The 43,979-nt window shown below is 69.1% G+C and carries 33 protein-coding genes; 20 read left to right on the forward strand and 13 right to left on the reverse strand.

The window, feature by feature from the left end; genetic code table 11:
* Positions 1 to 55: 55 nt before the first annotated feature.
* The gene (locus AC5P9I_RS18460) at positions 56 to 691 is read right to left on the reverse strand and encodes a tetratricopeptide repeat protein (protein WP_049466260.1); all 636 of its coding nucleotides are present in this window, start codon (positions 689 to 691) and stop codon (positions 56 to 58) included.
* A gap of 169 nt (positions 692 to 860) precedes the next feature.
* Here AC5P9I_RS18460 and AC5P9I_RS18465 point away from each other — a divergent pair, with 169 nt between their 5' ends.
* Positions 861 to 4,547, forward strand: coding sequence for an indolepyruvate ferredoxin oxidoreductase family protein (locus tag AC5P9I_RS18465; protein WP_495217384.1), 3,687 nt, complete (start codon positions 861 to 863; stop codon positions 4,545 to 4,547).
* An 83-nt stretch (positions 4,548 to 4,630) separates the two neighbouring features.
* Here the strand turns inward: AC5P9I_RS18465 and AC5P9I_RS18470 are convergent, their stop codons facing one another.
* On the reverse strand, positions 4,631 to 5,245 hold the full coding sequence (locus AC5P9I_RS18470) for a DUF938 domain-containing protein (protein WP_057493703.1): 615 nt from the start codon (positions 5,243 to 5,245) through the stop codon (positions 4,631 to 4,633).
* 757 nt (positions 5,246 to 6,002) lie between these two features.
* Between AC5P9I_RS18470 and AC5P9I_RS18475 the strand changes: the two genes are divergently transcribed.
* Genes AC5P9I_RS18475 through AC5P9I_RS18515 form a run of 9 tightly spaced genes read left to right on the forward strand, consistent with a single transcriptional unit; the run spans position 6,003 to position 18,360 of the window.
* Positions 6,003 to 7,634 (forward strand): TldD/PmbA family protein, encoded by a 1,632-nt coding sequence (locus AC5P9I_RS18475; RefSeq protein ID WP_064237382.1) that lies wholly within the window; start codon positions 6,003 to 6,005, stop codon positions 7,632 to 7,634.
* Between the two features lie 30 nt (positions 7,635 to 7,664).
* Positions 7,665 to 9,299: a TldD/PmbA family protein gene (locus AC5P9I_RS18480; RefSeq protein WP_130768347.1), complete on the forward strand. Its 1,635-nt coding sequence runs from the start codon at positions 7,665 to 7,667 to the stop codon at positions 9,297 to 9,299.
* A 21-nt stretch (positions 9,300 to 9,320) separates the two neighbouring features.
* A complete protein-coding gene (locus tag AC5P9I_RS18485) occupies positions 9,321 to 10,655 on the forward strand; it encodes a TldD/PmbA family protein (RefSeq protein ID WP_049470455.1) in 1,335 nt (444 codons plus the stop codon).
* Positions 10,655 to 11,362, forward strand: a complete 708-nt coding sequence (locus AC5P9I_RS18490) for a DUF4159 domain-containing protein (RefSeq protein WP_495229815.1) — start codon at positions 10,655 to 10,657, stop codon at positions 11,360 to 11,362. Before AC5P9I_RS18485 ends, AC5P9I_RS18490 begins: the two co-directional genes overlap by 1 nt.
* Positions 11,363 to 11,378: 16 nt before the next feature.
* Entirely contained in the window at positions 11,379 to 12,362 is a 984-nt protein-coding gene (locus AC5P9I_RS18495) for an AAA family ATPase (protein ID WP_057493706.1), read from the forward strand.
* A gap of 7 nt (positions 12,363 to 12,369) precedes the next feature.
* On the forward strand, positions 12,370 to 13,266 hold the full coding sequence (locus AC5P9I_RS18500; protein WP_130768346.1) for a DUF58 domain-containing protein: 897 nt from the start codon (positions 12,370 to 12,372) through the stop codon (positions 13,264 to 13,266).
* Positions 13,263 to 14,384: a BatA domain-containing protein gene (locus tag AC5P9I_RS18505; RefSeq protein ID WP_130768345.1), complete on the forward strand. Its 1,122-nt coding sequence runs from the start codon at positions 13,263 to 13,265 to the stop codon at positions 14,382 to 14,384. Before AC5P9I_RS18500 ends, AC5P9I_RS18505 begins: the two co-directional genes overlap by 4 nt.
* Complete coding sequence (locus AC5P9I_RS18510; RefSeq protein WP_130768344.1) at positions 14,381 to 16,549, forward strand: hypothetical protein; 2,169 nt, start codon at positions 14,381 to 14,383, stop codon at positions 16,547 to 16,549. The genes AC5P9I_RS18505 and AC5P9I_RS18510 overlap by 4 nt, the downstream gene beginning before the upstream one ends.
* Positions 16,546 to 18,360, forward strand: a complete 1,815-nt coding sequence (locus AC5P9I_RS18515; RefSeq protein ID WP_130768343.1) for an amino acid adenylation domain-containing protein — start codon at positions 16,546 to 16,548, stop codon at positions 18,358 to 18,360. Before AC5P9I_RS18510 ends, AC5P9I_RS18515 begins: the two co-directional genes overlap by 4 nt.
* Positions 18,361 to 18,470: 110 nt before the next feature.
* Here AC5P9I_RS18515 and AC5P9I_RS18520 read toward each other — a convergent pair whose 3' ends face one another.
* Both AC5P9I_RS18520 and AC5P9I_RS18525 read right to left on the reverse strand, forming a co-directional pair.
* A complete protein-coding gene (locus tag AC5P9I_RS18520; protein ID WP_074725827.1) occupies positions 18,471 to 19,145 on the reverse strand; it encodes a hypothetical protein in 675 nt (224 codons plus the stop codon).
* A 39-nt stretch (positions 19,146 to 19,184) separates the two neighbouring features.
* Positions 19,185 to 19,703, reverse strand: a complete 519-nt coding sequence (locus AC5P9I_RS18525; RefSeq protein WP_103283082.1) for a hypothetical protein — start codon at positions 19,701 to 19,703, stop codon at positions 19,185 to 19,187.
* Positions 19,704 to 19,914: 211 nt separating this feature from the next.
* On the opposite strand from AC5P9I_RS18525, the gene AC5P9I_RS18530 reads away from it, so the two are divergent.
* The 3 genes from AC5P9I_RS18530 to AC5P9I_RS18540 all read left to right on the forward strand — a co-directional run bounded on the left by AC5P9I_RS18530 (position 19,915) and on the right by AC5P9I_RS18540 (position 23,810).
* Positions 19,915 to 22,404, forward strand: coding sequence for a DEAD/DEAH box helicase (locus AC5P9I_RS18530; protein WP_053461795.1), 2,490 nt, complete (start codon positions 19,915 to 19,917; stop codon positions 22,402 to 22,404).
* Positions 22,401 to 23,429: a ribonuclease H-like domain-containing protein gene (locus AC5P9I_RS18535; RefSeq protein WP_164082371.1), complete on the forward strand. Its 1,029-nt coding sequence runs from the start codon at positions 22,401 to 22,403 to the stop codon at positions 23,427 to 23,429. The genes AC5P9I_RS18530 and AC5P9I_RS18535 overlap by 4 nt, the downstream gene beginning before the upstream one ends.
* Positions 23,430 to 23,495: 66 nt before the next feature.
* Positions 23,496 to 23,810 (forward strand): I78 family peptidase inhibitor, encoded by a 315-nt coding sequence (locus AC5P9I_RS18540; RefSeq protein WP_049470483.1) that lies wholly within the window; start codon positions 23,496 to 23,498, stop codon positions 23,808 to 23,810.
* 66 nt (positions 23,811 to 23,876) lie between these two features.
* On the opposite strand, the gene AC5P9I_RS18545 is transcribed toward AC5P9I_RS18540, so the two are convergent.
* The gene (locus AC5P9I_RS18545; RefSeq protein WP_164082370.1) at positions 23,877 to 25,877 is read right to left on the reverse strand and encodes a M56 family metallopeptidase; all 2,001 of its coding nucleotides are present in this window, start codon (positions 25,875 to 25,877) and stop codon (positions 23,877 to 23,879) included.
* A 3-nt stretch (positions 25,878 to 25,880) separates the two neighbouring features.
* A complete protein-coding gene (locus AC5P9I_RS18550) occupies positions 25,881 to 26,267 on the reverse strand; it encodes a BlaI/MecI/CopY family transcriptional regulator (RefSeq protein ID WP_053461791.1) in 387 nt (128 codons plus the stop codon).
* Between the two features lie 192 nt (positions 26,268 to 26,459).
* Here AC5P9I_RS18550 and AC5P9I_RS18555 point away from each other — a divergent pair, with 192 nt between their 5' ends.
* On the forward strand, positions 26,460 to 27,527 hold the full coding sequence (locus AC5P9I_RS18555; protein ID WP_187756882.1) for a serine hydrolase domain-containing protein: 1,068 nt from the start codon (positions 26,460 to 26,462) through the stop codon (positions 27,525 to 27,527).
* A 39-nt stretch (positions 27,528 to 27,566) separates the two neighbouring features.
* Here the strand turns inward: AC5P9I_RS18555 and AC5P9I_RS18560 are convergent, their stop codons facing one another.
* Both AC5P9I_RS18560 and AC5P9I_RS18565 read right to left on the reverse strand, forming a co-directional pair.
* Positions 27,567 to 28,679 (reverse strand): SDR family oxidoreductase, encoded by a 1,113-nt coding sequence (locus AC5P9I_RS18560; protein ID WP_049470492.1) that lies wholly within the window; start codon positions 28,677 to 28,679, stop codon positions 27,567 to 27,569.
* A 35-nt stretch (positions 28,680 to 28,714) separates the two neighbouring features.
* Positions 28,715 to 28,948, reverse strand: coding sequence for a metallothionein (locus AC5P9I_RS18565; protein WP_057493717.1), 234 nt, complete (start codon positions 28,946 to 28,948; stop codon positions 28,715 to 28,717).
* Positions 28,949 to 29,100: 152 nt separating this feature from the next.
* Here AC5P9I_RS18565 and AC5P9I_RS18570 point away from each other — a divergent pair, with 152 nt between their 5' ends.
* Entirely contained in the window at positions 29,101 to 29,409 is a 309-nt protein-coding gene (locus tag AC5P9I_RS18570) for a hypothetical protein (protein WP_049470497.1), read from the forward strand.
* Here the strand turns inward: AC5P9I_RS18570 and AC5P9I_RS18575 are convergent.
* On the reverse strand, positions 29,397 to 30,455 hold the full coding sequence (locus AC5P9I_RS18575; protein WP_049470499.1) for a DNA topoisomerase IB: 1,059 nt from the start codon (positions 30,453 to 30,455) through the stop codon (positions 29,397 to 29,399). The genes AC5P9I_RS18570 and AC5P9I_RS18575 overlap by 13 nt on opposite strands.
* Before the next feature lie 111 nt (positions 30,456 to 30,566).
* On the opposite strand from AC5P9I_RS18575, the gene AC5P9I_RS18580 reads away from it, so the two are divergent.
* The 3 genes from AC5P9I_RS18580 (at position 30,567) to AC5P9I_RS18590 (ending at position 37,082) form a co-directional block, all read left to right on the forward strand.
* On the forward strand, positions 30,567 to 30,956 hold the full coding sequence (locus AC5P9I_RS18580) for an I78 family peptidase inhibitor (RefSeq protein ID WP_014035471.1): 390 nt from the start codon (positions 30,567 to 30,569) through the stop codon (positions 30,954 to 30,956).
* 175 nt (positions 30,957 to 31,131) lie between these two features.
* A complete protein-coding gene (gltB, locus tag AC5P9I_RS18585) occupies positions 31,132 to 35,586 on the forward strand; it encodes a glutamate synthase large subunit (protein ID WP_049470502.1) in 4,455 nt (1,484 codons plus the stop codon).
* Positions 35,587 to 35,636: 50 nt separating this feature from the next.
* Complete coding sequence (locus tag AC5P9I_RS18590; protein WP_049470505.1) at positions 35,637 to 37,082, forward strand: FAD-dependent oxidoreductase; 1,446 nt, start codon at positions 35,637 to 35,639, stop codon at positions 37,080 to 37,082.
* Here the strand turns inward: AC5P9I_RS18590 and AC5P9I_RS18595 are convergent.
* Complete coding sequence (locus AC5P9I_RS18595) at positions 37,068 to 39,476, reverse strand: ATP-binding protein (protein ID WP_049470508.1); 2,409 nt, start codon at positions 39,474 to 39,476, stop codon at positions 37,068 to 37,070. The genes AC5P9I_RS18590 and AC5P9I_RS18595 overlap by 15 nt on opposite strands.
* 167 nt (positions 39,477 to 39,643) lie before the next feature.
* On the opposite strand from AC5P9I_RS18595, the gene AC5P9I_RS18600 reads away from it, so the two are divergent.
* Positions 39,644 to 40,510 carry a methylglyoxal synthase gene (locus tag AC5P9I_RS18600; RefSeq protein WP_049470511.1) on the forward strand — a complete coding sequence of 289 codons (867 nt, stop codon included), beginning with the start codon at positions 39,644 to 39,646 and terminating at the stop codon, positions 40,508 to 40,510.
* 324 nt (positions 40,511 to 40,834) lie between these two features.
* Here the strand turns inward: AC5P9I_RS18600 and AC5P9I_RS18605 are convergent, their stop codons facing one another.
* From AC5P9I_RS18605 to ttcA, 3 genes are read right to left on the reverse strand one after another with little or no spacing between them, the layout of a single operon-like run.
* Complete coding sequence (locus AC5P9I_RS18605) at positions 40,835 to 41,614, reverse strand: M48 family metallopeptidase (RefSeq protein WP_049470515.1); 780 nt, start codon at positions 41,612 to 41,614, stop codon at positions 40,835 to 40,837.
* Between the two features lie 59 nt (positions 41,615 to 41,673).
* Positions 41,674 to 42,579 (reverse strand): recombination-associated protein RdgC, encoded by a 906-nt coding sequence (locus AC5P9I_RS18610; RefSeq protein ID WP_049470518.1) that lies wholly within the window; start codon positions 42,577 to 42,579, stop codon positions 41,674 to 41,676.
* A 36-nt stretch (positions 42,580 to 42,615) separates the two neighbouring features.
* On the reverse strand, positions 42,616 to 43,536 hold the full coding sequence (ttcA, locus tag AC5P9I_RS18615) for a tRNA 2-thiocytidine(32) synthetase TtcA (RefSeq protein ID WP_176422035.1): 921 nt from the start codon (positions 43,534 to 43,536) through the stop codon (positions 42,616 to 42,618).
* 90 nt (positions 43,537 to 43,626) lie between these two features.
* Here ttcA and AC5P9I_RS18620 point away from each other — a divergent pair, with 90 nt between their 5' ends.
* Complete coding sequence (locus AC5P9I_RS18620) at positions 43,627 to 43,830, forward strand: YdcH family protein (RefSeq protein ID WP_049470524.1); 204 nt, start codon at positions 43,627 to 43,629, stop codon at positions 43,828 to 43,830.
* Positions 43,831 to 43,979: the final 149 nt, after the last annotated feature.

The raw sequence follows: 43,979 nt of genomic DNA on the forward strand, positions 1-43,979 counted from the left end.
TGGCTCCAGCCCTTGCCTCTACGGGTGCCGGGTGCAACCCGGCCGCCCCCTACCCTCAGGGCCAGGCCGGCGGGGCAGCCGCCCACGCCTGCTGCACTTCCGCCAGCGAGGCGCGCTCGTCGTCACGCCACAACGGCAGCAACTGCGCATAGCGGCTGCTGTCGCTCCATTGCGCCGGCTCGGTGCGCACCGCCGCGGCATACCACTGCACCGCCTCCTGCTTCTGCCCGGCCCGCCACAACGCCAGCGCATAGGTGGGCGGCAACCAGGCCGGCTTGCTCAGTGAACCACCGGCGGCGGCCTGCCATTGCTCCAGGGCGGCCTCGGCCTTGCCCTGGCGCAGCAGGTCCCAGCCGTAATTCCAGCGCACGCCGCGGCCCAGGCTGCCCTGCACCGGCGCATCCTTCAGTGCCTCGCGATACAGCTGTTCCCCCAGTTCGGTGCGGCCCTGGGCGATGGCCACCGACGCCAGCTGGACGGTGGCTTCGACCGTACGCCGGCCGCGTTCGCGCTGTTTCAGCAGCTGCGCCACCAGCGCATCACCTTCGGCCTGGACCACGACCATCGGCGCGGCGGCCGCATCGCTGTCGAAGTAGAACTCCTGTGGTGCCGGCACGACCGGCGCGGCCCACACCGGGGCCGTTCCCGAGACCAGCAGCATGCTGCCCAGGATCTTTCCTGCAACTGACATCCCATCTCCCCAGACCGCAACTGCAGCCTCCCTCTCTCTCCCCGATCCTAACCGCAGCATGGCTGCGGGCGCGAGTGCCGGGGCGGCCGGAGCCTCGCTGCTACAATTCGCGCCTTTCCCGCCGCGTGCCCGCACGCGGCCGGTGCCAGCCGATCCTACCGGGCCAGCCATGACCAGTACCGCGCAACTCACTTCGCCCTCTTCCGCCGACCTGATCGACCGTGACTACACGCTCGACCACAAGTACACCCGCAACGAGGGGCGGATCTACCTGAGTGGCGTACAGGCGCTGGTACGGCTGCCCTTGATGCAGCGCCTGCGCGATGCCGCCGAAGGCATCGACAGTGCCGGCTTCGTCAGCGGCTACCGCGGCAGCCCGCTGGGCGGCTTCGATCTGGAGCTGTGGCGGGCGCGCAAGCACCTGGAAGCCGCCCGGGTGAAGTTCACCCCGGGCCTGAACGAGGACCTGGGCGCCACCATGGTGTGGGGCACCCAGCAGACCAACCTGTTCCCCGGCGCCAACGTGCAGGGCGTGTTTGGCATGTGGTACGGCAAGGGTCCGGGCGTGGACCGCTGCGGCGACGTGTTCAAGCACGCCAATGCCGCCGGCACCTCGCGCTACGGCGGCGTGCTGGCGCTGGCCGCCGATGACCATGCATGCCGTAGTTCGACCCTGCCACATGGCAGCGAGGACGAGTTCGTCAGCGCGATGATGCCGGTGCTGAACCCGGCCGGCGTGCAGGACATCCTGGACATGGGCCTGCTGGGCTGGGCGATGAGCCGCTACACCGGGCGCTGGGTCGGCTTCAAGACCATCGCCGAGACGGTCGAATCGTCGGCCTCGGTCGAGGTCGACCCGATGGCGCGCCGCATCGTGCTGCCGGAAGACTTCGAAATGCCCTCGGGCGGCCTCAACATCCGCTGGCCGGACCCGCCGCTGGACCAGGAAATGCGCCTGCACCGCTATGCGGTGAAGGCGGCACAGGCGTTCGCCCGCGCCAACGGCATCGACAGGGTGGTGATGGATGCGCCGCGCGCGCGGCTGGGCATCGTCACCACCGGCAAGAGCTACCTGGACGTGCTGCAGGCGCTGGAATACCTGGGCCTGGACGAAGCCGCGTGCGCCGACATCGGCATCCGCGTGTACAAGGTCGGCATGACCTGGCCGCTGGAGCCGCAGGGCATCGCGCGCTTCGCGCAGGGCCTGGAAGACATCATCGTGGTGGAGGAGAAGCGTGCCTTCATCGAGCGCCAGATGAAGGAACAGTTTTTCAATTGGCCGGCCAGCTGGGGCCAGCGCCCGTCCATCGTCGGCAAGTACGACGAGAGCGGCGAATGGATCCTGCCGTCCACCGGTGAACTGACCCCGGCCACCATCGCCGGCGTGATCGGCCGCCGCATCCAGAAGTTCTTCAACAACGAGTCGATCGAGCAGCGCCTGCAGTGGATGCAGGAGAAGGAAGCCGAGCTGGCGTTGCCGCGCGCCAGCTTCCCGCGCGTGCCGCATTACTGCTCGGGCTGCCCGCACAACACGTCCACCAACGTGCCGGAAGGCTCGCGTGCGCTGGCCGGCATCGGTTGCCATTACATGGTGACCTGGATGGACCGCAGCACCGATACCTTCACCCACATGGGCGGCGAAGGCGTGACCTGGGCCGGGCAGGCGCCGTTCACCGATACCCCCCACGTGTTCCAGAACCTCGGCGACGGCACCTACTTCCACAGTGGTTCGCTGGCGATCCGGCAGGCGGTCGCCGCCGGCGTCAACATCACTTACAAGATCCTCTACAACGATGCCGTGGCGATGACCGGCGGCCAGCCGGTGGACGGCCCGCTGAGCGTGCCGGACATCGCCAGGCAGATGCGCGCCGAAGGCATCCACACCATCGTGGTGCTGTCGGACAACATCGGCAAGTGGACCGCCCAGCGCGAGCACTTCCCCAGCGATGTCGAGTTCCACGACCGCAGCGAACTGGATGAGGTGCAGAAGCGCCTGCGCGAAGTGAAGGGTGTTTCGATCCTGATCTACGAACAGACCTGTGCCACCGAGAAGCGCCGTCGCCGCAAGCGCGGCAAGCTGGAAGATCCACAGAAGCGGGTGATGATCAACTCGCTGGTCTGCGAAGGTTGCGGCGACTGCGGCAAGAAGAGCTTCTGCGTGTCGGTGCTGCCGAAGGAAACCGAGTTCGGGCGCAAGCGCGAGATCGACCAGTCCAACTGCAACAAGGACTATTCCTGCGTGAACGGGTTCTGCCCGAGCTTCGTCACCGTGCACGGCGGCCAGCCGCGCAAGGGCAGCAAGCGCGATGCCTCCACCCTGCTGGACAATCTGCCGGCACCAACCATCCGCGGCACGCTGGAACAGCCCTGGAACATCCTGATCACCGGCGTCGGCGGTACCGGCGTGGTGACCATCGGTGCGCTGCTGGGCATGGCCGGCCACCTGGAAGGCAAGGGCGCGACCGTGCTCGACCAGACCGGCCTGGCGCAGAAGGGCGGTGCGGTGACCACGCACATCCGCATTGCACGCCGCCCGGACGACATCCACGCCGTGCGCATCGCCGCCGGTGAGGCCGACCTGGTGCTGGGCTGCGACATGGTGGTGGTGAACGACTACTGGGCATTGTCGAAGGTACGTGCCGGCCGTTCGCAGGTCGTGCTGAACACCTACGAAGCCATGCCCGGCACCTTCACAACGCGCCCGGACATGCAGTTCCCGGCCGCCGACATCATCGCCGGCGTGCGCGTGGCACTGGGCGGCCAGGAGCCGCTGCTGCTGGATGCCACCCAGCTGGCCACCGCCCTGCTGGGCGATGCCATCGCCGCCAACCTGTTCATCCTCGGCTACGCGTGGCAGCAGGGCCTGGTGCCGCTGTCGTTCGAATCGCTGATGCGCGCCATCGAACTCAACGGTGCCGCCGTGGCGATGAACCAGCAGGCCTTTGCCTGGGGCCGCCTGGCCGTGGTCGACCCGCAGGCGGTGCAGCAGGCCGCCGGCCTGGTGCGCAACCGCCACACCGACACCGAATCCACCCTGGGCCCGCTGCATCCGCTGCCGCCGGGCGAGTGGGAAGGCAATGAATGGGGTGCGACCGCGGCACCGCGCAACACCGGTGACGAACGCGAACTGCGCGGCCTGCCTGCGCACGGCGGGGACGTGGCGTTCCTGCCGCTGGACGACGCACGCTTGTCGCGCTCGCTGGATGAAATGATCGAGCGCCGCGCCGCGTTCCTGGTCGAATACCAGGACGCGGCCTACGCCAACCGCTACCGCAGCCTGGTCGAGCGCGTGCGCCGCGCCGAAGCCGATCGCATCGGCGGCTCCACCGCGCTGACCGAGACCGTGGCCCGCTATCTGTTCAAGCTGATGGCATACAAGGACGAGTACGAGGTGGCCCGCCTGTACACCAGCGGCGACTTCCAGCGCCGCCTGCAGCAGCAGTTCGAGGGTGACTACCAGCTGCGCTTCCACCTGGCACCGCCGCTGTTTGCGAAGAAGGACGAGCAGGGCCGGCTGTTGAAGAAGGAATACGGGCCGTGGATGTTCAAGGCCTTCGGCCTGCTGGCCAGGTTGAAGTTCCTGCGTGGCGGTCGCTTCGATGTGTTCGGCCGCACGGCCGAGCGCCGCATGGAACGCACGCTGATCACCGACTACGAGGCCACCGTGCAGGTGCTGCTGGATGGCCTGGACGATGATCGCCTGGCACTGGCGGTGGAGATCGCCAGCATTCCCGAGCACATCCGCGGCTTCGGCCACGTCAAGGAAGCGCATTTCGAACAGGCCAAGGCGCGCGAAGCGGTTCTGCTGGCTCAGTGGCGCAACCCGAAGGCGCTGCACATCGTGCAGGTGGCGTAAGGCCACGGAACAGGTAATGCCGGCCGCTGGCCGGCATCCATCCTGGCAATCGGTGCCGGCCAGCGGCCGGCACTACCGGCGGTTCAGCCCAGCCGCCACAGCAGCAACCGGTTGTTGGCCGGCATCGCGACATCCCCCAGCCGGGTGAATCCGTTGTCGGCCGCCAGCGCCTGCACCGCCTCGCTGTCGCGGATGCCGCTGCGCGGATCCCGCGCCTTCAGCCAGGCGTCGAACTGCGCGTTGCTGTCGCTGGTGTAGCGACCGCCGTAGTTGAACGGGCCATACACCGCCAGCAGCGCGCCGTGGCGCAGTACCGCAGGCAGTGCGGCGAACAGTGCCTGCACGTGCGCCCAGCTCATGATGTGCAGGGTGTTGGCGCTGAATGCGGCGTCGAACATGCTGCCTTCCGGCAGGCTCAGGCCGTTCGCCGGCGGCAGCTCCACCTGCAGTGCCACCGGCGGCAGCAGGTTCAGCAGCGCCGCTTCCGCGCGCCAGGCCTCGATGCCGGGCAGATGGTCCGGATGGTCGGTGGGCTGCCAGCGCAGCCAGGGCCAACGCTCGGCGAAGAACGCCGCGTGCTGGCCGGTGCCACTGCCGATTTCCAGCAGCCGATGACGGTCGCCCATCCACGGGTCGAGCGCGGCGGCGATCGGTTCGCGGTTGCGCTCGCAGGCTGCTGAATACGGCTTGCTCGACATCAGGACGGTGTCCAGGCGGGGTCGGCCCCATTGTGCACGAGGGGGGGTTGCTCGGCAGGGCTTGCAGCCCTGCACCCGCAGGAGCAACGGCAAAGGCCGAAGCAACGTCAAAAGCGGACTTCCTGTGGGTTGGCGGGGCGGATCCGGTTGCGGGGGACGCCGTGAATCCGTCCATGGAGGCTCGGTCGCGCCATCCATGGCGCTCACGCCCCCGCAACCGGACCCACCCCGCCTTCGACAGTTTTCTGCGATCTGTCGGGACATCATGGGGTCAGATCCGTTTTCCGCAGGAAAACGGATCTGACCCCGGTTCTATTTCGATATCTGACAGATGTGTCGACCAAGGTCGACACCTACCAACAGCCGAGGAAATCTGTCAGAGGCGGGGCGGTGTGGGTGGGCAGGACCGTTGGCGCCATGGATGGCGCCATCGAGCCCCCAGGGGTGAGGGCGCTTTGCTTGCGAAGCACTGCTTCGCAAGCGCCCGAACGCACAGCCGCCAGCGGCTGGGCCGGTCTGGGGGTTTACGGCGTGTCCTGCCCACCCATACCGCCCCGCCATCCCACGGAATGCCGCTCTGGCTTTGGCCGTTGCCTTTGCCGCTGCATTGAGCAGGTGCAGGGCGCAGCCCTGCCGAAACCCTCCCAACCATGACTGCAGTCACTTGCCCGGTGGCGCCGCGCTGGCGAAAGTCGAGGAGTTGACGTGATCGGTCCGGCCCGTTGCCAACCGCACGCAAGCGAGAGAGAGAAACGCTGTGCAACGACGTGAGTTCCTGGCTTTTTCCGGTCTGGGCCTGGCGGGCCTGCTGCTGCCGCATTCCCGTGCCATCGCCGCCGAGCAACTGCTCGCCCCGGTCGACCCCCTCCAGCGCCGACGCCTGGCGGACGTTGCGCTGGCGACCGCACGCACGGCCAAGGCCAGCTACTGCGATGTGCGCATCGGCCGCTACCTCAACCAGTCGGTCATCACCCGCGAGCACCAGGTCGGCAATGTGACCAACCGCGAATCGTCCGGCGTGGGCGTGCGGGTGATCGTCAACGGGGCCTGGGGCTTCGCCGCCACCCACCAGCAGACCGAGGCCGCGGTCCGCGCGGCGGTGGAGCAGGCCGCCGCGATCGCCCGCGCCAACGCCAGCATCCAGACCCGGCCGGTGCAGCTGGCGCCGACGCCGCCGGTCGGGGAGGTGCGCTGGCAGACCCCGATCCGCAGGAACGCGATGGCGGTGCCGATCCAGGACAAGGTCGAGCTGCTGCTAGCACTCAATGCGGCCGCGCTGAATGCGGGCGCCGACTACATCAATTCCACCCTGTTCCTGGTCAACGAACAGAAATACTTCGCCTCCAGCGACGGTTCGTTCATCGACCAGGACATCCACCGCATCTGGTTGCCGTTCACCGCCACCGCCATCGACAAGGCCAGCGGCAAGTTCCGCACCCGCGCCGGGCTGTCGTCGCCGATGGGCATGGGCTACGAGTTCCTCGATGGCGATGCGCGCGGCAAGGTGCAGCTGCCCGGTGGCATCACCGCCTACCGCGATTCCTACGACCCGGTCGAGGATGCCATTGCGGCCGCGCGCCACGCGCGCGAGAAACTGAAGGCGCCGTCGGTGAAGCCCGGCAAGTACGACCTGGTGCTGGACCCGTCCAACCTGTTCCTGACCATCCACGAGAACGTCGGCCACCCACTGGAGCTGGACCGCGTGCTCGGTTACGAAGCCAACTACGCCGGCACCAGCTTCGCCACGCTGGACAAGCGCGACGCCGGCTTCCGCTGGGGCAGCGACATCGTCACCTTCTTCGCCGACAAGACCCAGCCGGGCAGCCTCGGTGCGGTCGGCTACGACGACGAGGGCGTCAAGACCCAGCGCTGGGACCTGGTGCGCGACGGCATCCTGGTCGATTACCAGGCCACCCGCGATGAAGCCCACATCCTCGGCCGCGATGCCTCGCACGGCTGCAGCTATGCCGATTCCTGGTCCAGCGTGCAGTTCCAGCGCATGGCCAATGTCTCGCTGGCGCCGGGCAAACAGCCGCTCAGCGTCGAGGACATGATCAAGGACGTGGAGAACGGCATCTACATCCATGGCCGCGGGTCGTATTCGATCGACCAGCAGCGCTACAACGCGCAGTTCGGCGGCCAGCTGTACTACCAGATCAAGGACGGAAAGATCGCCGGCATGGTCGAGGACGCGGCCTACCAGATCCGCACGCCGGAATTCTGGAATGCCTGCACTGCCATCTGCGACGAGCGGGATTTCCGCCTGGGCGGTTCGTTCTTCGATGGCAAGGGCCAGCCCGGCCAGGTCTCGGCGGTCTCGCACGGTTCGTCCACCACCCGCTTCAACGGCATCAACATCATCAACACCGCGCGCAGTCTCGGCGCTTGAGCCACCCATCCTTCGACATGGAGAGCAGCCTTGCAAAGACGTGACTTCCTGGCCCTGACCGGGCTTACCGCGGGCGGGCTGATCGTGCCCTCCTTCTTCGGCAAGGTGATCGCCGCCGAGCAGCTGCAATCCAGCCTCGACCCGGCGCTGAAGAAGCGCCTGGCCGACGCTGCGCTGCAGGCGGCGCGCAGCGCCGGTGCCACCTACTGCGACGTGCGCATCGGCCGCTACCTGCGACAGTTCGTGATCACCCGCGAGGACAAGGTGCAGAACGTGGTGAACACCGAGTCCACCGGCGTGGGCATCCGCGTGATCGTCAACGGTGCCTGGGGTTTTGCCGCCACCAACGCGCTGGGTACCGCCGATGTGGCCCGGGCCGCGCAGCAGGCCGCGGCGATCGCCAAGGCCAATGCCGGCGTGCAGACCGCGCCGGTGCAGCTGGCCAAGGCGCCGGGCGTTGGTGAAGTCAGCTGGCGCACGCCGATCCGCAAGAATGCGATGGAGGTGCCGATCAAGGACAAGGTCGGGCTGCTGCTGGACGTCAACGCCGCCGCAATGGGCGCTGGCGCCAGCTTCGTCAATTCGATGCTGTTCCTGGTCAACGAGCAGAAGTACTTCGCTTCCACCGATGGTTCCTACATCGACCAGGACGTGCACCGCATCTGGGCGCCGATGACGGTCACTGCCATCGACAAGGCCAGCGGCAAGTTCCGCACCCGTTCGGGCCTGTCCTCGCCGATGGGCCTGGGCTACGAGTACCTGGACGGCGCCACCGCCGGCAAGGTGGTCAGCCCCAATGGCGTGGTCAACTACAGTTCTTCCTACGACATGAAGGAAGACGCCATCGCCGCCGCCCGGCAGGCGCAGGAAAAGCTGAAGGCACCGTCGGTGAAGCCGGGCAAGTACGACCTGGTGCTCGACCCGTCGCACACCTGGCTGACCATCCACGAATCGATCGGCCACCCGCTGGAACTGGACCGCGTGCTCGGCTACGAAGCCAACTACGCCGGTACCAGCTTCGCCACGCTGGACAAGCGCGAACAGCATTTCCAGTACGGCAGCGAGCTGGTCAACATCTTCGCCGACAAAACGCAGCCGGGCAGCCTCGGCGCGGTGGCGTACGACGATGAAGGCGTGAAGTGCAAGCGCTGGGACCTGATCAGCAACGGCAAGCTGGTGGACTACCAGACCATCCGCGACCAGGCCCACATCCTCGGCAAGACCGAGTCCGACGGCTGCTGCTATGCCGACTCGTGGTCCAGCGTGCAGTTCCAGCGCATGGCCAACGTGTCGATGGCACCGGGCAAGAAGCCATTGAGCGTGCCGGACCTGATCAAGGACGTGGAGAACGGCATCTACATCATCGGTGATGGCTCGTTCTCGATCGACCAGCAGCGCTACAACGCGCAGTTCGGTGGCCAGCTGTTCTACGAGATCAAGAACGGCCAGATCACCCGCATGCTGGAAGACGTGGCCTACCAGATCCGCACGCCGGAGTTCTGGAACGCCTGCACCGCCGTGGCCGACGAACGGGACTACCGCCTGGGCGGTTCGTTCTTCGACGGCAAGGGCCAGCCGGGCCAGGTCTCGGCGGTCTCGCACGGTTCGTCCACCGCGCGCTTCAACGGCATCAACGTCATCAACACCGCACGCAGCCTCGGCTGACCGGTCAGGAGCCCTTACACCATGAGTATCTTCACCGAAGCCCAGGCCAAGGCCATCCTCGACAAGGTCATCGCCCTGTCCAAGGCCGACGAATGCACCGCCGTGCTGGCCGGCGCGATCGACGGCAACATCCGTTTCGCATTGAACAACGTTTCCACCAGCGGCATCGTCGACAACACCGAACTGGCAGTCACCGTTGCGTTCGGCAAGCGCGTCGGCACGGCCTCGATCAACGAGTTCGACGATGCCGCGCTGGAACGCGTGGTGCGCCGTGCCGAAGACCTGGCCCGCCTGGCCCCGGAGAACCCGGAGTTCATGCCAGCCATCGGCAAGCAGAGCTACCGCGCCAGCCCCACCTTCAGCGAATCCACTGCCGCGATCGATCCGGCCTTCCGTGCCAAGGTTGCCGCAGATTCGATCGCGCCGTGCCGTGGCCATGGCCTGATCGCCGCCGGCTTCCTCGAAGACGGCCAGGGTTTCCAGGCCACCGCCAACAGCAACGGCAACTTCGCCTACCAGCGCACCACCAACTTCAATTACACCTGCACCGTGCGCACCGAGGATGGCCGTGGTTCGGGCTGGGTGGGCCGCAACCTGAAGGACGCCGCCGACTTCAAGGCCGACCAGGACATCCGCATCGCCATGCGCAAGGCCACCGAATCGGCCGAAGCCAAGGCGCTGGAACCGGGCAAGTACACGGTAATCCTGGAGCCGGCCGCAGCGGCGGGCCTGATCAGCTTCATGATGAACTTCTTCAGTGCACGCTCGGCCGATGAAGGCCGCAGCTTCCTGTCGAAGAAGGGCGGTGGCAACAAGCTGGGCGAGCAGGTCTACGACCCGCGCGTGACCATGATCGCCGACCCGTGGCATCCGGAGGCGCCGGTGCTGCCGTGGGACAACGAGGGCCTGCCGCGCGAGCGCATGGCGATCATCGAGAACGGCAGGATCGCCAACCTGGACTACTCGCGCTTCTGGGCGCAGAAGCAGGGCAAGACCGCCAAGGCCTCGCCGGGCAACCTGCTGATGAGCGGCGGCGACAAGAGCACCGCCGAACTGGTGCGTGGCACCCAGAAGGGCATCCTGGTCACCCGTACCTGGTACATCCGCATGGTCGATCCGCAGACCGTGCTGCTGACCGGCCTGACCCGCGACGGCACCTTCTACATCGAGAACGGCCAGATCAAGTACCCGGTGAAGAACTTCCGCTTCAACGAGTCGCCGGTGATCATGCTCAACAACATCGAGGAGCTGGGCAAGCCGGTGCGCGTGGCCGGTGATGAATCCAGCTTCGTGATGATGATCCCGCCGATGAAGCTGCGCGATTTCACCTTCACCTCGCTGTCCGACGCGGTCTGATGGATCGCCGGGCCTGCCTGCGCTGGTTGGCCGCTGCCGCTTCGGCGGTGGCGTTGCCGGCCTGGGCGCAGGCGGGCCCGCGCAGTTCGCGCTACGACTTCTGGTTCACCCGCCTGCAGTACGACTCCGGCGACTGGGACGTCGACGCGCGCATGCCGTCCAACCTGATCACCTCGCTGATCGACTACACCGCGCTACGCGTGGACCCGCAGGAACACGTGGTGGCGCTGGCCGACCCGCGCATGCTGGAGGCGCCGTTCTGCTACCTGGCCGGGCACACGCTGGTGGAATTCAACGCCGCCGAACGGCAGAACTTCGTGCGCTACGTGCGCAATGGCGGCTTCGTCTTCGTCGACGACTGCAACCATGACATCGATGGCCTGTTCGCCACGTCGTTCGAAGCACAGATGGGTCGCCTGTTCGGACCGAAGGCACTGCAGAAGCTGCCCAACAGCCACGCGCTGTACCGCAGCTTCTTCCGCTTCCCGGAGGGCCCGCCTGCCACCAGCTTTGAGCTCAACGGCTGGGGCGACGACCTGGTGCACGACTACCTGAAGGGCATCGAGGTCGACGGACGCCTGGGCCTGCTCTACAGCAACAAGGACTACGGCTGCGAGTGGGACTACGACTGGCGCAACAAGCGCTTCCTGGCCGAGGACAACACCCGCTTCGGCGTCAACATCGTGATGTACGCGTTGAACCATTGACAGGACCTGCACGCCCATGACCTCCCCCGACCTCGATTCCCTGTTGCCGCGCCTGGATGCACTGCGCGCCGCGCTCGCACGCGCGGTGGTGGGCCAGCACACCGTGGTCGAGCAGCTGCTGATCGGCCTGCTGGCCGGCGGCCACTGCCTGCTGGAAGGTGCGCCCGGGCTCGGCAAGACCCTGCTGGTGCGCTCACTGGGCCAGGCACTGGAGCTGCAGTTCCGGCGCGTGCAGTTCACCCCGGACCTGATGCCCAGCGACATCCTCGGCACCGAGCTGCTGGAAGAAGACCACGGCACCGGCCATCGCCATTTCCGCTTCCAGCAGGGCCCGATCTTCACCCACCTGCTGCTGGCCGACGAGCTCAACCGCACCCCGCCCAAGACCCAGGCCGCTCTGCTGGAAGCGATGCAGGAACGCACGGTCAGCTACGCCGGTACCACCTACGCGCTGCCCGCGCCGTTCTTCGTGCTGGCCACGCAGAACCCGATCGAGCAGGCCGGCACCTACCCGCTGCCGGAAGCGCAGCTGGACCGCTTCCTGCTGCACGTGCTGGTCGATTACCCCAGCGAGGACGAGGAGCGGCGGATCCTGGAACAGACCACCGGTGGCACCACCGACGCGGTGCCGAAGGTGATGGATGCCGAGGCGGTGATCGCCCTGCAGGCGGCCGTGCGGCAGGTGCATGTCAGCCCCGACGTGCTGGCCTGGATCACCCGGCTGGTGCGCGCCAGCCGGCCCGGCGAAGGCGCACCGGCGGCGATCAACCAGTGGGTCAAGTGGGGCGCCGGTCCGCGCGCGGGACAGTCGCTGGTGCTCGCGGCCAAAGCGCGCGCACTGCTGCAGGGCCGCTTCGCCGCCACCCGCGAGGATGTGCAGGCGCTGGCCGCGCCGGTGATGCGCCATCGCCTGCTGCTGTCCTTTGCCGCCGAGGCCGAGCAGAAGCGTGCCGACGACGTGGTCGCCGCGCTGCTGCAGGCCGTGCCGTTCCCGGGTTGAGCCACGCGTGAACGCAGCTGCCGCCCTGACGTTGCCGCCGGAACTGCGTGCGCGCCTGCGCCTGCTGCGGCTGCGGCCACGCCTGGCCAGCGGCGCCAGTGGCATCGGCCAGCACGCCAGCCGCAGCCGTGGTGCCGGGCTCGAATTCGCCCAGTACCGGGCCTACGAGCCCGGTGACGAACTGCGCCAGATCGACTGGAAGCTGTATGCCCGCTCGGACCGCTTCTTCGTGCGCGAGTCCGAACGCGAAAGCCCGATCACGGTCTGGCTGCTGCTTGATGCCACCGCCTCGGCCGGCCAGGCCGACCGCGCGGCACCGCAGCGCACGCGCCTGGACCACATGCGCGGCGTGGCCGTCTGCGTGGTTGAACTGGCCCTGCAGCAGGGCGACCGTTTCGGCCTGCTGGCAGTCAATGGCGATGGGTTGCAACTGGTACCCGCCGCAAACGGCGCACGCCAGCGTGATCGCGTGCACCTGCAACTGCATGCCCTGCAGGCGCGCGGCGGCTGGCCTGCGGCCGATCGACTGCGTCCGCTGTGGGAGCGGGTGCGCCCGGGCGACCTGCTGCTGGCGATTGGTGATGGCTTCGACGAGGCCGGCATCGTGCTGCTGGAACAGCTGGCCAGCGCCCGCCGCGAAGTGGCACTGCTGCAGATCCTCACCGCCGACGAGCGCGACTTCCCGTTCGATGCCGGCCATCGCTTCCGCGACCCGGAAACCGGCGAGGAACTGCTGGGTGACGGCGCGGCGATCCGCGCCGACTACCTGCAGCGCTTCGCTGAGGCGCGCAGCGCCTTGCAGGCGCGCCTGCAGGCCAGCGGCATCGTCCGTGCCACCGGCTGGCTCGACCAGCCGCTGGACCAGCCACTGCAGGCACTGTTCGGCCGCGGGGGCGGCGCATGACCCTGCTGTTCCCGTTGGGCCTGGCCGCGCTCGCTGCAGGATTGCTGCCGCTGCTGATCCACCTGGCCCGCCGCCATCCGTACACGCCACTGGATTTCGCCGCGCTGCGCTGGCTGCGCGCGCAGATCCGGCCGCGCCAGCGCATCCGCTTCGATGACTGGCCGTTGCTGCTGGTGCGCCTGCTGTTGCTGGCCGCGCTGGCAGTACTGCTGGCGCGACCTGCGTTGACCGGGCCTGCGCCAGCCCCCACCGCGTGGACGGTCGTGGCCCCGGGGTTGGATGCTGCCGCGCTGCGCGGCACCGCCGACGAGGGCAACTGGCATTGGCTGGCCCCCGGCTTCCCCACCATCGATCAGGCGCCCGGTGCATCCAGTGCGTCGCTGCCCAGCCTGCTGCGTGAGCTGGACGCGCAGCTGCCTGCGGGCACCCCGTTGACCGTGCATGTTCCCGACCCCCTGCCCGGCCTGGATGGCACCCGCCTGCAACTGTCACGCGACGTGCAATGGCACCCGCAGCCGATGCCGGTCACTCCTTCCCGGGCGGCCGCGGCCATTCCGCGGCTGCGCGCGCACGACGGAGCGTCCGCCACCGCCCAGCACTGGTTGAATGCACTGCAGCGCGCGTGGGGCGCGAGGGCGCTGCCCGCATCGCTGCCGGCGCATACCCTGCCCGAGCGCGGCGAGATCGGCGTCTGGAGCCACAGCGACGCACTGCCGGCGGATTGGCAGGCATGGCTGCGCGCCGGTGGCCGGGTGATGACTACCGGCAAGCCTGCTGCCGACGCCCGCATCCTCCTGCGCGATGCCGAGGGCGCCCCCCTGCTGTGGCAGCAACGCGTCGGCCACGGGGTCCTGCTGTCTCTGCCCGGCGACTGGGATGCCTCGGGCAACGCTGCCTTGCGCGATCCACAGGTGCCGCGTGCCCTGCTGCTGGCCCTGCAAGCGCCCCCTTCGCCGCGCCTCGGCGATGCACGTGACCAGGCGCCGCACCGGGCCGCATTGCCTGCTGCAACACCACCGCTGCGCGAGCCGACGCCTTGGCTGCTGCTGGCCATCGTGCTGCTGTTCGCGCTGGAGCGCTGGATGGCCAGCAGCCGCCGGCGCAGGGTGGCCGCATGAACACCCTGCAACGCGCCTGGCAACGCGCGCGCCGCCGCCGGGCGCTCATCACCCTGCTGCTGGGCCTGCCATGGGCGCTGGCCGCCACGATGCTGGCCCTGCGCCTGGCCGGCTTCGATAGCGCCTGCGTGGTCGGCACGGTCAGCCTGCTCGCCTGCGCAGCGCTCGCCACGGCGCGTTCCCGCCAGTTGGACCGGCAGTGGTTGCAGCGCCAGCTCGACGGCAGCGGTAGCAGCGAGGACAGTGCCGACCTGCTGTTCGCCGATGGCGCTACGCTCAATCCACTGCAACAGCGCCAGCGCACGCATGTGCTGGCCACGCTGGAGCGCGCAATGCCGGACCTGCGTCCGCGCTGGCCGCGCAGGGCGTTGGCCCTGAACTGGGTCGCTGGCCTGGCCATCGTTGCGCTGGCATTCGGCTGGCCACGTTCCAGCCCCGGCCCCGCACCGGCGCGCACATCGGCGCCTGGCAGCACGGCGGCCACAGGCCCGCTGCACCTGCAGTCCGCCCGCCTGCGCATCGATGCGCCGGCCTATACCGGCCAGGCCACGCTTACCCAGAGCACGCTGGATGCCAAGGTCGCCGCCGACAGCACGCTGTCGTGGTCGCTGCGCTTCGATCGCGCGCCGGACAAGGCATGGTTGCAGTTCCACGACGGCCGGCGGCTGCCGCTGAGCCAGCGGGATGGACAGTGGCAGGCGGAGGACGTGGCGCGCACGCCGGTGCTGTACCGCGTGGTGAGCGAACCCGCACTGGCCGAAGCCCGCCTGCATCGGCTGGATGTGGTCGCTGACCGCGCGCCCAGCGTACGCGTGCTGGAGCCCGCCGCGACCCTGGTTCCGGGCACGCCCGGGCAGCGCCAGTGGTCGCTGCGCTTCGAGGCCAGCGATGACTACGCCGTGGCCACGCAGGCAACGCTGTCGATCACCGTCACGCAGGGCAGCGGCGAGAACATCACCTTCGTTCGCCGCAGTGTCGGCCTCATCGGCAGCGGCGAAGCAACCGCACGGCGTTTCGCGCATACCCTCGACCTGGCCGCGCTGGGCGCGCAACCCGGCAGCGATGTCATCGCCCAGCTGGAGGTACGCGACAACCACGCGCCGACGCCGCAGACCGGGCGCAGCAGCAGTGTGATCCTGCGCCTGCCCAGCGCCGACGTCGCGCTCGGTGCCGAGCTGGAAGGACGGATCAAGAAGACCCTGCCGGCCTACTTCCGCAGCCAGCGGCAGATCATCATCGATGCCGAAGCGCTGATCCGGCAGCGACGCGCCCTTGCCGCCGACGACTTCGTGAAGCGCAGCGATGCGATCGGCGTCGACCAGCGCATCCTGCGCCTGCGCTATGGCCAGTTCCTGGGCGAAGAAAGCGAAGGCGCACCGAAGCCGCCGCCGACCAGCGACCTGCCCACCAGCGATACGCCGACCGCGGACAGCCACGACGACGATCACGATCACGACCATGGCGCCGATGCCGGAGCGCACGACGCGCATGGCCACGATCACGGCGGCAAGCCGGCCAATGCCGATACGCCACCGGTGTTCGGCAGCGATACCGACGTGCTCTCCGAATACGGACACACCCATGACCACGCCGAGGCGGCGACGCTGCTCGATCCGCAGACCCGCGCCACCCTGAAGGCCGCGCTGGACCAGATGTGGTCGGCCGAAGGCGAGCTGCGCCAGGGGCGCCCGCAGCAGGCGCTGCCGTTCGCCTACAAGGCCCTGGGTTTCATCAAGCAGGTGCAGCAGGCCGAACGCATCTATCTGGCCCGGGTCGGGCCGGAGCTGCCGCCGATCGATGAAGGCCGACGCCTGGGCGGTGACCGCGCCGGGCTGGCCAGCCGTGAGCTGCCGTTGGCCGCGCGCACCCCACCGGATCCGGCCATCGTCGAAGCCTGGCAGCGCCTCGGTGATGACAACGGCGCACCGGATCTCGATGCGCTCGCGGCCTGGCAGCAGCGCAACGCTCCCTACCTGCCCGATGCACTCGATCTGGCCGCCGCCATCGAACAACTGCGCATCGAGCCCGGTTGCAGCGATTGCCGCCAGCGCCTGCGCGCGCAGCTGTGGCGGGCGCTGCAGCGTCCACTGCCGCAGGCGATGCGGCGCAGTGCCGCTGATGCGATGGGCCAGCGCTACCTCGATGCGCTGGAGGCACAGCCATGAACACCGCCGGCCTGAATCTGTGGATCGCGCTGGCACTGGCCCTGATCGTGGTCATCGCCAGCGTGCGCCAGCTGCGTGGCAGCGCCACGTCCCCAGGCCGCCGGTGGTGGGTGATCGCCCTGCAGATCATCGCCGCCGCGCTGCTGTACGTCTGCCTGGTGCCGCCCACCCGCCAGCAACCCGCCAGCGGTCTGGTCGTGCTCGGAATCGATGCCGGCAAGGCCGGCGCACTGCCGGCCAGCGAAGGCCCGCTGCTGCTGTTGCCGGAAGCGGCCGATGTGCCCGGCGCCCAGCGCGTCCCCGATCTGGCCACCGCACTGCGCCTGCACCCGGCCTCCACGCTCACCCTGGTCGGTGCCGGCCTGGCTGCGCGCGATCGGGACACCGCGCTGCCACCGGACGTGCGCTGGCAGCCGGCGCCGCCACCACGCGGTTGGATCGCGCTGCGACCACCGGCCGACGTCGCGCCCGGTGCGCGCTTCGAGGTACGGGCGCAGGCGCGCGGCGTTGCCCGGGCGAAGGCGGAGCTGCTCGACCCGGCCGGCAGCGTCGTCGACCGCCGCGATGTTGCAGCAGATGGTCAGGTGCAGCTGAGCGGCGTTGCCCGCGCCGAAGGCCGCAGCGTGTTCCAGCTGCGCCTGCTTGATGCCGACGGCCATGGGGTGGACAGCGTGCCGGTGCCGCAGCAGACCCTGCCGGCCGCGCCGCTGCGCCTGCGGGTGCGCGCCGGTGCGCCGGGACCAGAATTGAAGTACCTGCGGCGATGGGCGGCCGATGCCGGCATCCACGTGCAGGTGCAGGCCGATGTCGGCGCCGGGGTGAGCGTCGGCGACGGTGCATTGCCGCTCGATGCGGAATCACTGGCACGCATCGACCTGCTGGTGCTGGACGAGCGCAGCCTGGCCGCGTTGAGCACAGCCCAGCTGGCCACCGTGCGCCAGGCCCTGCGCGAGGGACTGGGTGTACTGGTGCGCAGTGGCGGCACGGCTTCGGCCAGCGCGCGCCTGCGCATGCGCATGCGCGAACTGGGGCTGCCGGTGCAGGGCGATGGCAGCAGCCACGCGCTCGAACTACCCGGCGACGGCGACAGCGCGGTGCTCGCGGCACGACGTGGCCCGCTCGCCGCAGGTACGCTGCCGACCGGCTACGGCGAAGAGGCGGACCGCAGTTCGCACAGCGCCGCCCTGCCCACGCTGGAAGCACTGGCGCTGCAGGCGCCGGGCAGCACCGCGCTGCTGCACGATCGCACCGGCATGGCGGTCGGCGGCTGGCGCGCTGCCGGCAGGGGCCGCATCGGCCTGCTGCCACTGACCGACACCTGGCGCTGGGTGCTGGCCGGCCGCGACGACCGCCACGGCGAGCTGTGGAGCGGCGTGGTTGCCACGCTGGCGCGTGCGCAAGGCAGCGCTGATGCGCTGTGGTCGCCACAGCCGATCAGCTGGGCCGGCGAGCGGCAGGCGCTGTGCGGCGTGCAGGCACCGCTGCAGGCCTTCAACGCACGCGGCGACGGTGTGCCGCTGATCGTCGACCGCACCACGTCAGACCTGCGTTGCGCGGGCTGGTGGCCGCGTGAGGCGGGCTGGCAGCGCCTGCGGCACGGTGAGACTACGGTCTGGCGCTACGCATTCGACCCGAAGGACGCGCCCGCACTGCACCGGCAGGCGATGATCGAGGCCACCACGCAGGCGTTGGCCTCACGTACGTCGGCGAATACGACGCTCATGTCGCCGGTGCCGGGCTCACGCTGGCCCGGGTGGCTGGGTTTTGTGCTGTGCGCATCGCTGCTGTGGTGGCTGGAGCGGCGGCGCTGACCCGGGCTCGGATCCCTTTCGCTGGCGAAAGGGCTCTGAACCCACCGACTGGATCGCACACAGCATCCACGCATGGCGTGGATCTACCAGCTCCCTCCGTCATGCGTCCTTCAGTGCTTCGCCGCGCGCCGGTACACGCCGTTGAAGCGCACGTTCATGCCGCCGCATTCGCTGTTGTCGGCCACGATCAGCACCTCACCCAGCGAATGCACCCGCACCTTGCAGGTGTCTTCAACGAATTCCACATCGGCACCACGCGGCGTCGCGCGCGCTTCCACCTGGCCCATGTTCGGCCCATACGGACGCTGCTCCGGCGTGGGGTTGGCGGAGGGCCAGTAGGCGTCGCCTTCCACATGCAGCTGCCCGCCCTGCACGGTGATGCGCAGGCCGTTGTCGCCGTCTTTCCAGTGCCCCGCCCAGTCCTTCAGCGCCGGCACAACCACCGGCAGCGGCTGCAGCTTGCTGCGGTCCACCCAGCCCGCACTGCCGCCCACCTTGTTCGGGAAGAACGCGCAGCGGTAACGGCCCAGGTCGCGACCGGTCACCACCGTATCGCCGTTGATCACATAGCCGCGCTGGCGGCAGGCGGGTTCGCCCTTCGCCGGGCAGCCGTCCATGTCGCCGAGCAGGTACAGGCGTGGCGTATCGACCACGCGTGCCAGCGCAAACTGGCCCTGTTCGGACGGAAATGCGCCATTGCGGCAGGCGCCCCCACCGGCGATGCCGTCAGCGAAGGCGGACGCCGGCAGCAATGCAGCCAGCAGGCAGAACGAACGCAGGAACATGGCAGCGCCACCGATTGAGGAACCCGCAGGATAACCGGCCTACTTCACCGGCGGCGCCTCGCCCCCATCCTGCTGCTGGGAAAAGCGCAGCGCACGCTGCTGCTGTTCGGCACTGAGCTCCGGCGGAGGCCGTGCAACGGCCGCCTGGATCTGGTCCGGCCCGCCGGTGAGCTTGTTGATCCCCTTGGCCGCCGCCAGCACGCCCTTGACCACGCCCATCATGATGTAGCCGCCGCCCATGCTGACCTGCTCCGGCGACGGCGGTTCGCTCCAGTCGCGGCTGAAGCGGTTGTCGCCGAACTTTACCGGGTTCTTGAAGCGATACAGGTCCAGCGGCTCGTCGTCGGGCTTGAGCGCACGCACTTCGCCGAGGGTGGTGACGTTGTCCTGCGATGGAGCGGCGGGGAGGGACGCGGTGCCTGCAGCCGGCGCATCCACCGGGGGAGTGGGCGCTGGGTCAGGCCCCGCTATCGGCGCGGCCTGCTGCGCCTGCGCGAGACCCGCCAGCAACAGGCTGACCAGGAGTGCTCCCTGCGTTCCACGTCGTGCCACAGCCATCCACCCTGTTGGTTGCGTCCAGCACCCAAGGATACGGATGCCGGCTTCAGAATTCGTTGCTGCATCGGCAGCTGTTCAGCCAGGGGAGATGCAGCGATGCCATCCGGCAAAGGCACTGAACGGTTCACGGCCGCGCAGGCGGTGTCTCACATCCTGAGACGTGGATGTGGTGCCATGTGACCCCTCGTAAAACGTCCCGGCTCCACTTTCCATGGTCTACGAACTCGCCAAGCGCACCGCCGATGCGGAGCAGAAGCTCGCCACCCGCGATGGCCTGCCGGCCCGCGATGGCGCACTGCTCAGCGCGCGCCTGCAGCGTCGCTACCAGGACCGCATCACCGGCAGCTTCGCCATTCCCGGCCGCGAAGGCCGCTATGCGCCGCTTCCCGCCTCGGTACCGCCGGCGCTGGCCGCGGCGCTGCAGGCACGCGGCATCGAGCAGCTCTACAGCCACCAGGCCGAGGCCTGGGAGGCCAGCCAGCGCGGCGAGCACGTGGCCATCGTCACCCCCACCGCCAGCGGCAAGTCGTTGTGCTACACCTTGCCGGTGGTCAGCGCGGCCATGCAGGACAAGGCCAAGGCGCTGTACCTGTTCCCGACCAAGGCGCTGGCCCAGGACCAGGTGGCCGAGCTGCTCGAACTCAACCGTGCCGGCGACCTGGGCGTGAAGGCCTTCACCTTCGATGGCGATACCCCGGGGGATGCACGGCAGGCGATCCGCCTGCATGGCGACATCGTGGTGTCCAATCCGGACATGCTGCACCAGGCGATCCTGCCGCATCACACCAAGTGGGCGCAGTTCTTCGAGAACCTGCGCTACATCGTCATCGACGAGGTGCATACCTACCGCGGCGTGTTCGGCAGCCACGTCACCAACGTGCTGCGCCGGCTCAAGCGCATCTGCGCGTTCTACGGCGTGCAACCGCAGTTCATCCTGTGCTCGGCCACCATCGGCAACCCGCAGGCGCATGCCGAAGCGTTGATCGAGGCGCCGGTCACCGCCATCACCGAATCCGGCGCACCCAGCGGGCCGAAGCAGGTGCTGCTGTGGAACCCGCCGGTGATCAATCCGGACCTGGGCCTGCGCGCTTCAGCGCGCTCGCAGAGCAACCGCATCGCGCGCATCGCGATCAAGTCCGGGTTGAAGACGCTGGTGTTCGCGCAGACACGGCTGATGGTCGAAGTGCTGACCAAGTACCTGAAGGACATCTTCGACCACGACCCGCGCAAGCCGCCGCGCATCCGTGCCTACCGCGGCGGCTACCTGCCCACCGAACGCCGCGAGACCGAGCGGGCGATGCGCGCCGGCAACATCGACGGCATCGTCAGCACCTCGGCGCTGGAGCTGGGGGTGGATATCGGCAGCCTGGACGTGGTCATCCTCAACGGCTACCCCGGCAGCGTGGCCGCCACCTGGCAGCGCTTCGGCCGTGCCGGCCGTCGCCAGCAGCCGGCGCTGGGGGTGATGGTGGCCAGCTCGCAGCCACTGGACCAGTACGTGGTGCGGCATCCGGATTTCTTTGCCGAAGCCTCGCCCGAACATGCGCGCATCGCGCCGGACCAGCCGCTGATCCTGTTCGACCACATCCGCTGCGCCGCGTTCGAGCTGCCGTTCCGGGTCGGCGATGGCTTCGGCCCGATCGACCCGGAAGTGTTCCTGGAAGCGCTGGCCGAAACCGAGGTCCTCCACCGCGAAGGCGAACGCTGGGAATGGATCGCCGACAGCTACCCGGCCAACGCGGTCAGCCTGCGCGCGGTCGCCGACGGCAACTTCGTGGTGGTCGACCGCAGCGATGGCCGCCAGCAGATCATCGCCGAGGTCGATTATTCCGCCGCCGCGCTCACCCTGTACGAGGGCGCCATCCACATGGTGCAGTCCACGCCCTACCAGGTGGAAACGCTGGACTGGGAGGGCCGCAAGGCCTACGTCACCCGCACCCACGTGGACTACTACACCGACAGCATCGACTTCACCCGGCTCAAGGTGCTGGACCGCTTCGACGGCGGCGTGGCCGGCCGTGGCGATTCGCACCATGGCGAAGTGCACGTGGTCCGCCGCGTGGCCGGCTACAAGAAGATCCGCTACTACACCCACGAGAACATCGGTTATGGCCCGGTGAATCTGCCCGACCAGGAACTGCACACCACCGCGGTCTGGTGGCAGTTGCCGCAGGCCCTGCTGCTGCGCGCGTTCGCCAGCAAGCAGGATGCGCTCGATGGCTTCCTCGGTGCGGCGTATGCGCTGCACATCGTCGCCACCGTGGCGGTGATGGCCGATGCGCGCGACCTGCAGAAGTCGGTCGGCAACGGCGATGGTTCCTGGTTCGCCATCGCCGACCAGAGCGGCCGTGGCCAGCTGCGCGGCAGCGAAGGCGATCCTGGCGGGGTGGAGCTGCTGCAGGAGTTCGTACCCACGGTCTATCTGTACGACAACTTCCCCGGCGGCGTCGGCCTCAGCGAACCGCTCTGGCAGCGCCAGGCCGAGCTGGTGCAGCGCGCGCGCGAACTGGTCCAGCGCTGCGACTGCAAGGCCGGCTGCCCGGCCTGTGTCGGCCCGGTGCTGGCCGCACAGGAGGACGATGAGACCTCGCCGCGGGCGCTGGCGCTGCGCGTGCTGGACCTGTTCGATGCCGAAGCCTGCCAGTACGTGCGCGACGTGGTGGTGACCACGCGCGAGCCGATGGAGTTGCTGGCACCGTGAGCCTGAGCCTGGACAAGCTGCGCCTGCTGCGGAAGCAGGCCGGCGACCCGAAAGCCGCCGTACCGGCGGCACCGGACGCTCCCGCTGCACCTGCGGCACCGCGGGCCGCCAACGATGCGCAACAGCCGCCGGTCGAGCGCTCGGTGTTCGCCTGGGTCGAACAGGAGATCCGCCACAAGCCGACCGGCGCTGCGGCCTGTGCCCCGACACCGGCGCCGGCAACGCTGCGGCGGCCGGAGGTGGGAAGCCTGCATCGCCTGCTCGGCCTGCGCGCGCGCGGCGCCGCCACGCCGGCACGCGCCAGCGCACAGGATCGCCAGCTACCGGGGGAGGAGATCGCACCGGGCCTGTTCCTGGTCGAATCGCTGCAACCGCAGCCGATCCCGGCCGCCCCGTTGTCACTGGCCTTCGCCAGGCGCGAGGACCAGCACGTGGCCGCGCGCGATCTGCTGTTCTTCGATACCGAGACCACCGGCCTGGCCGGTGGCACCGGCACCCGCGCCTTCATGATCGGCGCGGCCGACTGGCACGTGTGCCCGCAGCGCGGCGAGGGCCTGCGCATCCGCCAGCTGCTGATGTCCACCCTGGCCGCCGAAGAGGCGATGCTGGCCACCTTCGCCGGCTGGCTGCAGCCGTCCACCGTGTTCTGCAGCTACAACGGCCGCAGCTACGATGCGCCGCTGCTGAAGGCGCGCTATCGGCTGGCCCGCCAGCCCGACCCGATCAGTGCACTGGACCACGTCGACCTGCTCTACCCCACGCGCCGTCGTTACCGCGGCCGCTGGGAGAACTGCAAGCTGTCCACCATCGAACGCCAGCTGCTGCGCGTCGTGCGCGAGGACGACCTGCCGGGCTCGGAGGCGCCTGGTGCCTGGTTGCGCTTCCTGCGCGGCGGCGACGCGGTGAACCTGCGGCGGGTGGCCGACCACAACCACCAGGACGTGGTGACCCTGGCCCTGCTGTTGCAGCGGCTGGTACGCGAGGAACAGCGCGAACGCGAGACGCTGGCGCTGGTCGGGCAGTAGGCGTTGACATGCCCTGACGGTGGCAGCGGTGACACTGCCGGCACCATCCACGCCTGGAGCCTGACGATGCGTCCCAGTCCCCTTGTCCTGCTCGCCATCCTGCCCTTGGCCGCCTGCAGTCACGCCGGCGGCAGCACCGCCCACGATCCTGCGCCGGCGCCCGTGGCCGATGCCGGGCACGAATGCAGACCCGAGGCGCTGGACGCCTTCACCGGCAAGACCGCCGACGAGGCCACGATCAGGAAACTGGTGGCTGACAGCGGCGCGCGCGGCGCACGGGTGGTCAAGCCGGGCATGGCGGTGACCATGGACTTCCGCCAGGACCGCGTCACCGTGCAGGTGGACGCGCAGAACCGCATCGAACGCGCCAGCTGCGGTTGATCGACCCGGTGGGTGCCGGCCACTGGCCGGCGCCCCACATTGCCGGCCAGCGGCCGGCACTACCAGTCAGAGACGCTCGGCCTTGCCGCTGGCCAGTGCGCGCGCGATCACCTGCTGTGCCTGCTGCGACGCCTGCGCATGCACGCGGGCCTGGCGCTCGCCAAGCGCGGCCTGCTGGCTGCCCAGCGCCGCCTGACGGCTGGCCAGTTCAGACTGCTGGCTGGCCAGCCGCTGGATGTCGCGGGTGTGGCCGGCACGCGCGCTTTCGTTGTCCACGTCCTGCATGGCACGACGTGCCTGTGCTGCGGCCTCACGCGCGGCCTCACGTGCAATGGCCGAATCGCGGGTCGCGCCCCGCGCCGCCTTCGCCGCCTCGGCCGCCGCTTCGCGGTTGATGTCATGCGCGGCCATCGCGCTGCGCGCGGCCTCGGCGGCCGCCAAGGCGATGCGTCGCGCCTCCTCGCCCTGCAGGCGGCCCATCTCGCCCATCTGCCTGCCGAGTTCACCCTGCCGGCGGCCCAGCGCACTCTGCTGACGGCCGAGTTCGCGCTGCTGGCGGCCCAGATCCACCGCGCCACTGTAGGCACGCTGCAGGCTCTGGATCATCATCGGATCACGCACCACGTAGCGCTTGTCGCCCTGGCGGAACCACAACGCCGGGCCCTTGCCGAGCTGCTGGCGGGCCACCGTCACGTCATCCATGCCGCCGTTGGCGAAGGTCGAATCACCATCGACCAGCACGAAGGCCTGCGGCGGCGACCTGCCCAGGTCCAGGCGGCCATAGGTGGTGATGGATGAGGCCGTCGAAGTCGTTCCCTGGGGGTCTTCGGCCATGCCGGCGGCGGCGTCGAAATCGGCCACGTCGGCATCGTCGGGCCCGGTCGTATCAGCGGGTTCGGCCGGTGCTGCAGGCGCCTCCGGTGCAGCCGGTGCTGCAGGCGCCGCCGGCACACCCGCGGCCGATGGCGGTGCGGCCGGGGCCTTGGGAGCCTTCGGCGGTGGCGGCACAGCCACCTTCGGTGCCGTCGGCGGCGCGGGCGGAGTTGGCGGCACCGGGGCCGCGACCAGGCGCATCGGCGCCACGCCCACCAGGACCACCACGGCCGTCAGCGCCATCGCCAGAACGCGCGGGCAGGCCCGGCGCGGCTGCAGCGACAGCAGGCGGCGCTTGAGGCTGGTGGCGTCCGGCGCGGCACTGGCCACGCCCAGGTGTGGCTGCGGCGCAACGCCCAGCTGCAGCAGCAGGCGGCCATAGGCCTGGCGGCTGGCACCCTGCTGGCCCACCACGGCCGCGTCCACGGCTTCCTCGCGGGCCTGCGCGTATTCGCGCACCGACAGGCGCAGCAACGGGTGGAAGAAGAACAGATGCTGGGCCAGCGCGGGCAGCAGGCCCCATTGCAGGTCACGGCGCTGCAGGTGCTGCAGTTCGTGGGTCAGTGCCAGGTCCAGCGCGTCGCCCTGCAGGGCGTTGTCGCCCGCCGGCAGCAGCAGCACCGGGCGGAACGGACCGACCAGCTGCGGTGCGTCCACCTGCCTGCTCATCCACAGCCGCGGCGCAGGGCGCACGCCGTGTGCATCGGACGCCAGCTGCAACGCGGCTACCAGCGCCTCGTCCGTGCAGGGATACGCCGCCGCCAGCAACGCGCGGCAGCGACGCCATTCACCGAAGGTGCGCAGGGTCATCAGCAGCACGCCCGACATCCACAGGCCGGCCAGTGCCACCGCCCACCACGCCATGGCCGGCATGTCCGCCGCAGCCGTGGGCATCGCAGCCAGCAGCTGTGCCGAGGCTTCCGGGGCCAGCGGATAGACTACGTCGGCGGCCGCATCGGTTGCGGTCATCGCCACCGCCTGCGGTGCGGGCAGCCAGGCCAGCTGCAGCGGCTGGCTCCAGAACAGGCCAAGCACGGCCTGCAGCGATACCAGCCACCACAGGCGGCAGCGGGTCGCCGCCGACAGTGACGGCAGCGCGCGGCACACGCCATACACCAGGGCCACCAGCAACATAGTCTGCAGGCTGGTCCAGCCCAGCCGTTCCAACAACGGGATCAGCATCGTGGTGTCCATGGCTCAGCCCTCGTGGCGACGCGATTGGAGTTGGGCCACCAGCGCTTCCAGCTCGGCCAGTTCGTTGTCGCTGACCTGCTGGCGCTGCGACAGGTAGGCCACGAACGGCGACACCGAGCCCTGCAGGGTGTTGTCGACGAACTGGGCCACGGCGCCCTGCAGCACGCTCTGCGGGCCACGGGTGGCCTGGTAGCGGTAGACGCCGTCCTGCTGGTGGCGCTGAAGATACCCCTTCGCCCGCAGCCGCTCCATCATCGTCAGCACGGTCGAACGGGCCAGGCCGCGGGCCTCGCCGTAGCCACTGGCGACCTCGCCGACCGTGGCCGGCGCATGTTCATCGATGTACTGCAGCAGGGCCAGTTCCTGGTCCCCGATCGTCTTGCCACGCATGACACCACTCCCTTGACTACACGTGTCGTCACTTTCTCTGTGACGACAGTTGTAGTCAACCCCCCCGGAAGTCATGGGCCGACGAACGGTAGGCACCACCGCGCACTTAAACCTTTGACGCGCCGTCTGCATCCGATCCGCAACGTCCCAGTGGAATGCCGCATGTTCCGTCCCACGCTCCGAGTGCTGCTCATGCTCATCAGTGCACTGCCCTTCGCTGCCATCTCTGCCAGCCACGACCCGGCCAACGACCAGACCCGCCGCCTGATCCGCCAGGTCATGCTGGAACAGCGCATCCCCGGCTTGCAGGTCGCCGTGGTCAAGAAGGGACAGATCGTGCTGTCAGAGGCCTATGGCCTGGCCAACGTCGAGAACGGCGTGCCTGCCACGCGCGACACCCGCTTCCCGCTCAATTCGGCCACCAAGGCGTTCACCGGCGTGGCCGCCGCACAGTTGGCACAGCGGGGGCAGCTGGATCTGGACGCGCCGGCGTCGCGCTACCTGGATGATCTTCCACCTGCGTGGAAAGACGTACGCGTGCGCCAGTTGCTGGCGCATACCTCAGGCCTTCCGGACATCCTTGATGCGAACGGACTGCTTGGCGGTGGCTCCGAGGCACAGGCATGGGCGGCAGTCACCGCGCGCCCTGTCGAAGCCGCCCCGGGGCAGCGTTTTGCCTACAACCAGACCAACTACGTGCTGCTGGCCAGGATCATCGCGCAGCTATCCGGCATGCCCTACGAACGCTTCCTGGCCACCGGCCAGTTCAGCGGTGCACGCATGTCGCGCACCACCTTCGGCGACAGCTATGACCTGGTTCCGGATGTGGCGACGATGTACAGCCTGGCCCCGCGTGCCACCGACGCTGCGGATGCGCCGTCGCGCCTGTCGCACTGGTTCTATGACATACCGCCTTCGTTGTGGGCCGGTGGCGGCGTCCTCACCACCGCCGACGACACCGCGCGCTGGCTGGTCGCGCTGACCGAAGGCGGCCTGTTGGACGACGCCGCGCGTGCACGCATGTGGTCGGCCGAGCGTCTGGCCGATGGCCGTGCCGGCCCCTGGGCCGCCGGCTGGCCCGTGCTGCAGGACACACCGGACCTGCAGGTCGCCGGCATCGGCGGTGCCCGCTCGGCCTTCGTGGTCTATCCCGAGCGCGGCGTGGCAGTGGTGGTGCTGACCAATCTTGTCGGTGCCAATCCGCAGCAGTTTATTCCACGCATTGCCGATCTTTATGCGCCTGCGGTGACCGTGCCCTGAGGCGGCCGGCCAGCGGCCGGCACTACCGGCAGTGCCTGTTCACCCACGCGGCCCGCCCATCACCGGCAGGATCACCCCGCTGATGTAGCTGGCACAGGCTGGCGACGCCAGGAACACATAGGCCGGTGACAGCTCCTCGGGCTGTGCGGGCCGGCCCATGTCACTGTCCTTGCCGAATTCCGCTACGTCTTCAGCCTGCTTGTCAGCCGGATTCAACGGCGTCCACACCGGACCGGGTGCCACGCAGTTGACCCGGATGCCACGTGGCAGCAGCTGGCTGGCCAGGGCCTTGGTGAACGCATGGATCGCGCCCTTGGTGGCCGAGTAATCGATCAGCGCCTTGCTGCCGAAGAGTCCGGTTTCCGAACCGGTGTTGATGATGCTGGCGCCCTCGCCCATGTGCGGCAGTACCGCACGCGCCATCTGGATGTAGCCGCCGATGTTGGTCTGCAGCGTCTCCTGCAGGTGCGCGTCTTCCAGATCCTCCAGCCGCTCGCAGTGCAGCTGGAACGCGGCGTTGTTGACCAGGATGTCGATGCCACCGAAGGCCTTGGCCACCTGCTTCACCGCCTTGTTGCAGAAGCGCGGGTCGCGCACGTCACCGGCGATCACCACACAGCGGCCGCCTTCGCGCTCCACGTGCTGGCGGGTGAGGTCGGCATCTTCGGCCTCGTCCAGGTGCAGGACCGCCACATCGGCGCCTTCGCGTGCGAACAGCACGGCCACCGCGCGGCCGATGCCGGAATCACCGCCCGTGACGATCGCGCGCATGCCCTGCAGCTTGCCGCTGCCGGTGTAGTCCGGCGCGAGGAAGCGCGGCGCCAGCGCCAGTTCGTGTTCGTGCCCCGGCTTTGCCAGCTGCTGGGCCGGCATGGCCTCCGGCTGGCGGCGTGCGCCGGCCTGGGTGGCGGTCTTTTTCGTGGCCTTCTTGGCCGCGCGGGCGTCCTTGGCCTTTTCCTGGTCCTGCAGGCGCCGCTGCCGGGCGGCAACGCGGGCAGCGCGGGGATCACCGGCGGCGGCCTTGCGCGTTGCGGTCTTCACCACCCGCGTACGCGCAGTGCCTGCAGCCGTTTCCGCAGCCGGCGCCTTCGCACCCTTGCGTACCTTGGGGGATGCCTTGCGGCGGGCGGGCACCTTCTTGCTCGTGGCCATGGGGTCTCCTTCAGTCAGATGGGAATGGGGGCTGCTCAGGCGCGGTCGGCCACGCCCTGCACGCCGGCGTGGCTGGCACAGTGCGCACAGCAGAAGATCCGGCCGTCGCCTTCGACGCCGTGGCCGATCACCGCGCAGTCGCAGTGCGCGCAGTGCGGGGCGAAGGCATGGATCGCGCACTCGAACGAGTCAAACGTGCCGCTGCGCCCGCCCTGCTGCAGGGTGAAGCTCTTGTCGTAGTCGTTACCGCAGACATCACAGGTGGCCATCTCGCGCCTCCGTGGTGTGGAAAGAAACGTCAGTGTGGCCATCGCCGATGTCGCCGACGGTGAATGCCCTGTGTCGCGCGCGTGCAGGCCATTCATGCCGTCACCACGCAGCGCCCGGCACGCTGTCGACCCGATCACCACGGAGCAGGACCATGATGCGCGCATTCAGCGTGGCCGTACTCACTTTCGCCGTCACCGCCTGCAGCAGTACGCCGGTCGCACAGGTACAGCCGATCGATGGCGTGATTTCCGGCCAGTGCCACAGCGACAAGGTGCGTGGCGCCGTGGGCCTGGCCGCTTCGGACGCCACCGTGGCCCGCGCACGCGTGGACAGCGACAGCCTGCAGGTGCGCGTGCTGCGCCATGACGGCCCGCGGGTACCACCGGCCAGTGAAGGCGGCGACCGCCTGACCATCGAGAAAGGCCGAACCAACAACATCGTCGCGATCTATTGCGGCTGACGACGGCGGCTGAGCCGGCGCGCCCTGCGCAATACGCGCAGGGTGGCCTGCTCCCACTGGCGCGGCCCACGCAGGCCGGCCAGTGCCGCCAGTTCACCGCGCTCCCAGCCGGCAAACACGCACGGGTCGATGTAGGCCTTGCGGCACACGGCCGGTGTGTTGCCCAACCGCGCCGCGACCTGGCACACCACGCTGCGCTGTGCCTGCGCCAACGCACGCTGGCTGGCCGGTTCCGGCAGCTCGGTGGCGGCAAACGCCTGCACTGCGGCCACGGTGCCGCCCCAGGTGCGGAAATCCTTGGCCGTGAAATCTTCGCCCATCACTTCGCGCAGATAATCGTTCACTGCACCCGAATCCACCGGCTGCAGCGCACCTTCATCGTCGCGGTACTGGAACAGCGCCTGGCCCGGCAGCTGCTGCAGGCGCCGCACCAGCAGCCCCAGCCGGCGATCACCCACGGTCACTTCCTGCAGCTGGCCGGACTTGCCTCGGAAACGCATGCGCACCCGCCCACCCCGCAACAGCTCCAGATGGCGGTTGCGCAGGGTGGTCAGCCCGAATGAACGGTTCTGCTGGGCATAGGTTTCATTGCCGACCCGCACCAGCGTGTCGGCCAGCAGTGCGACCACCATCGCCAGCACCTTTTCGCGCGGAAACCCTGGACGCTTCAGGTCCCGCGACAGCCGTCGCCGCAGCGTGGGCAGGGCGTCGCCAAAGGCGATGATGCGGTCGAACTTGCCGGCGTCGCGCTCTTTCGCCCAGTCGGCGTGGTAACGGTACTGCTTGCGCCCGCGCGCATCGCGGCCGGTGGCCTGCAGGTGGCCGTTGGCGTGGGCGCAGATCCACACGGCGGTGTAGGCCGGTGGAATGGCCAGTGCGCGGATGCGCTGCAGGGTGGCCGCGTCGCGAACCACGTGACCGTCCGCGTCGCGGTAGCTGAAGCCCTGGCCGGCGCGGCGCCGGCTGATGCCCGGCTGGGTGTCATCGACATAGCGCAGGCCGGCCGCGCGCGCGGCCTGTCGTTCGGGGGAAGAGGGGGTTGGCATGACCACAGTGTCGCCGTCGCGATGCCGCGATCCTGTCGATAACAGAAGACAAACACGTGAGGGCCGGATCGCCGCTATGCTCGGGTTTTCACAATCCCTTCCGGAGTCATGATGTCGTTCCCGATTCGCGCCCGTTCGCTCTCCGCCCTGCTGCTGCCGGCCGTACTGGCCCTGACCGCCTGCCAGGCTCCGGCGCTGGATGAACAGGATTCGGCCACGGCCCATGCGCAGCAGGCGGCCGAAGCGGCCAAGGCACCGGCCGACGAAGCCGGCAAGGCCACCGAGGCACCGCCGGTCGGCACCTGCGATGCCAGCCAGGTGCAGAGCCTGGTCGGCCAGGCCTATGCCGACGCGCTGGGCAAGCAGGCGCAGGAAGATGCCGGTGCCCACCAGCTGCGCGTGATGAAGCCCAACGACGTGGCCACGATGGAGTTCCTTGGCGACCGCCTGAACATCGAAGTGGACGACAAGGGCCTGGTCAGCGGCGTGCGCTGCGGCTGAGGCCGACCCCGCGCCGGCACGGGGTTGCCGGCGCGTTCCGTTGCACCTGCAACCGTGTATTGCGGCGTTGCAGCAACCTGTGATCTAGTCGAGGCATCCGGTGGCCTCACGATGCGCTCCAGGGATTGGGCGGGCTTGAGTGTCCCCGTTCAATTCATCCCGCATCGAGGTAGAGATGGCCCCCCGCAACCGCCAAGGGCTTTACGACCCGCGCTCCGAGCGCGATGCCTGTGGCTTTGGCATGGTCGCCCAGCTCGACGATCAACCTTCGCGCCTGCTGGTCGATACCGCCATCGCCGCGCTGTCGCGCATGACCCACCGTGGCGGTGTTGCCGCCGATGGCCTGACCGGCGATGGCTGCGGCCTGCTGCTGCGCCGCCCCGACGCGTTCCTGAAACTGCTGGCCAGCGAAGCCGGCATCGCCGTCTCCGCACGCTTTGCTGCCGGCCTGGTGTTCCTGCCCCACGACGCCGATGCCGCCCATGCCTGCCGCACCCAGCTGCAGGCGCAGGTCGAAGCGGTCGGCTGCCGGGTCGCCGGCTGGCGCGAAGTGCCGACCGATGACAGCGTCTGCGGCCAGCTGGCGCGTGACACCCTGCCGCGCATCGAGCAGGTGTTCGTCGATGCCGGCGTCGGCCAGGACGATGCCGGCTTCGCGCTGGCGCTGTTCCTGGCCCGCCGCCGCAGCGAACAGCAGCTGCGCAATCACGCTGATTTCTACGTCACCACCCTCACCCCCGATGCGATCAGCTACAAGGGCATGGTGCTGCCGGACAAGCTCAGCCGCTTCTATCCGGACCTGCAGCGGCGCGAGCTGGCCTCCAGCGCGATCGTGTTCCACCAGCGCTTCTCGACCAACACGCTGCCGCGCTGGCCGCTTGCCCACCCGTTCCGGATGCTCGCCCACAATGGCGAGATCAACACCATCGAAGGCAACCGCCGCTGGGCCCAGGCGCGCAGCAAGGTGTGGAAGACGCCGCGCTTTGACATCGCCGAATTCGACCCGGTGATCTCCATGCACGGCTCGGACTCGCAGAGCCTGGACAACATGCTGGAACTGATGGTCGCCGGTGGCATGGAGCTGATCCAGGCGCTGCGCATCCTGGTGCCGCCGGCCACCCAGTCGCTGGAGTTCAAGGACCCGGACCTGGCCGCGTTCTACGAGTTCCACGGCCTGAACAGCGAGCCGTGGGATGGCCCGGCCGGCATCGTTGCCTGCGACAGCCGCTACGCCGTCTGCACCCTCGACCGCAACGGCCTGCGCCCGGCGCGCTGGATGCTGACCGCCGACCGCCACTTCCTGGTTGCCTCTGAAGCGGGCGTGTGGGAAGTGCCCACCGAGCGGGTGGTGCGCAAGGGCAAGCTCGGCCCCGGCGAGATGATCGCGATCGACCTCAAGCGCGGCGACCTGCTCGACTCCGATGCGGTGGACCGCATCAACCGCGGCCGCGCGCCCTACAAGCAGTGGCTGCAGCAGGGCGTGACCTACCTGCAGACCGAACTGATCGACCCGTCGCTGGTGGAAGAGCCGTTCGACGAAGCCACCCTGCGCAGCTACCACAAGCTGTACCAGCTCAGCAGCGAGGAGGTGGAGCAGGTGCTGCGGCCGCTGGCAGAGACCGAGCAGGAAGCCACCGGTTCGATGGGCGACGACACGCCGATGGCGGTGCTGAGCCAGCGCAGCCGCCCGCTGTACGACTATTTCCGCCAGGCCTTCGCGCAGGTCACCAACCCGCCGATCGATCCGCTGCGCGAAGACTGCGCGATGTCCCTGTCCACCCAGCTCGGCAAGGAGACCAACATCTTCCATGCCGGCCCGGAGACGGTGAACCACGTCATCCTCAATTCGCCGGTGCTGAGCCAACGCAAGCTGCGCCAGCTGCTGAAGATGGACCAGTACGTGCAGGCCAATCGCCTGCTCGACCTGTCCTACAGCGAAGACGAGGGCCTGCGCGCCGGCATCGAGCGCATCTGTGCCGAGGCCGAACAGGCCGCGCGCGATGGCATGGTGATGCTGCTGCTGTCCGACCGCTACCCGGTGGCCGGACGCCCGATGGTGCATGCCCTGCTCGCCACCAGCGCCATCCACCACCACCTGTCGCGGCTGGGCCTGCGCTGCGACGTCAACCTGATCGTCGAGACCGGCACCGCGCGCGATCCGCACCACATGGCCTGCCTGCTCGGCTTCGGTGCCACCGCGGTGTATCCGTACCTGGCCTATCAGACCCTGTTCGACCTCGGCCGTCGCGGCATCCTCAAGCTCAGCAAGGGCGGTGAGCAGTCGCAGATCGGCCGCCGCTACCGCAAGGGCGTCTACAAGGGCCTGTCGAAGATCATCTCGAAGATGGGCATCTGCACCGTGGCCAGCTACCGCGGCGCGCAGCTGTTCGAGATCATCGGCCTGGAGCCGGAAGTGGTGGACCTGTGCTTCCCGGATACCGCCTCGCGCATCGGCGGCGCCGGCTTCGCACGCCTGGACGCCGATGCGCGCGAGCTGTGCGCGCAGGCCTGGGACGCACAGCAGGATGTCGATGTCGGCGGCCTGCTGAAGTACGTGCACGGCGGCGAATACCACATGTACAACCCGGACGTGGTCACCACCCTGCAGCGCGCGGCGCGCAGCGGCGACCCGCGTGCGTGGCAGCAGTACTGCGATGCGGTGCATGCGCGCCCGCCCTCGGCACTGCGTGACCTGCTGGAACTGGTACCGGCCGCCGTGCCGGTACCGCTGGACGAGGTCGCCCCGGCCAGCGCACTGTTCCCGCGCTTCGATACCGCGGCGATCAGCCTCGGCGCCCTGTCGCCGGAAGCGCATGAAGCGCTGGCCATTGCCATGAACCGCCTGGGCGGCCGCAGCAATTCCGGCGAAGGCGGCGAAGACCCGGCACGCTACGGCACGCAGCGCCGCAGCAAGATCAAGCAGGTGGCGTCCGGGCGCTTCGGCGTGACCGCCGAGTACCTGGTCAATGCCGAGGTGCTGCAGATCAAGGTCGCCCAGGGCGCCAAGCCCGGCGAAGGCGGCCAGCTGCCCGGCCACAAGGTCAACGAACTGATCGCACGGCTGCGCTACGCACGCCCCGGCATCGGCCTGATCTCGCCGCCGCCGCACCACGACATCTATTCCATCGAAGACCTGGCGCAGCTGATCTACGACCTCAAGCAGGTCAACCCGACCGCGCTGGTGTCGGTGAAACTGGTCAGCCATGCCGGCGTGGGTACGATCGCCGCCGGCGTGGTCAAGGCCGGTGCGGACCTGATCACCATTTCCGGCCATGACGGTGGCACCGGCGCGTCGCCGGTCAGCTCGATCCGCTATGCCGGCGTGCCGTGGGAACTGGGCGTGGCCGAAGCGCACCAGGCGCTGCTGGCCAACGACCTGCGCGGGCGCACCCTGCTGCAGACCGATGGCGGGCTGAAGACCGGCCTGGACGTGGTCAAGGCCGCGCTGCTGGGCGCGGACAGCTTCGGCTTCGGCACGGCGCCGATGATCGTGCTGGGCTGCAAGTACCTGCGCATCTGCCACCTCAACAACTGCGCCACCGGCGTGGCCACCCAGGACGAACGCCTGCGCGAGAACCACTTCACCGGCCAGCCGGAGCGCGTGGAGAACTTCTTCCGGCTGCTGGCCGAAGAAGTGCGTGGCTGGCTGTCCTACCTGGGCGCGCGTTCGCTGGAAGAGATCGTCGGCCGCACCGACCTGCTGCGGCAGATCGAGGCCGCGCCGCGTGACGGCGTCCGCGTGGACCTGTCGCGCCTGCTGGCCGACAGCCGCTATGAAGGCAGCCACTGCGCCGCGCAGCGCCTGTACGAATCGCCGGACAGCCTGGCCACGCAGATGGATGGCCTGCTGGCCCCGGCCATCGAGCACAAGCGCGGCGGCGAGCATCGCTTCCTGATCCACAACACCGACCGCAGCATCGGCACCCGCCTGGCCGGCGCGGTGGCACGCGCGCACGGCAACCAGGGCATGGCCGACACGCCGCTGGAACTGCGCTTCCGCGGCAGCGCCGGGCAGAGCTTCGGCGCCTTCAATGTCGGCGGCCTGCACCTGGAAGTGGAAGGCGAAGCCAACGATTACGTCGGCAAGGGCATGGCCGGCGGCCGGCTGGTGGTGCGGCCGCCGCGGGGCGCGCGTTTCGAGGCACGCAGCACCGCCATCATCGGCAACACCTGCCTGTACGGCGCCACCGGCGGTGAACTGTTCGCTGCCGGCCGTGCCGGCGAACGCTTCGCGGTGCGCAATTCCGGCGCGCTGGCGGTGGTCGAAGGGGCCGGTGACCACTGCTGCGAGTACATGACCGATGGCGTGGTGCTGGTGCTGGGCAAGGTCGGCCTGAACTTCGGTGCCGGCTTCACCGGTGGCCTGGCCTACGTGCTGGACGTCGACCGCGACTTCGTCGACCGCTACAACCACGAGCTGATCGACATCCATCGCGTGTCCGCCGAAGGCTTCGAGAACTATCGCCAGCACCTGCACCGCCTGATCGGCCGCCACCGCGAGCTGACCGGCAGCATCTGGGCACAGCAGATCCTGGACGAGTTCCGCGATTACATCGGCAAGTTCTGGCTGGTCAAACCGAAGGCCGCCAGCATCGAGTCGCTGACCGAAACGCTGCGCCGCGCCGCGTAACGTTAGTGCCGGCCGCTGGCCGGCAACCGCAAAACACCACAGAGCCCGCCATGAGCCGCAAGCACGCCTTCCAGTTCCTCGACCTGCCCCGCACCATGCCGCAGCGCATTCCGGTGGAACTGCGCACCTCCGGCGACTGGGGCGAGCTGTACGGAAAGTTCGGCAAGGAAGACGCGCAGTACCAGGCCGGCCGCTGCCTGGACTGCGGCAACCCGTACTGCAGCTGGAAGTGCCCGGTGCACAACGCCATTCCGCAGTGGCTGCAGCTGGTGCAGGAGAACCGCATCCACGAGGCCGCCACGCTGTGCCACAGCACCAACCCGCTGCCGGAAGTCTGCGGCCGGGTCTGCCCGCAGGACCGGCTGTGCGAAGGCAGCTGCACGCTGGAGGAATTCGGCGCGGTCACCATCGGCGCAGTGGAGAAGTACATCGTCGATACCGCCCTGGCCAGTGGCTGGCGCCCGGACCTGGGCGCGGTTCGGCCGACCGGCCACAGCGTTGCGGTGATCGGGGCCGGCCCCGCCGGCCTGGCCTGCGCCGATCGCCTGGCCCGCGCCGGCATTGCCGCAGTGGTCTACGACCGCTACGAGCAGATCGGCGGCCTGCTGCAGTTCGGCATTCCCAGCTTCAAGCTGGACAAGGACGTGATCCACCGGCGCCGCGAAGTGCTGGAAGGCATGGGCGTGCAGTTCCGCCTCGGCGTGGAGATCGGCCGCGACCTGAGCGTGCAGCAGCTGCTGGACACCCACGATGCCGTGTTCGTCGGTACCGGTGCCTACCGTTACACCGACGGTGGCCTCGACGGCCAGGACCTGAAGGGCGTGCTGCCGGCACTGCCGTTCCTGGTGCAGAACAGCCGCATCGTCGGCGGCGATGACCCGAAGGGGCGGCCGATTGCCGGCTGGGAAGACACCATCGCCCTGCCCGACCTCAACGGCAAGCGCGTGGTGGTGCTCGGTGGCGGTGATACCGGCATGGACTGCGTACGCAGCGCCGTGCGCCTGGGCGCGGCCAAGGTCACCTGTGCCTACCGCCGCGACGAAGCCAACATGCCCGGCAGCGCGCGCGAAGTGGCCAATGCGCGCGAAGAAGGCGTGCGCTTCCTGTTCAACCGGCAGCCGCTGTCGATCGAGGCCGGCGCCGACGACGAAGTGATCGGCGTGACCGTGGTCGAAACGCGGCTGGGCGAACCCGATGCCAATGGCCGCCAGAACGCCGTACCGATCGAAGGCAGTGAATCGCTGCTGGAGGCGGACGTGGTGATCATCGCCTTCGGCTTCTCGCCCAGCGTGCCGGCGTGGCTGGCCGAACTGGGCGTGGAAGCCCAGTCCAACGGCCGCATCCTCGCCGGTGGCAAGGACCGTCTGCCGTTCCAGACCGCGCACCCGCGCCTGTTCGCCGGTGGCGATGCGGTGCGCGGTGCCGATCTGGTGGTGACCGCCGTGGCCGAAGGTCGCGACGCCGCTGCCAGCATCGTCCGCCTACTGGCGCACTGAGTCCGGCAGCAGCAGCGCGTCCAGCAGCGCGCGCAGTTCGCGCGCCTCCAGCGGCTTGGCCAGGAAATGGTCGATGCCCGCATCACGGCAGGCCTCACGGGTGCGCTCCAGCACGCTGGCGGTCAGCGCAATGATCGGGACCCGCGCACGGGTGGCGCAGGCGTCGCTCCGGATCGCCCGGGCCAGCGCGAAGCCATCCATGTGCGGCATGTGGCAGTCGGTGATCACCAGGTCGAACGGCTGCCCCTGCCAGGCCTCCCAGGCCTGCAGGCCGTCGCCGCAGGCGTGCACCTGCAGTCCCAGCTCGCACAGGCGTTGTGCCAGCAACTGCAGGTTGGTCGGATGATCCTCGGCCACCAGCACCCGCGCCGGTGGCAGCGGTCGTTGCGCGGCCCGTGCCGTCGCCGGTCCCGTAGCGGGGGCCGCACACGCCGCCAGGTCCAGCTCCAGCCACACGGTGGTGCCCTTGCCGGGCACGCTGCGCAGGTGGAGGCGCCCGCCCATCGACGTCGCCAGCTCGCGGCAGATCGACAGCCCCAGGCCACTGCCGCCGAAGCGGCGCGTGGTCGACGCCTCGGCCTGCTCGTAGGCGGCAAACACCGCCTGTTGCCGTTCCACGCTGATGCCCACGCCGGTGTCGGTCACCTGCAGGCGCAGCTGCTGGCCGCCCTCGCGCTGCTGCAGCACGCGGACCTGCAACACCACGCGCCCCTGCAGGGTGAACTTGAGTGCATTGCCGGCCAGGTTGAACAGGACCTGCCGCAGGCGCAGCCCATCGGCCAGCGACCAGGCCTGCAATGCCGGGTCGATCTCGCTGTGCAGTTGCAGGCCCCGGCTGCTCGCGACCGGCGCCAGCAGCTGCTGCACCGCCCGCACCATCGCCGCCAGGTCGGTCGGGCGCAGCTGCAGCGGGGCGGGTTGCAGGCGCTGGCTGTGCAGCACGTCGTCGAGGATCTGCCGCAGCATCTGCGCGGCATCCGCCACCGTGCCCAGCACCTGCTGCTGGCCCGCGTCGAGCGGCCCGCCCGCCAACCGCTCCAGCATGCCCAGCAGGGTGCTCATCGGCGTGCGGATCTCGTGGCTCATCGTCGCCAGGAAATGGCTCTTGGCCAGCGCCGCCTGCTCGGCTGCGCGGCGTGCATCAGCCAGCGCCGTCGCCCGCGCCTGTGCCTCGCTGACGTCCATCCAGTAGCCGCTCCATTCCACGCTGCTGTCATCGCACGGCAACGGGCGCCCCTGCGAGCGGACCCAGCGCCAGCCCTGCGCCGACCGGGTGCGGAAGGTGACGTCGATCGGGCCGCGCGCCAACGCGGCAGCTTCGATGCGGGCCATCACCCGGCTGCGGTCGTCGGGATGGACGGCGGCCAGCAGCTGGAAGTGATCGATCCGCGCGGTCTCCACGCTCACCCCGAACAGCGCCTGCACATCACCGGCGATCTGGGTCAGGCTGTAGTGCCCGGTCGCCGAGCGGCGGGCCTGGTAGACCACCGCCGGCAGGTTCGCGGTGACCTCCTGCAAGCGCTGCTCCAGCACGCGCCGGCGGGTGCTCTCACGATGCACGCGCCAATAGCCGAAGGCATGGACCAGCGCGAGCGCGAGCAGGACCAGCGACGCCGGCACCAGCCAACGCAGCGTCGCGCCGGCGGGTTGTGCCCGTGGCCGCTCCGGCCGCCACGCGCTGTGCTCGGATGCGCGATGCGCGTCGTCCTCCTGCCGCAACTGCCGGTCGAAGGCAGCGATCACCCCGGCACAGGCCGGCACCGCTGCCACCACCAGGGCATCGCCGAAGCCCGCCGGTGCCGCGATCACCAGCGGGTCACCCGGCCCGGCACGGAGCGCGGCTTCGACTTCAGCAAGATTGGCGATCACGGCATCGACCAGCCCGGCGCGCAGCAGTGACAGCGCATGGTCCAGCGGCGCAGGGGCCAGCAGCTGCGCGCCCGGGGCCTGCTCGGCCAGCAGTGCCTCCAGCGGTAGCCGGTCCGGACTGGCCACGCTGCGCCCACGCAGGTCCTCCAGCCCCAGCACGGCTGCCGCGCTCTCGCGCCGCACGATCACCTGTGGCACCTCCAGGTAGGCCCTGCTGGCCACCCATCCGGCGGGGAGCTGCGCCTGCGGCCACCCCAACAGCACCTGGGTGCCGGCCGGCACCTGGCCCTCGGTGAGCGCCGCAGCAGCCAGCGGCCTGGCATCCGTCGCCGCCGGCTCGCCCAGCAGCGGCAGATAGTCTGCAGCCAATCCCGCAAGGTCGCCCTGCACGCTGTAGGACAGCGGCGGCCGATCGGAGCGCCATGCCACCTGCAACGGGCTTGTGCAGCTGGACGCAGTGGCGACGCCGGGCAGCAGCAGCGTTGTCATGACAGCGGCGACGGCGCGGCGGCCGGCGGCATTCACGGTAGGCGTCCTCATTTCGCGGGCAGGAACCACGGCCGCGCAGCGGTACCGCTGCCAGCCACGCTAGCGGGGCAGGCTTCCGCCACAATGAGAAAAATTGGAAAAACATCCGCATCGGCGGATGGCGACATACACTGCCGCTTCTACCCGTCCCTACGGAGCGCTCGATGCGTATCGGCCTGGCCGCCAACCGTCTCCATCACCACGATGCACGCGCTGCGCTGTTCCGCTGGCTGCGTGCCAGCGAGGCGGGCCTGCGGGAGCTGGGGGTGTCACTGCATGCGGTCGGGCGCACCCACGACGCCATCGCGCGGCAGGGCTTCCTGGCCGGGTACGGCGGCCTGCACCGGTATCCCTACGGCCGCGAAGGTGGCCTGATGAAGCTGGTGGCCGAAGTGGTCGGCATGGGACCGGAGCGCACCCTGGACGGCGCGATCTACCTGATCGACCCGGTCGATCCTTCCTCGGTGTTTCCGGAAGCCACTGCGCTCAAGCGGCAGTGTGTAATCCACGGCAAGCCGTTCATCTCAACCGTGGCCACCGCGCGCGACTGGATCGAAGTGGAGCGCATCCACGCCGGGCTGGCGGCCGATGCCGGTGCCGACGACCTGCATGCGTTCCAGGAACAGACGCTGGCGCTGATCGCGCATGATGCAATGAAGCCGGCGATGCTGGCCTTTGCCGATGAACACTTCGATGTGCTGGCACGCTTTGGCCAGCGCGTTGCCACCGGCACCACCGGCCAACGCCTGAACGAGCTGGCGTGGAGCCGGGGGTGGCCCAGCGATACGCCGTGGGTGACGCGGTACCAGAGTGGCCCGATGGGTGGCGACGCGCAGATTGCCGATCGCGTGCTGGAGGGCCGCTGCCAGCGCGCGATCTTCTTCGAGGACCCGCATGTGGCGCGCCAGCACGAGGCCGACATCCAGCTGCTGGAGCGCGCGGTGACCACGGTGACCGACCAGGCGGTGTGCATCACCGCACCGCGGGTGGCGGCGCGCTGGGCGACAGCGGCGGCGTTGCGCGCGGGATAAGGGTTCCGGCCAACGGCTGAGCCCCTCGTGGTGGGTCGTTCAAATCAGAAGCCGTGCTCGGCCGGGCGGGGTGGATTGCGCAGGGGTCGCTGCAAGTACGTCCTTGTAAGCTCGGTCGCCGCATCCATGCGGCTCACGCCCCTGCGCAACCCACCCCGCCCGGCCACGGACAGTTTCCTGTGTGCCCATCACGGAAGAAAGAAAGAAGGAAGAGCAGGAGCGGGTCGCGCGCTGCGCGCGCTTTTGTAGAGCCGAGCCATGCTCGGCTGCTGTTGATCGCGAGGGCTGAATATCCGCGCTACGCGCGTCAGCCGAGCATCGGCTCTACAACAGCTGGCGGAGCATGGCTTTCAAGCGGCGCCCTTCGAGCTGGAAGTAGTCGCGCTGTTGCCGCCAGTCCGGGAAGCGTTGTTCCACTTCATGCCAGAACGCCGGCGAGTGATTGGGCTGGATCAGGTGGCAGAGTTCGTGCACCAGCACGTACTCGAACGCTTCGGGGCGGCCCAGCACCAGTGCCAGGTCCAGTGCCATGCTGCCATCGGGGGCGAGCGAGCCCCATTGCGAGGACATCACCTTCAGCCGCAGGCGGCTGGGTGCGCGTGGCAGGGTGGGCAGGTACCTGGGCAGCCAGCGGCCGACATCGGCGCGGGTCTGGGCTTCGTAGAACTCGCGCAGCAGGCGGCGCAGGGTCGCATCGCCGCCCCGGGTCGGCCACTGCACGCAGGCGCCGTGCTCATCGATCTCCAGCCGCGCGTAGCGGCCTTCCTGCCAGCGCAGCGGCAGCAGTTCGCCGCGCAGGGGCAGCACGCCGGCTTCGCCCGGCTGCAGTGGGGCCGGCAGGCCCTGGCCCTGGTACTGGCGCAACTGCAGCGCCAGCCAGTCGCGGTGCTGCTCCAGGAAGCGCTCGCCCATTACCAGGCTGGCCCGCGGCGGCAGGGTCAGGCGTGCGCCGCGCTCGTCCACGCTCAACTTGATCCGGCGTGCCCGCGGATCGCGCACGCGCAGTACCTCGATCTCGGCATCCTCCAGGCGCAGGCGAACGGTGTCGCGCTGCACGGTGGCGGGCGGGGTCGGGCTGATCAGGCGGCGCAGCAGACGGCTCATGCACCCAGCATAGCGCTGCTTCGGGCCGCCGGATGACCGGCGGCCCATGAGGCGCGTGTTCAGTCAGCCTTGCTGAGCTTGAACGCGTCTTCCAGCAACAGGAACAGGCGGCGGATCTCGGCGCTCTGCAGGGCGAAGCGGGCGTCGAACTCGGCGCGGCGGCCGTCTTCGTCGGCATGCTCCAGCTGGTCCAGGGCACCGTCGAGGAACTTCAGCTTGCGCACGATCAGGTCGTCGCCGATCACGAACGACAGGTTGTCCTCGAAGATCAGCGCCAGCTTGGTCACCTGCTTGCCCGCGTCCAGGTGCTTGTCGATCTCGTCGCAGCGCAGTTCCTGGTGCTGGCACTTGACCACCGCACCGCCTTCGACTGGATCCTTCATCTCGCACTCTTCGCCCAGGCTCAGCCCGGTCGGCAGCGGCTCACCGGCGATCCAGCCGGTCAGGATCGAACGCGGCGCGACTTCAGCGTTCAGCGGCATCGCCGGGAAGCTGCCGAGCAGGCCGCGGATGTCGGACATGAAGTACTCGCCGGTCTTGCGGCTGGAGGTATCCACTGCGACGTAGCCGTGCTGCAGGTTGATGAAGGCGTCGTTGCGCGAGGACTTCACGAAGGCGCGCGGCAGCAGTTCATGCAGCAGGTCGTCCTTCATGCGCTTGCGCTCGCGGCCACCGGGGCGGCGGCCTTCCTTCTCCTCGATCTCCTCCAGCTTGCGCTCGAGCAGGTCGTTGACCACCGCCGCCGGCAGGATCTTGTCCTCGCCGCCCACGGTCAGCCACAGGTGTTCGGCGATGCGGTGCGACAGCAGTTCCTTCTCCTCGCGGCCAAACGGCGAGATGAAGCCACGCGAGTTCATTTCCAGCGCGCCCACCGGCTTGAGCACGGCATGCGGCAGCAGGGTGTCGACTTCGGAAAAATCGGTCGTGGTCGGGAAACGGAAGAACGTCAGGTTGCGAAAGAACATGGAATTCCGGATGGCAAAGAGGAAGGGCGACCGACCTTAAACGGCGGGCGTCTCGGGATCTGCGTCGGCGTCAGCCGGGGTACCGGCCAGCCAGGCATGGGCGTCGGGCAGTGGCGCGTCGTCGCCACGGCCCAGCGACATGAAGTCGAACAGCGTGCTGTCGGCCAGCTGCGAGGGCCGGACGTCGCCCAGGGCGCGCGCGATCTGCTCGATGCGGCCCGGGTGGTCCTTTTCCCACTGCTTCAGCATCAGGCCGACCTGGCGGCGCTGCAGGTTCTCCTGGCTGCCGCACAGGTTGCAGGGAATGATCGGGAACCGGCGTGCCTGCGCGTACTCGACGATGTCGCTCTCGCGCACGTACGCCAGCGGCCGGATAACCACGTGCCTGCCGTCATCGCTGCGCAGCTTCGGCGGCATGCTCGCCAGCTTGGCGTGGTGGAACAGGTTCATGAAGAACGTGGCCACCCTGTCGTCGCGATGGTGGCCCAGCGCGATCTTGGTGAAGCCGTGGGTCTCGGCGTAGTGGTACAGCGCGCCACGCCGCAGGCGCGAGCACAGCGAGCACATCGTCTTGCCTTCCGGGATGACCCGGCTGACCACCGAATAGGTGTCCTGCTCGATGATGTGGTACGGCACGCCCAGCCCGGCCAGGTACTCCGGCAGGATGTGCTCGGGAAAGCCCGGCTGCTTCTGGTCCAGGTTCACCGCCACCAGCTCGAACGGCACCGGTGCCTTCTTCTGCAGCTGCAGCAGCAGATCCAGCAGGGTGTAGCTGTCCTTGCCGCCGGACAGGCAGACCATCACCTTGTCGCCGGCCTCGATCATGCCGAAGTCGGCAATCGCCTCGCCCACCTGGCGGCGCAGGCGCTTGGCCAGCTTGTGCTGCTCGCGTTCGGCCACGCGCGGATCGCGGGCGGTGCGCGGCGGGGGATCGGGAAGGGAAATCACGGCACTCATGGGGTCCATTCTAACGGCTCGGAGCGGCCCCGGCCGGGAGTCGGGATTCCCCTCTCCCGGCGGTCATCAACGCTGTGTATCCTCGAAGCCGTGGATACCTACGACCCCGCCGAGATCGTCGAACGCCTCGCTGCCCTGCGCGCCGAGCACCGCCTGCTGGATGAACAGATCACCCGCATGGCCGCCAACGGCGAGGATGAGCTGGAAGCCAAGCGCCTGAAGCGGCGCAAGCTGCAGCTGAAGGATTGCATCGCCAAGCTGGAAAGCTTGCAGATTCCTGACGAACCGGCCTGAGCGGTGGCCATCCACGCATGGCGTGGATCTTATCTCTTGCCGATCTGGCACCTTGTGTGCCGAGAGCCCGGCGTGGGCGACCGTGTGGATCCAGGTCTTGCGACCGAGAAGTAGCTTGGGTCCCCACGCCGGATTCTCCCTGAACCGCC

The sequence above is a fragment of the Stenotrophomonas sp. YJH_SMC_29 genome (genome assembly GCF_059371235.1).

Bases quoted from the DNA above. Each gene is read 5' to 3' on its own strand.
- gltB (WP_049470502.1), top strand. From the start codon at position 31,132: ATGGCCCCCCGCAACCGCCAAGGGCTTTACGACCCGCGCTCCGAGCGC.
- AC5P9I_RS18505 (WP_130768345.1), top strand. From the start codon at position 13,263: ATGACCCTGCTGTTCCCGTTGGGCCTGGCCGCGCTCGCTGCAGGATTG.
- AC5P9I_RS18510 (WP_130768344.1), top strand. From the start codon at position 14,381: ATGAACACCCTGCAACGCGCCTGGCAACGCGCGCGCCGCCGCCGGGCG.
- AC5P9I_RS18570 (WP_049470497.1), top strand. From the start codon at position 29,101: ATGATGCGCGCATTCAGCGTGGCCGTACTCACTTTCGCCGTCACCGCC.
- AC5P9I_RS18605 (WP_049470515.1), bottom strand. From the start codon at position 41,614: ATGAGCCGTCTGCTGCGCCGCCTGATCAGCCCGACCCCGCCCGCCACC.
- AC5P9I_RS18515 (WP_130768343.1), top strand. From the start codon at position 16,546: ATGAACACCGCCGGCCTGAATCTGTGGATCGCGCTGGCACTGGCCCTG.
- AC5P9I_RS18575 (WP_049470499.1), bottom strand. From the start codon at position 30,455: ATGCCAACCCCCTCTTCCCCCGAACGACAGGCCGCGCGCGCGGCCGGC.
- AC5P9I_RS18600 (WP_049470511.1), top strand. From the start codon at position 39,644: ATGCGTATCGGCCTGGCCGCCAACCGTCTCCATCACCACGATGCACGC.
- AC5P9I_RS18545 (WP_164082370.1), bottom strand. From the start codon at position 25,877: ATGGACACCACGATGCTGATCCCGTTGTTGGAACGGCTGGGCTGGACC.
- AC5P9I_RS18540 (WP_049470483.1), top strand. From the start codon at position 23,496: ATGCGTCCCAGTCCCCTTGTCCTGCTCGCCATCCTGCCCTTGGCCGCC.
- AC5P9I_RS18470 (WP_057493703.1), bottom strand. From the start codon at position 5,245: ATGTCGAGCAAGCCGTATTCAGCAGCCTGCGAGCGCAACCGCGAACCG.
- AC5P9I_RS18530 (WP_053461795.1), top strand. From the start codon at position 19,915: ATGGTCTACGAACTCGCCAAGCGCACCGCCGATGCGGAGCAGAAGCTC.
- AC5P9I_RS18465 (WP_495217384.1), top strand. From the start codon at position 861: ATGACCAGTACCGCGCAACTCACTTCGCCCTCTTCCGCCGACCTGATC.
- AC5P9I_RS18565 (WP_057493717.1), bottom strand. From the start codon at position 28,948: ATGGCCACCTGTGATGTCTGCGGTAACGACTACGACAAGAGCTTCACC.
- AC5P9I_RS18550 (WP_053461791.1), bottom strand. From the start codon at position 26,267: ATGCGTGGCAAGACGATCGGGGACCAGGAACTGGCCCTGCTGCAGTAC.
- AC5P9I_RS18580 (WP_014035471.1), top strand. From the start codon at position 30,567: ATGTCGTTCCCGATTCGCGCCCGTTCGCTCTCCGCCCTGCTGCTGCCG.
- AC5P9I_RS18610 (WP_049470518.1), bottom strand. From the start codon at position 42,579: ATGTTCTTTCGCAACCTGACGTTCTTCCGTTTCCCGACCACGACCGAT.
- AC5P9I_RS18485 (WP_049470455.1), top strand. From the start codon at position 9,321: ATGAGTATCTTCACCGAAGCCCAGGCCAAGGCCATCCTCGACAAGGTC.
- AC5P9I_RS18520 (WP_074725827.1), bottom strand. From the start codon at position 19,145: ATGTTCCTGCGTTCGTTCTGCCTGCTGGCTGCATTGCTGCCGGCGTCC.
- AC5P9I_RS18460 (WP_049466260.1), bottom strand. From the start codon at position 691: ATGTCAGTTGCAGGAAAGATCCTGGGCAGCATGCTGCTGGTCTCGGGA.
- AC5P9I_RS18590 (WP_049470505.1), top strand. From the start codon at position 35,637: ATGAGCCGCAAGCACGCCTTCCAGTTCCTCGACCTGCCCCGCACCATG.
- AC5P9I_RS18495 (WP_057493706.1), top strand. From the start codon at position 11,379: ATGACCTCCCCCGACCTCGATTCCCTGTTGCCGCGCCTGGATGCACTG.
- ttcA (WP_176422035.1), bottom strand. From the start codon at position 43,536: ATGAGTGCCGTGATTTCCCTTCCCGATCCCCCGCCGCGCACCGCCCGC.
- AC5P9I_RS18525 (WP_103283082.1), bottom strand. From the start codon at position 19,703: ATGGCTGTGGCACGACGTGGAACGCAGGGAGCACTCCTGGTCAGCCTG.
- AC5P9I_RS18560 (WP_049470492.1), bottom strand. From the start codon at position 28,679: ATGGCCACGAGCAAGAAGGTGCCCGCCCGCCGCAAGGCATCCCCCAAG.
- AC5P9I_RS18490 (WP_495229815.1), top strand. From the start codon at position 10,655: ATGGATCGCCGGGCCTGCCTGCGCTGGTTGGCCGCTGCCGCTTCGGCG.
- AC5P9I_RS18555 (WP_187756882.1), top strand. From the start codon at position 26,460: ATGCTCATCAGTGCACTGCCCTTCGCTGCCATCTCTGCCAGCCACGAC.